The 55782-nt window shown below is 71.7% G+C and carries 52 protein-coding genes (2 of these 52 running past the window's edge); 18 read left to right on the top strand and 34 right to left on the bottom strand.

The window, feature by feature from the left end; all coding sequences use genetic code 11:
- The 13 genes from ACFXAE_RS11770 to ACFXAE_RS11710 all read right to left on the bottom strand — a co-directional run.
- Positions 1-195: the 5' portion of a hypothetical protein gene (locus ACFXAE_RS11770; protein ID WP_384711771.1), read on the bottom strand. The gene continues 384 nt to the left of window position 1, outside the view; 195 of the gene's 579 nt are visible here — the first part of the coding sequence; it begins with the start codon at positions 193-195; the stop codon falls past the left edge of the window.
- A gap of 34 nt (positions 196-229) precedes the next feature.
- On the bottom strand, positions 230-832 hold the full coding sequence (locus ACFXAE_RS11765) for a pilus assembly protein TadG-related protein (protein WP_384711768.1): 603 nt from the start codon (positions 830-832) through the stop codon (positions 230-232).
- Positions 829-1062 carry a hypothetical protein gene (locus ACFXAE_RS11760; protein ID WP_384711765.1) on the bottom strand — a complete coding sequence of 78 codons (234 nt, stop codon included), beginning with the start codon at positions 1060-1062 and terminating at the stop codon, positions 829-831. The genes ACFXAE_RS11765 and ACFXAE_RS11760 overlap by 4 nt, the downstream gene beginning before the upstream one ends.
- Positions 1063-1222: 160 nt before the next feature.
- A complete protein-coding gene (locus ACFXAE_RS11755) occupies positions 1223-2086 on the bottom strand; it encodes a response regulator (RefSeq protein WP_384711762.1) in 864 nt (287 codons plus the stop codon).
- The gene (locus ACFXAE_RS11750) at positions 2083-3540 is read right to left on the bottom strand and encodes a sensor histidine kinase (RefSeq protein ID WP_384711759.1); all 1458 of its coding nucleotides are present in this window, start codon (positions 3538-3540) and stop codon (positions 2083-2085) included. Before ACFXAE_RS11750 ends, ACFXAE_RS11755 begins: the two co-directional genes overlap by 4 nt.
- Positions 3541-3551: 11 nt before the next feature.
- Positions 3552-4439, bottom strand: a complete 888-nt coding sequence (locus ACFXAE_RS11745; RefSeq protein ID WP_384711756.1) for a DUF5936 domain-containing protein — start codon at positions 4437-4439, stop codon at positions 3552-3554.
- A 22-nt stretch (positions 4440-4461) separates the two neighbouring features.
- Complete coding sequence (locus tag ACFXAE_RS11740; protein ID WP_384711753.1) at positions 4462-5406, bottom strand: type II secretion system F family protein; 945 nt, start codon at positions 5404-5406, stop codon at positions 4462-4464.
- A gap of 11 nt (positions 5407-5417) precedes the next feature.
- Entirely contained in the window at positions 5418-6755 is a 1338-nt protein-coding gene (locus tag ACFXAE_RS11735) for a CpaF family protein (RefSeq protein ID WP_384711750.1), read from the bottom strand.
- Positions 6756-6769: 14 nt separating this feature from the next.
- Complete coding sequence (locus ACFXAE_RS11730; RefSeq protein ID WP_384711747.1) at positions 6770-7165, bottom strand: TadE/TadG family type IV pilus assembly protein; 396 nt, start codon at positions 7163-7165, stop codon at positions 6770-6772.
- 1 nt (position 7166) lies between these two features.
- Positions 7167-7559: a pilus assembly protein gene (locus tag ACFXAE_RS11725; RefSeq protein WP_384711744.1), complete on the bottom strand. Its 393-nt coding sequence runs from the start codon at positions 7557-7559 to the stop codon at positions 7167-7169.
- 4 nt (positions 7560-7563) lie between these two features.
- A complete protein-coding gene (locus ACFXAE_RS11720; RefSeq protein WP_384711741.1) occupies positions 7564-8817 on the bottom strand; it encodes a CpaE family protein in 1254 nt (417 codons plus the stop codon).
- Positions 8818-8826: 9 nt separating this feature from the next.
- On the bottom strand, positions 8827-9534 hold the full coding sequence (cpaB, locus tag ACFXAE_RS11715) for a Flp pilus assembly protein CpaB (RefSeq protein WP_384711738.1): 708 nt from the start codon (positions 9532-9534) through the stop codon (positions 8827-8829).
- A gap of 91 nt (positions 9535-9625) precedes the next feature.
- Entirely contained in the window at positions 9626-10459 is an 834-nt protein-coding gene (locus tag ACFXAE_RS11710) for a hypothetical protein (RefSeq protein ID WP_384711917.1), read from the bottom strand.
- A gap of 401 nt (positions 10460-10860) precedes the next feature.
- Here ACFXAE_RS11710 and ACFXAE_RS11705 point away from each other — a divergent pair, with 401 nt between their 5' ends.
- Entirely contained in the window at positions 10861-12570 is a 1710-nt protein-coding gene (locus ACFXAE_RS11705) for a chitinase (RefSeq protein ID WP_384711735.1), read from the top strand.
- 82 nt (positions 12571-12652) lie between these two features.
- Here ACFXAE_RS11705 and ACFXAE_RS11700 read toward each other — a convergent pair whose 3' ends face one another.
- The 3 genes from ACFXAE_RS11700 to ACFXAE_RS11690 all read right to left on the bottom strand — a co-directional run bounded on the left by ACFXAE_RS11700 (position 12653) and on the right by ACFXAE_RS11690 (position 14802).
- Entirely contained in the window at positions 12653-13063 is a 411-nt protein-coding gene (locus tag ACFXAE_RS11700) for a PIN domain nuclease (protein WP_384711732.1), read from the bottom strand.
- A complete protein-coding gene (locus tag ACFXAE_RS11695) occupies positions 13060-13287 on the bottom strand; it encodes a type II toxin-antitoxin system VapB family antitoxin (protein WP_384711729.1) in 228 nt (75 codons plus the stop codon). The genes ACFXAE_RS11700 and ACFXAE_RS11695 overlap by 4 nt, the downstream gene beginning before the upstream one ends.
- A gap of 186 nt (positions 13288-13473) precedes the next feature.
- Positions 13474-14802, bottom strand: coding sequence for an Nramp family divalent metal transporter (locus tag ACFXAE_RS11690; protein ID WP_384711726.1), 1329 nt, complete (start codon positions 14800-14802; stop codon positions 13474-13476).
- 185 nt (positions 14803-14987) lie between these two features.
- Here ACFXAE_RS11690 and ACFXAE_RS11685 point away from each other — a divergent pair, with 185 nt between their 5' ends.
- Positions 14988-16328, top strand: coding sequence for a M14 family metallopeptidase (locus tag ACFXAE_RS11685; RefSeq protein WP_384711723.1), 1341 nt, complete (start codon positions 14988-14990; stop codon positions 16326-16328).
- 9 nt (positions 16329-16337) lie between these two features.
- Here ACFXAE_RS11685 and ACFXAE_RS11680 read toward each other — a convergent pair whose 3' ends face one another.
- From ACFXAE_RS11680 to ACFXAE_RS11660, 5 genes are all read right to left on the bottom strand, one after another.
- The gene (locus ACFXAE_RS11680; protein WP_384711720.1) at positions 16338-16919 is read right to left on the bottom strand and encodes a hypothetical protein; all 582 of its coding nucleotides are present in this window, start codon (positions 16917-16919) and stop codon (positions 16338-16340) included.
- A gap of 83 nt (positions 16920-17002) precedes the next feature.
- Positions 17003-18490 (bottom strand): GntP family permease, encoded by a 1488-nt coding sequence (locus tag ACFXAE_RS11675; RefSeq protein WP_384711717.1) that lies wholly within the window; start codon positions 18488-18490, stop codon positions 17003-17005.
- 119 nt (positions 18491-18609) lie between these two features.
- Complete coding sequence (locus ACFXAE_RS11670) at positions 18610-19020, bottom strand: RidA family protein (RefSeq protein ID WP_384711714.1); 411 nt, start codon at positions 19018-19020, stop codon at positions 18610-18612.
- A gap of 13 nt (positions 19021-19033) precedes the next feature.
- Entirely contained in the window at positions 19034-19792 is a 759-nt protein-coding gene (locus ACFXAE_RS11665) for an IclR family transcriptional regulator (RefSeq protein WP_384711711.1), read from the bottom strand.
- Positions 19789-20877, bottom strand: a complete 1089-nt coding sequence (locus ACFXAE_RS11660) for a sugar kinase (RefSeq protein WP_384711915.1) — start codon at positions 20875-20877, stop codon at positions 19789-19791. Before ACFXAE_RS11660 ends, ACFXAE_RS11665 begins: the two co-directional genes overlap by 4 nt.
- Before the next feature lie 176 nt (positions 20878-21053).
- Here ACFXAE_RS11660 and ACFXAE_RS11655 point away from each other — a divergent pair, with 176 nt between their 5' ends.
- Positions 21054-22319, top strand: coding sequence for an amino acid deaminase (locus ACFXAE_RS11655; protein ID WP_384711708.1), 1266 nt, complete (start codon positions 21054-21056; stop codon positions 22317-22319).
- Between the two features lie 11 nt (positions 22320-22330).
- Positions 22331-23941 carry an amidohydrolase family protein gene (locus ACFXAE_RS11650; RefSeq protein WP_384711705.1) on the top strand — a complete coding sequence of 537 codons (1611 nt, stop codon included), beginning with the start codon at positions 22331-22333 and terminating at the stop codon, positions 23939-23941.
- Positions 23942-23961: 20 nt separating this feature from the next.
- Here the strand turns inward: ACFXAE_RS11650 and ACFXAE_RS11645 are convergent, their stop codons facing one another.
- Together ACFXAE_RS11645 and ACFXAE_RS11640 are read right to left on the bottom strand one after the other, a co-directional pair.
- Positions 23962-24894 carry a trypsin-like serine peptidase gene (locus ACFXAE_RS11645; protein ID WP_384711702.1) on the bottom strand — a complete coding sequence of 311 codons (933 nt, stop codon included), beginning with the start codon at positions 24892-24894 and terminating at the stop codon, positions 23962-23964.
- A gap of 259 nt (positions 24895-25153) precedes the next feature.
- On the bottom strand, positions 25154-25963 hold the full coding sequence (locus ACFXAE_RS11640; protein ID WP_384711699.1) for a hypothetical protein: 810 nt from the start codon (positions 25961-25963) through the stop codon (positions 25154-25156).
- 124 nt (positions 25964-26087) lie between these two features.
- Between ACFXAE_RS11640 and ACFXAE_RS11635 the strand changes: the two genes are divergently transcribed.
- The gene (locus ACFXAE_RS11635) at positions 26088-27299 is read left to right on the top strand and encodes a pyridoxal phosphate-dependent aminotransferase (protein WP_384711697.1); all 1212 of its coding nucleotides are present in this window, start codon (positions 26088-26090) and stop codon (positions 27297-27299) included.
- Between the two features lie 122 nt (positions 27300-27421).
- A complete protein-coding gene (locus ACFXAE_RS11630; RefSeq protein ID WP_384711694.1) occupies positions 27422-27847 on the top strand; it encodes a hypothetical protein in 426 nt (141 codons plus the stop codon).
- Between the two features lie 387 nt (positions 27848-28234).
- Here ACFXAE_RS11630 and ACFXAE_RS11625 read toward each other — a convergent pair whose 3' ends face one another.
- From ACFXAE_RS11625 to ACFXAE_RS11615, 3 genes are all read right to left on the bottom strand, one after another.
- Positions 28235-30337 carry an NACHT domain-containing protein gene (locus tag ACFXAE_RS11625; protein ID WP_384711691.1) on the bottom strand — a complete coding sequence of 701 codons (2103 nt, stop codon included), beginning with the start codon at positions 30335-30337 and terminating at the stop codon, positions 28235-28237.
- Positions 30338-30959: 622 nt separating this feature from the next.
- A complete protein-coding gene (locus tag ACFXAE_RS11620; RefSeq protein ID WP_384711688.1) occupies positions 30960-31361 on the bottom strand; it encodes a VOC family protein in 402 nt (133 codons plus the stop codon).
- Complete coding sequence (locus ACFXAE_RS11615) at positions 31358-31879, bottom strand: cupin domain-containing protein (RefSeq protein WP_384711685.1); 522 nt, start codon at positions 31877-31879, stop codon at positions 31358-31360. The genes ACFXAE_RS11620 and ACFXAE_RS11615 overlap by 4 nt, the downstream gene beginning before the upstream one ends.
- Before the next feature lie 248 nt (positions 31880-32127).
- Between ACFXAE_RS11615 and ACFXAE_RS11610 the strand changes: the two genes are divergently transcribed.
- A complete protein-coding gene (locus tag ACFXAE_RS11610) occupies positions 32128-32634 on the top strand; it encodes a MarR family winged helix-turn-helix transcriptional regulator (RefSeq protein ID WP_384711683.1) in 507 nt (168 codons plus the stop codon).
- 208 nt (positions 32635-32842) lie between these two features.
- Here ACFXAE_RS11610 and ACFXAE_RS11605 read toward each other — a convergent pair whose 3' ends face one another.
- The 3 genes from ACFXAE_RS11605 to ACFXAE_RS11595 all read right to left on the bottom strand — a co-directional run bounded on the left by ACFXAE_RS11605 (position 32843) and on the right by ACFXAE_RS11595 (position 35838).
- Positions 32843-34324, bottom strand: coding sequence for a VCBS repeat-containing protein (locus ACFXAE_RS11605; RefSeq protein ID WP_384711680.1), 1482 nt, complete (start codon positions 34322-34324; stop codon positions 32843-32845).
- A gap of 137 nt (positions 34325-34461) precedes the next feature.
- Positions 34462-35073 carry an SMI1/KNR4 family protein gene (locus ACFXAE_RS11600; RefSeq protein WP_384711677.1) on the bottom strand — a complete coding sequence of 204 codons (612 nt, stop codon included), beginning with the start codon at positions 35071-35073 and terminating at the stop codon, positions 34462-34464.
- A gap of 165 nt (positions 35074-35238) precedes the next feature.
- Complete coding sequence (locus ACFXAE_RS11595) at positions 35239-35838, bottom strand: hypothetical protein (protein WP_384711674.1); 600 nt, start codon at positions 35836-35838, stop codon at positions 35239-35241.
- 240 nt (positions 35839-36078) lie between these two features.
- Between ACFXAE_RS11595 and ACFXAE_RS11590 the strand changes: the two genes are divergently transcribed.
- Genes ACFXAE_RS11590 through ACFXAE_RS11575 form a run of 4 tightly spaced genes read left to right on the top strand, consistent with a single transcriptional unit; the run spans position 36079 to position 40479 of the window.
- Positions 36079-37155 (top strand): substrate-binding domain-containing protein, encoded by a 1077-nt coding sequence (locus tag ACFXAE_RS11590; protein WP_384711671.1) that lies wholly within the window; start codon positions 36079-36081, stop codon positions 37153-37155.
- A gap of 18 nt (positions 37156-37173) precedes the next feature.
- Complete coding sequence (locus tag ACFXAE_RS11585) at positions 37174-38346, top strand: toxic anion resistance protein (RefSeq protein WP_384711668.1); 1173 nt, start codon at positions 37174-37176, stop codon at positions 38344-38346.
- Positions 38343-39890 carry a substrate-binding domain-containing protein gene (locus ACFXAE_RS11580; protein ID WP_384711665.1) on the top strand — a complete coding sequence of 516 codons (1548 nt, stop codon included), beginning with the start codon at positions 38343-38345 and terminating at the stop codon, positions 39888-39890. The genes ACFXAE_RS11585 and ACFXAE_RS11580 overlap by 4 nt, the downstream gene beginning before the upstream one ends.
- A gap of 4 nt (positions 39891-39894) precedes the next feature.
- The gene (locus ACFXAE_RS11575) at positions 39895-40479 is read left to right on the top strand and encodes a hypothetical protein (protein ID WP_384711913.1); all 585 of its coding nucleotides are present in this window, start codon (positions 39895-39897) and stop codon (positions 40477-40479) included.
- A 189-nt stretch (positions 40480-40668) separates the two neighbouring features.
- On the opposite strand, the gene ACFXAE_RS11570 is transcribed toward ACFXAE_RS11575, so the two are convergent.
- A complete protein-coding gene (locus tag ACFXAE_RS11570; protein ID WP_384711662.1) occupies positions 40669-42489 on the bottom strand; it encodes a phosphoenolpyruvate carboxykinase (GTP) in 1821 nt (606 codons plus the stop codon).
- A gap of 327 nt (positions 42490-42816) precedes the next feature.
- On the opposite strand from ACFXAE_RS11570, the gene ACFXAE_RS11565 reads away from it, so the two are divergent.
- From ACFXAE_RS11565 to ACFXAE_RS11550, 4 genes are all read left to right on the top strand, one after another.
- Positions 42817-43521: a hemolysin III family protein gene (locus tag ACFXAE_RS11565; protein WP_384711659.1), complete on the top strand. Its 705-nt coding sequence runs from the start codon at positions 42817-42819 to the stop codon at positions 43519-43521.
- A 134-nt stretch (positions 43522-43655) separates the two neighbouring features.
- Positions 43656-45221: a DHA2 family efflux MFS transporter permease subunit gene (locus tag ACFXAE_RS11560; RefSeq protein ID WP_384711656.1), complete on the top strand. Its 1566-nt coding sequence runs from the start codon at positions 43656-43658 to the stop codon at positions 45219-45221.
- 5 nt (positions 45222-45226) lie between these two features.
- On the top strand, positions 45227-45880 hold the full coding sequence (locus tag ACFXAE_RS11555) for a TetR/AcrR family transcriptional regulator (protein ID WP_384711653.1): 654 nt from the start codon (positions 45227-45229) through the stop codon (positions 45878-45880).
- A gap of 13 nt (positions 45881-45893) precedes the next feature.
- A complete protein-coding gene (locus ACFXAE_RS11550) occupies positions 45894-46625 on the top strand; it encodes a Mut7-C RNAse domain-containing protein (protein WP_384711650.1) in 732 nt (243 codons plus the stop codon).
- 250 nt (positions 46626-46875) lie between these two features.
- On the opposite strand, the gene ACFXAE_RS11545 is transcribed toward ACFXAE_RS11550, so the two are convergent.
- On the bottom strand, positions 46876-48909 hold the full coding sequence (locus ACFXAE_RS11545) for a thioredoxin domain-containing protein (RefSeq protein WP_384711647.1): 2034 nt from the start codon (positions 48907-48909) through the stop codon (positions 46876-46878).
- A 267-nt stretch (positions 48910-49176) separates the two neighbouring features.
- Here ACFXAE_RS11545 and ACFXAE_RS11540 point away from each other — a divergent pair, with 267 nt between their 5' ends.
- The gene (locus tag ACFXAE_RS11540) at positions 49177-52377 is read left to right on the top strand and encodes a tetratricopeptide repeat protein (RefSeq protein WP_384711644.1); all 3201 of its coding nucleotides are present in this window, start codon (positions 49177-49179) and stop codon (positions 52375-52377) included.
- 222 nt (positions 52378-52599) lie between these two features.
- On the opposite strand, the gene ACFXAE_RS11535 is transcribed toward ACFXAE_RS11540, so the two are convergent.
- On the bottom strand, positions 52600-52845 hold the full coding sequence (locus ACFXAE_RS11535; protein ID WP_384711641.1) for a hypothetical protein: 246 nt from the start codon (positions 52843-52845) through the stop codon (positions 52600-52602).
- Positions 52838-53719: a mycothiol conjugate amidase Mca gene (gene mca / locus ACFXAE_RS11530; protein WP_384711638.1), complete on the bottom strand. Its 882-nt coding sequence runs from the start codon at positions 53717-53719 to the stop codon at positions 52838-52840. The genes ACFXAE_RS11535 and mca overlap by 8 nt, the downstream gene beginning before the upstream one ends.
- Positions 53720-53868: 149 nt before the next feature.
- On the opposite strand from mca, the gene ACFXAE_RS11525 reads away from it, so the two are divergent.
- Entirely contained in the window at positions 53869-54267 is a 399-nt protein-coding gene (locus ACFXAE_RS11525; RefSeq protein WP_384711635.1) for a DUF4307 domain-containing protein, read from the top strand.
- A gap of 168 nt (positions 54268-54435) precedes the next feature.
- The gene (gene greA / locus ACFXAE_RS11520) at positions 54436-54933 is read left to right on the top strand and encodes a transcription elongation factor GreA (protein ID WP_384711632.1); all 498 of its coding nucleotides are present in this window, start codon (positions 54436-54438) and stop codon (positions 54931-54933) included.
- Between the two features lie 57 nt (positions 54934-54990).
- Here the strand turns inward: greA and ACFXAE_RS11515 are convergent, their stop codons facing one another.
- Positions 54991-55782, bottom strand: the 3' portion of a protein-coding gene (locus ACFXAE_RS11515) for an ABC transporter permease (RefSeq protein ID WP_384711629.1). The gene runs 54 nt beyond the window's last position; 792 of the gene's 846 nt are visible here — the last part of the coding sequence; the start codon falls outside the window, past its right edge — the gene reads right to left on this strand; its stop codon occupies positions 54991-54993.

Here is a 55782-nt window from a genome sequence, read left to right as displayed (position 1 = left end):
CTCGGCCAGAGGCGCCTCCGCCTGCCCCTCCTGGGCACTCGGGTCGGAACCACTGTCCTTGGAGGCCGACGCCGAAGGACTCGGCTTGTCGTCGTCGCCTCCACCGCCACAGCCCACGGCGCCCATGGCCAGCCCGGCCGCAATGGTCAACGCGACCACCCCCCTGCGGGCCTGCGCGGTGATCCGAATGCTCATCTCTCTGCTTCCTTCATCACTCGTCGTTCGCTTGTCAGTCGGCCAGGTGGACGTCGAACAGGTCCTCGGGCTCGGGAAGGAGTTCGACGGGCCCCTTCGGGTCCAGCTCCCATTCCTCGCCCTCGCAGGTGAGCAGCGGCAGCACATCCTCTCCAGCGTCCTCGGACGGGAGCGGGAAAGTGCAGCGGGGTTCGATCACAGCGATGGCGGTCGCGTTGGAGCGACGATTCTCCGTGCCGGGGACGATGGAGTCTCCAACGGTCCTGTTGGTCTCGACCTCGACCTTGTAGCCGAGGAGGCCCTCCGGATCGCATCCGACCACGTCGGCGTCGTTCAGCGCGGCAAGCTCGTGCGCGCGCCCGCAGGTGAGACCAATGCCGTCGACATCGCCGTCGAAGATGGCCTGCCACTTTGCCGGGTCGAGCAAGTCCTGAACCCACCGGTCCGCGAGTGCGTCCCGAGTTTCCTGTGCCGCCGCGAGTGCCGCCGCATCGGCAGCGGTCTGCGCGCCGTTCCGATTCGCCGCGGCCTGGCCGACCGCGAAGTACGCGAACGCGAGAAAGAGCAGGCCCCCCACCACCGTGATGTAGATGGGGAAGGCCTGCCCTGCGTCGCCGTAGCGGTGGAACCGCGTCAAGGAGCCACCTTGGCGATCTGCGCGTTGATCTTGCCGAGAATGGTCTGGCCGATGCTGGTGCCGGTGATCGCCAGCACGATCAGCACCACCACCGCGATGATGCCCAGGTACTCGACCGCGGTCTGGCCCTTGTCGGCGTTGCGGCGCCGCAGGGCCTCGACCGTCGTGTTCTTCCAGCCGTTGACGCGGACCTTGGTCGCGACGGCGGTCTTCATCATCAGGTCGCTCATGGGGTTCCCCTCCGGCTGACGCGGTAGCGGCCCGCTTCGCGGGGCCGCTTTCGGCATCCGCACCGTACGGTCGGGCACCCCTTCCGTCAGAGGGTCCCAGGGCCCAATCCCGGGCCCAGGCGCGGGCCCAGTTCCTCGCTCCCCTTGCCGTCACCGGAGGTCACCCCACCCCTCGGCCCGGACCCGGTGCCGTGCCGAGCCACTTCGCCGTGGCCTCGGAACGGTTCGTGCTGTGGAGCTTCGCGAAGATGCGGTTGATGTGGTTCTTGACCGTCTTCTCGCTGATGAAGCACGTGGCGGCGATCTGCTGGTTGGTCATGCCGGATGCGATGAGTTCCATGATCTCCGCCTCCCTCGTGCTGAGTCGGTACCTCGACCTGTCGGGAGCGGCCGGACGGCCGCCTGTCCACCCAGACGACGATCGTGCCATATCTGGTTGCAGTTGCGAAAGGTTTTCCGCAGAAGTAGACGCGGGCGTGATGTGGGGCAGGCCGAGTCCGTTTGCGGCGGGGCGAGTTGTGGGTGTAGTCCCCAGCCCTTCCGGTAGCGCCCTGGGTGGTCGCGGGTCCTGGCGGAGTTGCGAGAGCAACGCTCCGGCCGCTGTGGGGGTGAAGTGCGGCCTGCCCTCCCTGACGTCGCGGATCGCCGCCACCAACTGGTCCGCCGTGAACTCGCCGTGGACCAGGTAGCCGCCCGCTCCCCTGCGCAGGGCCTCCTGGACGATCTCCGCCTCCCTGCTGTACGTCAGCATCACCACAGGAGCGATCCGCACCAGGTACGGGAGCGCCGAGATGCCGTCCACGCCGGGCATGCGGACGTCCAGGAGGACCACGTCGGGGCGGTGCGTGCGGGCCACCTCGCAGGCCGCCCGGCCGTCGGCCGCCTCCGCCACCACCGTGATGTCCTCGCGACCGGTGAGGAGGGCGGTCAGGCCGGCGCGGACCACCGGGTTGTCGTCGGCCACGACCACCCGGAGGGGGGCCGGGGGCGGGACGTTCGCAAAGGGGTTCGGTGGTGTCGTCATGGGGTGGCCTCCGTGGGAGTCGTCACGGCCGCCAGCGGGAGTTCCAGGCGGACTTCGGTGCCTTGTGGGTGTGCGCCCCGGCCCATACGGATGCGGGCGCCGACCGAGGCCGCCCGCTCGACCATGCCGACGAGGCCGAAGTGGCCGGCGCGGCGCAGTTGTTCGAGGTCGGTGCCGGGCGGGAGGCCGGTGCCGTCGTCGTACACGCTGATGTGGAGGAGGTCGCCGTGGACGCCGGCGCGGACGTCGACCCTGGTCGGCTTCGCGTGGCGGTGGGCGTTCTCCATGGCCTCCGAGGCGATGGTGAGGAGTTGGCGGGCCACGGCGGGCGGGACGGGCGGGACCGCGTGCTCGCCGGTGGGGTGGTAGGTCGCGGGGACGCCGGTGCGGGCGGAGAAGTCGCGGGTGCGGGCGGCCAGTTCCACCAGGACGTCCGTGCCCTGGCCGGGGTCTGCCTCCCTGCGCAGGTCGGCCAGGAGTTCGCGGGATTCGGCGGCGGCTCTGCGGGCCGAGCGGGCCACCAGTTCCGCCTGTCGTTTCACCAGGGCGGGGTCCAGGTGCGGGGCGCCCGCCGTGCCGGCCAGGCCGTCTGCCGCCAGGGCCACTCCGTGGAGGGTCTTGGCCACCGAGTCGTGCATGTCGCGGGCGAGGCGGGCGCGTTCGGCGCTGACCGCTTCCGTGACGGCCAGGCGGGCCTGGACCGTGGTCAGGGCCTGGGTTGCCGTGCCCAGGCGGAGCATGAGGTTGCGGAGGCTGGAGCCGACCGCACCCGCGATCACGCAGAATCCGGGGAGGAGGAGTGTCTCCGCCGGGTCCGTCCGGGGGTTGTCCAGGGCCGCGTGGACGAGGAGGAGGATCAGGCCCTGGAGGGAGGCGAAGACCGCCGCGCCGCGCCAGCCGTAGATCAGGCCCGCCAGGAGGGGGGTGCAGACGCTGACGTAGGCGAGGGTGGTGTCGGGGCCCGCCGAGATGAGGAGCAGGGCTCCGAAGAGGGTGTCCGCCGCGAGGAGGGTGGGGTGGCGGAGGAGGAGGGGGCCGAAGCGTTCCCAGTCCCTGAAGAGGACGTAGGAGGCCATGAAGGTGGCTACTACCGCTATGCCGACCAGGCGGGTGCTCCAGCCCGGGGCCGCGTTGAGGAGGGCGGAGGGGGCCGCCAGCGCGATCATCGCGAGGCGGAAGCCGAATGCCTGCCGGCAGAGAGCCTGGAGGGCGTTGACCTGGATTTGGACGTCCGGTGCCGGTGCGGGTTGTGAGGGGTGCGTCCGGCCTTCGGCCGGATCCGGGTTCCCACCCGTGCGGGTCTCGTCGTCGGGTGCGGGTGGCCCCTGTGGGAGCTGAGCGCCGTCGGCGGCTGCCGCTCCGTGCGTCTGCGCCTGTCCTGCCGGTGGGGTGGTGATGCCCGACGGTCCGGCCGCGCGGCGGAACAGCCTCGTGCGTTCCCTGGTCGTCGTCATCGCCCCCTGCCCTACTCGCCCGTGACCGTGCCGAAGTCGATGCCGGAGCCGAGGATCAGGCCGGCGCCGAGGAGGATCATCGTGGCCGGGACCATGAACGTGGTGATCATCATGGTGGCCTTCGGGACCGCGCGGGCCGCCTTGCGGCGGGCGTTCTGCGCGTCCGTGCGGCGCATGTCCTTGGCCAGGGACACCAGCGTGTCGACGATCGGCGCGCCCAGCTCCTCGCCCTGCTGCAACGCCGTGACGAACATCGCGACCTGTTCGGAGTCGTTGCGGCGGCGCAGTTCCGCGAAGGCCTGGCGGCGGCTCATGCCCAGGTCCATCTGGCGGAGCGTGATGCGCAGCTCGTCCGCCCACGGGCCCTCGTACTTCGACGACACCCGGTCCAGGGCCTGCCGGAAGCCCAGGCCCGCGCTCACCACCACCGCCAGCACGTCCAGGAAGTCCGGCAGCGTCCGCTCGATGACGTCCTTGCGGATGCGGATCGCCGACCAGATGCCGACCTCCGTCCAGAACGCCCCGAAGGCCAGGAGCAGCAGGGCCATGAAGAGCTGGCCGCGCAGGAGGAAGACCAGGAAGCCCACCCCGCCGAGCGCCCCGTACACCGCGCGGCGGGCGGCGTAGCGGTCGATGGTGAGGCCGCCGGGATTGCCCGCCAGGTCGATCTTGTGGCGGTACCTGGCGACCTGCTTGGGGCCCATGACGCGCAGCACGGCGGGGGCGTAGCGCATGCCCAGGCGGTCGACGAGGGAGTCGACCGCACCCGTGCGGGTGGCGCCGACCTCCAGGGCGAGGGCCAGGTCGCTGGGGAGTTTCACCTCCGCCCGGTACATGCGGAGGCCGGCGAAGACGCCGTAGACGGCGAGGCCCATCAGGAGGGCCAGGAGAAGTGCCATGTCGGTCGGTCCTCCTCGCCGTTCAGACGTCGATGCGGGACAGGCGGCGGATGAGGACGAAGCCGACGGCGTACAGGCCGAACGCGATGATCACCGCGAGCTGGCCGGCCGGGGAGCCGGTCATGCGCTCCAGGGCGCCGTCCTTCACGCCGTTCATCAGGAACAGCGAGCCGACGCCGAGCACGGGCACGGCGTACGACGTCATGCTGACCTGGGAGAGCTGGGTGCGGACCTCTCGCCGGGTCTCCTTTCTCTCCTCCAGCGTCTCCGTCAGGTTCCGCAGGGCGCTCACCACCTGGCCGCCCGCCCGGTTGGACAGCACAAGGGTGGTGACCAGGACGACCAGTTCGCGGGACGGGAGGCGGTCGGCGAGTTCGCCGAGGGCGTCGTCCATCGACGCGCCCACCGCCAACTGGTTGGCCACCTTGGCCAGTTCCTCGCCCGCCGGGGCCTCCAGCTCCTCCGCCGCCATGCCGACGGCCGTACGGAGGGCCAGGCCGGCCTGGGTGGCGTTGGCGAGGATGCGGGCCAGTTCCGGGAGCTGGTTGATGAACTTCTCGATGCGTTTCTGCCGCTGCCAGTTGAGGAACTGCAGCGCCACCCCGATGCCGAGCAGGCCGGCGATCGGGCCGAAGAAGGGGGCGAGGGTCGCCTGGCCGACGAGCCACAGGCCGGCGACCGTGGCGAGCATGTAGACGAAGAACTCGCCGGGGGTGACGTCCAGGCCGGTGGCCGCCAGGCGCAGTTCGAGCTTCTTGCCGAGCCCGGTGCGGCGCAGGCGGCGGTCCAGGGTCGGGAAGTGGCGCCGGCGGCCGGTGAGGGGGATCTGGCCGGTGGCCGACAGCCGGTCCACCAGTGCCTGCCGCTGTGCCCTGCCGGTGGCGTACGCGTGCACGCCGACGACCGCGAGGACGCAGGTCAGCAGCGCGATGCCGGTGGTCAGCGTGATCAGGTTCTGCAGATCCATGGGGACGGTTCCTACCTGGCTTCTCGGGTGGCGAGCTGGTCGTAGGACTGGGCGATGCCGAACGCCTGGGGGACGGGCTGGCTCGCCATGTAGAGGCGGTCGGCGGTGCGGCGCGGGAGGGGGTGGTGCTCGTAGGCGCCGTGGACGCGGCCGTCGGCGGTCATGGGCCGCGCCTGGAAGCGGGCGACCGTGGTCAGCCGGTACGGCTCCGAGGCGTGGCTCTCCAGCAGGGCGACCTCGGTGATGCGGCGGGCGCCGTCGGCGAAGCGGGTGAGCTGGACGATGACGTCGACGGCGCTGTTGATCTGGTCGTGGAGCGCCACGAAGGGGATCTCGACGTCGGACATGGAGGCGAGGGTCTGGAGGCGCATCAGGGCGTCCTCGGCGCTGTTGGCGTGGACCGTCGCGAGGGAGCCGTCGTGGCCCGTGGACATGGCCTGGAGCATGTCCAGGGACTCGCCGCCGCGGACCTCACCGACGACGATGCGGTCGGGGCGCATGCGCAGGGAGTTGCGGACGAGGTCGCGGATGGTGACCTGTCCCTTGCCCTCGACGTTCGGCGGGCGGGACTCCAGGCGGATGACGTGCGGCTGCTGGAGCTGGAGTTCGGCGGAGTCCTCGATGGTGATGATGCGTTCGCGCTCGGGGATCAGGCCGGAGAGGGCGTTCAGGAGGGTCGTCTTACCGGTGCCCGTGGCGCCGGACACGATGACGTTGAAGCGGGCCTGCACCAGGCCGGCCAGCAGGTACAGCATGTGGTCGTCCAGCGAACCGAGGCCGATCAGCTCCTGGAGGGTGAAGGAGCGGGGGAAGCGGCGGATGGTGAGGGTGGCGCCGGTCAGGGAGAGCGGCGGGATGATGACGTTGACGCGCTCGCCGGAGGGGAGGCGGGCGTCGACCATGGGGTTCGACTCGTCGACGCGGCGGTTGACGGTGGAGACGATGCGTTCGATCGTCTGCATCAGCTGGTCGTTGGAGGCGAAGCGGAGCGGGAGCTGTTCGACGCGGCCGCCGCGCTCGACGAAGATCGCGTCGGGGCCGTTCACCATGATCTCGGTGATGGACGCGTCCTCCAGGAGGGGTTCCAGGATGCCGAGGCCCAGTGCCTCGTCGACGACCCGGCGGATCAGCTGGGAGCGCTCGACGGTCGACAGGACCGGGCCCTCGCGGCTGATGATGTGACCGAGGACGCGTTCCAGCCGGGCCCGGCGCTCGGCCGCCGCCAGCGAACTCATCTCCGCGAGGTCGATCTCCTCAAGGAGCTTGGCGCGGTAGGAGGCGACCAGGTGGCCGTCCTCGCCCCGTCCGGCCGTCTCCTCGGGGGAGTTGATGCGTGCCCGCAGGCTCATGGGTCGCTCGCTCCTCAGTGGTCTCGCGGCATCGTGGCGGACTTGCGGGCGGGGCCGAAGTCCCAGCCCGGCACGATCGACGGGATGTCGACCGTGGCGGTGACGGTGATCTCGTCGCCGCCGGAAGAGCCCTCGCAGGAGGTGCCGTCGGCGAGCCAGTCGCTGACGGCGGCGGTGCAGGCGTAGCCGTACGCCTGGTCCAGCGAGGCGCTGCGGGCCCCCGCGCGGGCCGCCGTGCCGGCCTGCTGGGCGGTGTAGGCGACCAGGCCGAGCTGTACGGCGGCCATGGCGACGACGAGCAGGATCGGGAGGAAGCCGAGGTATTCGATGGCGACCTGGCCGCGGTCGCGGGGCCGGAGCCGGGGTCGGAGTCGAGGCCGGGGTCGGGGTGCGTACGGCGTGTACGGCATGTCAGTCCGTCTCCTCCTCGACCGCGCCCGCGTGTCCCTCCACGTCGAGGGGCAGGGAGATGACGCCGGGGAAGAGGAGGGGGACGCTCAGCTTCACGTCGGCGGTGACGAAGCCGCCCGCGGTCGTGCAGTTCACGGTCGCTCCCTCCGCCCACGCTCCCGACAGCTTGTCCAGTCCGGCCTGTCGGCAGGCGCCCTGGCGTGCGCCGGGTGCCGCCGCCGTGCCCGCCCGTACGGCCTCGTCCGCAGCATTCCCCGCGAGCGTGAACGCGTACCCCACCAGGACGAGCTGCCACAGCACCACCAGTGTCACGAGGATCGTGGGGGTCATGCCGAGGAACTCGATGGTCACCTGGCCCCGGTCGTCCGGTCGCCGTGACGCCGTCCTCCTCATCGCCTCATCCCCCCGAGTCCCTGCGCCGCCGGAAGCTCACCGATCCCCGGTCGCCGCGCGGCCGGCCCGTGCGCCGGTCGCCCTCGGCGGCCTTGACCAGGCCGAGTTCGCCGGCCAGGCCCCACAGGGCCTGCTTCACGGCGCTCTTGTTCTCCAGTTCGTGGACGCGGCCGGCGTCCACGACGGCCTGGAGTTCCTTGAAGTGGGCGGGGATCGCGGTGGCCGCGACGGCGGTGCCGGTGATCTTCCGGATGAGCGGGGGCTGGATCTCCGTGGACCGGGTGTGGCGGTTGACGACCACGGTGGTCTCCTCGGCCTTGCGGATCTGCAGCCGGTCCCACATCCGCACCGCCCGCTTGGCGCCCCGTACGGCGATCACGTCGGGGGTGGTGACCAGCAGGGCGGTGTCGGCCATCTCCACGGCCGCCGCGCCGGCGCCGCCGAGCTGGGCGCCGCAGTCGATGACGACGACCTCGTAGCGGGAGCGCAGCGCGCTGACGATCTGGCGGGCGGCGCGGTCGGTGACGTCCTCGCCGCGTTCGCCCTCGCCGGGGGCGAGGAGCAGGGCGAGGCCGGTGTCGTGGCGGAAGACGGCGTCGGCGAGGACGCGCGGGGAGATGTCGTTGATGGCGGCGAGGTCGACGACGGAACGGCGGAACTGGACGTCCAGGTAGGCGGCGACGTCGCCGGTCTGGAGGTCCATGTCGACGAGGGCGGTGGTGCGGCCGGAGGCCTGGGCGGCGAGGGCGAGCTGGACGGCGGTCAGGGTCGCGCCGACGCCGCCCTTCGCCCCGCTGACGGTGACGACGGTGCCGCCGACGCCGGTGAACACGTCGCCGCCGGAGCCGAGATGGCGTCGTACTCCGGCTGACCACTGGGCGACGGCCTGGACGCGGCTGGCGAGTTCCTCGTAGCTGAGCGGGAGGGCGGCCAGGCCGCGGGCGCCGTAGTCCATGGCGGCCTGGAAGAGGCCGGGGCTCGCGTCGGAGGTGACGAGGATGACGCCGACGGCGGGGAAGCGCAGGGCGACTTCGCGGATCAGCTCCAGGGCGGGGACGGGGCCGATCCGCTCGTGCACGACCACGACCTCGGGCAGCTCGTCGACGGACTCGGCGGCCAGGCGGGCGAGGGTGTCGACGAGCTGGGTGGAGTCGGCCACCGGGGCGACCGGTTCGGCGTCCGGGAGCTGGCTGAGCAGTGTGGTGAGGGACCGGACCGCGTCCGCGTCGCCGACTGCCGGGAGGATCCTCGTGGGCATGCGGGCCTCTCACTTGTCCTTCGCGAGTTCGTACGTCCGGTCCTGCTCCGGGACGGTGCTGTCGGTTCCGGGTGCGACCAGCGCGAGGCGGACCCGCTGGGCGAACGACTCGGCGTAGGTGATGCGCTGGGCGTCGATGGCGGACAGCGCGAAGGTGATCGGGACGGCGTCGGTGGGCTCCCGGCCGCGGTCGTTCTCGTCGGGCTGGAGGGCGGTGAGCTTGCCGACGTCGAGGACCTTGGCGTTGGTCACGATGACCCTGGACTGGTCGGGGTCGCCCTCGCGCTCGCCCTCGAAGGTGGCGTAGACGTTGACCGAGGAGCCCGGTGTGATCTTGCCGGCGACGCCGGTCGCCGCGTCGATCATGATGGCGACCTCCTGCTGTCCCGGCTGCAGGGCGGGCTGGTCCACGATCATGTCGCTCTGCAGCAGGGAGCCCTCCTGCAGGTCGGTCACGGCGATCTTGCCCCGGATCTCGTCCAGGTCGGTGACGGCGTTCTTCGACAGCCAGCGCTCGGGCATCTCGATCTTCTCGAACTGGCCCGTGCCGAGGGGGGTGTAGGGCGCCACGTTCGTCTTCAGCCGGTACGCGGTGACCTCGGGGCCGACCTTGGACTCCACGTCGCTGATGACGGAGAGCACGCCGGCGAACGCGCCGAGGGCGCACAGGACCGACAGAAGGAGGAGTATCACGCCGCGGCGCTGACGGGAGTTCATGAACCGTGCAACCTCATCGGAGATATCGGTCGAGCGGAATCGGGCGGGGTCGTGCGGTGGGTGAACGGGGTCGTGCGGTGGCCGGACGGGGTCAGGTGCCCCGGGTGAGGGCCGGCGTGCCCTCGGGGGCTGGCGGTACTGCGGAACAGAACACGCACCGGTCGCCGATGACGTCGATGCCGCACCAGTGGCAGCTGCCGCGTCGTACGGAGGTGACCAGCTGGTACAGGACGGACAGGTCGGGCAGGTAGGTGCAGAACTCGACGATCCTGCCGGTCCCCCACCAGCCGGGGGACTCGGCGGGCAGTGGTGTCTCGCGCAGTCCCTGGACCTTCCAGGACGGGGCCAGGGTGGTGGTGACCCAGTCGGACTGGAGCTGGCCCTTGGCGACGAGCATCCAGGTACCGAACTCGGGGCCGTCGAGCGAGGTCTCGGGGCCGAGGCGGACGAGTTGCGGCTGCGGGTGGGCAAGTACGGCGAACTGGCTGCCGGGCATCCAGGACTTGGCGTGCTGCTTCAGGTCGACGGGGACGCGGTCGAGGCGGGCGACGGAGCCGAGCAGGGCCCCGGAGTGGATGTAGTGGATCAGCAGCCGGCCGGCGGAGGCGAGGACGCCGGGGCTGAGGTCGCAGGAGGCGAGCTGCCGTAACTGGCGGGCCAGGACGGCCAGTCCGAGCGGTGGCAGATCGGGGTGGAAGAGGGCTATCCGGTCGCTCTCCAGCAGGGAGCGCAGGGTGTGCAGGCGTCGCCGGACGGCGACGGGGACGGCCTGGGAGCAGACCACGATGACGTGCCCGTGGTGCTCGATGAGCAGTTGCAGCTCGGACAGGACCTGTTCGAGCGGGCGGGTGTCGATGTCCCGCAGCACGACGGCGGGCAGGGTTCGTTCGTCCTGGGCCGGCAGCGCCATGTCGGCGCCGGTCACGGCGATGGCAGTTGGCACGCGCGGCTCCCCGTTCTCCCCAGGCCCCTCGGCCCACCGGGCGTTACTCCGATGCACCCTGGCGACTTCACTGCGTGACTACGCCAGCACTGTATCCGCGGGCCTGTGACCGGAGAACAGCGTTTGAGTAGCCGAACAGCAACTGCCGATGCACAAGGTGCTTCAAAACGGGACAGGTTGAGCATCTCGCCGGTCTCGACCGGGCCCCGTAGGTGTGGATCCTGCGCACCGCCTTGACGCCGGGCGATGACCCGGGGGTGGCTCACTGGTCGATTTTGGTCTGGACCTATTGACAACGGGATTGGTCTGGACCACCTTGTGCTGCACGCGATGGCCACCGTCGTTCCCTCCTCCCCCACCCTTCTCCCCCACCGGAGGCCCCCATGAACCGCGCACCAGGAACGCCCGTTCGCCGCAGACGTCTCTGGGCCGGAGCCTTCGTCTCCGCCCTCGCCCTCGCCCTTCCCCTCGCCGGCGCGGGCCAGGCCTCCGCGGCGGACGTCAACAACGCCAAGAACGCCGGCTTCGAGGCGGGTCTGAGCAACTGGACCTGCTCGGCGAACAGCGGCGCGACCGTCTCCTCCCCGGTGCACGGCGGTACGGCCGCGCTCAAGGCCACGCCCGCCGGGCAGGACAACGCCCGCTGCACCCAGACGGTCGCGGTGAAGCCCGCTTCCACGTACAGGCTGAGCGGCTGGGTGCGGGGCGGGTACGCCTACCTGGGCGTGACCGGCACCGGTACGACGGACGTGTCCACCTGGACCCCGGACTCCGGCAGCTGGAAGCAGCTGTCGACGAGCTTCACCACCGGTTCCTCCACCACGTCGGTGACGGTCTACACCCACGGCTGGTACGGCCAGGCCGCCTACCACGTGGACGACCTGTCGGTGTTCGGTCCCGACGGGGGCGGCGGCGGTGACCCGGAGCCGACGGTCCCGGGCACACCGGGCGGCCTCAGCGTCTCCGGTACGACGTCCTCGTCGGTGACCCTGGCCTGGAACGCGGTGTCGGGGGCGACCGGGTACACCCTCTACCGCGACGGCACGAAGGTGACGGCGGTGTCGGGCACGTCGGCGACGGTGACCGGGCTCGCGGCCTCGACGTCGTACTCCTTCCAGGTCGCCGCGACCAACGCGGCGGGCGAGTCGCCGAAGTCGGCGGCGGTGTCCGCGCGGACCGCGGAGAGCGGCGGGGGCGGGGGCGGTGACCTGCCCGGGCACGCGGTGACCGGGTACTGGCAGAACTTCGACAACGGCGCGGCGGTGCAGCGCATCTCGGACGTCCAGTCCCACTACGACATCATCGCGGTCGCCTTCGCCGACGCCACCGGCACTCCGGGCGCCGTCACCTTCAACCTCGACTCGGCGGGCCTGAACGGCTACACCGTCGACCAGTTCAAGGCGGATGTCCGGGCCAAGCAGGCGGCCGGGAAGAAGGTCATCATCTCGGTCGGCGGCGAGAAGGGCACCGTCTCGGTGAACGACTCCGCCTCCGCGGCGAACTTCGCGAACTCGGTGTACGCCCTGATGCGGGAGTACGGCTTCGACGGCGTCGACATCGACCTGGAGAACGGCCTCGACGCGACCTACATGACGCAGGCGCTGCGCTCGCTGTCGGCGAAGGCGGGCCCGTCGATGATCCTGACGATGGCGCCGCAGACCATCGACATGCAGTCGACGTCCGGCTCGTACTTCCGTACCGCGCTGAACGTGAAGGACATCCTCACGGTCGTCAACATGCAGTACTACAACAGCGGTTCCATGCTGGGCTGCGACGGCAAGGTCTACAGCCAGGGCTCGGTGGACTTCCTCACCGCGCTCGCCTGCATCCAGCTGGAGGGCGGTCTCGACCCGTCCCAGGTGGGCCTGGGCCTGCCGGCCTCGACGCGGGGCGCGGGCAGCGGCTACGTCTCCCCGTCGGTCGTGAACAACGCCCTGGACTGCCTCACCAAGGGCACCGGCTGCGGTTCGTTCAAGCCGTCGAAGACCTACCCGGGCCTGCGGGGCGCGATGACCTGGTCCACCAACTGGGACGCCACGGCCGGCAACGCCTGGTCCGACGCGGTGGGCCCGCACGTCCACGCGCTGCCGTAACCACCGGCCCGCACGCACTCCGGCCTCGCCCCCGCCCACGCACCGTGGGCGGGGGCGAGGCCGTGAACCACTCCGTCCGGTCTCACGACCGGAGGTCGATCATCCTGACCGGCTGCCCCGTCGTCCGGGCGACGGTCTCGAAGTCCCGGTCGCAGTGCAGAAGCGTCAGCCCGGCCTCCTCCGCCGCGGCGGCGACCAGGAGATCCACAGGGCCCGCGCCGCGGTGCTCGCCCTTCGCGGTCAGCTCGCGCTGGACGACCCGCGCCCGGCGGAAGATCCCCTCCGGCATGGGACACCGGCTGAACTGGCGCAGTATGCCTTCGACGATCTCGCGGTCCGCCACGGAGCGGGCCGAGTACAGCACCTCCAGTTCGGTCACGTCGCACAGCGCGACGATCCCTGCGGCGATGCGCCGGTCCCACTCCTCCGTTGCCCGGTCCTGCAGAACTCGGGCGAGGGCCGAGGTGTCGATGAGGTAGTCGGCGACCGTCACCGGGGTGCGCCGCCCCGGTAGTTGCGCTTGTCCAGCAGAAGATCGACGTCGAGCGCGCCCTCTGCCGCGAGATCCTTGAGTTCCCGAAGAGCTCGCAGGCGACGGTTGCGAGCGACGATCTCACGCAGGGCCGTATTGACGGTGTCGCGCTTGGTGGAAGTCCCGAGCTCCTTGGCAGCCGCTTCCAGCGCCTCGTCGTCGAGATCGATGACTGTGCGACTCACAGAACCCTCCCGGATATATACACTGAGCAAGCGCAGTATACATTCCTGACCGCATCAAGCCCGTGACCTGCGGATATCGCGTTGCCGTCGGATCAGTGCGGGGACCGAGTGCCCGGCGGTCCCTTCACGGCACCCGGTCCACGGAGGTCACGCTCCGCTCGGTGCCGAACCGGAACGCCCGGGTCGTCAGAAGAACTCCGACCACGGCTGGTCCCAGACCTGCTTGGCGCACAGCACCAGGAACAGCAGGCCGGCGACGGCGAGCATGGTGTTGCTGAGAGGGCCGTTGCGCCATTCGCGCGGTGTGCGGGAGGAGTTGAGGAGCCAGAGCAGGGTGAGGGCGAGGAAGGGCATGAAGGCGGCGCCCAGGACGCCGTAGATGATGATCAGGCGGAAGGGCTCGTCCTGGAAGAGCAGGACGATGGGCGGGAAGGTGAGCCAGAGCAGGTAGGCGCGGAAGGCCCAGGAGCGTTCGCGGCGGCCGGAGGCCAGCTCGGCGCCGCGCGCCTCCCGCTCACCGCGCAATCGGGCCAGGAAGTCGGCGAACATCAGGCTGACGCCGTGCCAGACGCCGATCAGGGAGGTGAAGGAGGTGGCGAAGAAGCCGATCAGGAAGAGCTTGCCGGTGGCCGTGCCGTACTCCTGCTCCAGGATGTCGCCGAGCTGCATCAGACCCTTGTCGCCGCTCGCGATCGCGATGTTCGCCGAGTGCAGCAGTTCGGCGCCGACGAAGAGCATCGCGATGACGAAGAGGCCGGTGGTGGCGTAGGCGACCCGGTTGTCCAGGCGCATGACCTTCATCCAGCCGGTGTTCGTCCAGCCCTTGGCGTTGACCCAGTAGCCGTACGCGGCCAGCGTGATGGTGCCGCCGACGCCGCCGATCAGGCCGAGGGTGTTGAGGACCGAGTCCTTCTCGTCCGGGAGGACCGGGAGGAGGCCGGCGAAGGCGTCGCCGAGGTTCGGGGTGACGCGGATCGCCAGGTAGACGGTCACGACGAACATGACGCCCACCAGGACCGTCATGACCTTCTCGAAGACGCTGTACTTGTTGAACCAGACGAAGACCAGGCCCACCAGGCCGCAGGCGATGCCCCACCATTCGAGGTCCATCACGTCCGGGAAGAGCGCCTGGAGCGGCAGGGCGCTCGACGACATCGCCGCCGCGCCGTAGACGAAGCCCCAGATCACGGCGTAGACCGCGAAGAACCAGGTCGTCCAGGGGCCGAGACTCGCCCAGCCGTCGAAGAGGGTGCGCCCGGTGGACAGGTGCCAGCGTCCGCACGCCTCCGCGAGGGAGATCTTCACCAGACAGCCGACGACCGCGGCCCACAGCAGGGTGTAGCCGAAGTTGCTGCCCGCGATGAGGGTGGCGACGAGGTCGCCGGCGCCGACACCGGTCGCGGCGACGACGATGCCGGGGCCGATGTGGCGCCAACTGGACTTGCGGGGAGCCGGGTCGGCCCCGGACCCGAGTGGTGCGCCGACGTCTCTGGTGTTGCCCGTGGTGTCCGCCATGGGGGCCAAGAAAGCCCATGGCCGCCGGTCGGACAAGAGGGCGTGCGGGGATCTTCACGGGATGCACCTGGTCGAGTGACCGACCGAAACCCTCATCTTGACCGGACCATGTCACTCCGTGACGATGTCGGCACCGCACCACGCACGTCGCCATGAACCACCCCCACCTCCCACAAGGAGACTTCATGCGACTCCGCATCCGTGGCAGACGGCGCTCCGCCGCGCTCGCCACCCTCCTCGCCCTCGCCCTCGCGGCGCCGCTGTCGCTGACGGCGTCCCAGGCCGGCGCGGCCGGCGCCGACCGCGCCGCGCCCTCGGCCGAGGACATCCGCCAGTACGAGATCCACCAGCACACGACTCCCGTGACCCGTACGGCGATCCAGCGCTCCGGGGTCACCGTGGACGAGGCCGACGAGGAGACCGTGGTGGTCTCCGGGCGCGCGGACCAGATCCGGGCGCTGCGGCAACAGGGATACGAGGTCACGCCCCTGGGTGCCGCTCCGGACCGCTCCTCCGCCGCCGACGGGCCCCGGCTGTTCGACTTCCCGTCGGCCGACTCCCGCTACCACAACTACGCCGAGATGAACGCGGAGATCGACCAGCGGCTGTCGGCGTATCCGAGCATCATGAGCAAGCGGGTGATCGGCAAGTCCTACCAGGGCCGCGACATCGTCGCCATCAAGATCAGCGACAACGTGGCGAGCGACGAGAGCGAGCCCGAGGTCCTGTTCACCCACCACCAGCACGCCCGCGAGCACCTGACCGTGGAGATGGCCCTGTACCTGCTGCGCGAGCTCGGCGCGGGGTACGGCAGCGACTCCCGGATCACCAACATGGTCAACGGCCGGGAGATCTGGATCGTCCCCGACCTCAATCCGGACGGCGGCGAGTACGACATCGCCTCCGGCTCCTACCGCTCCTGGCGCAAGAACCGCCAGCCCAACTCCGGTTCGTCGTACGTCGGCACCGACCTGAACCGCAACTGGGACTACCGCTGGGGCTGCTGCGGCGGCTCCTCGGGCTCCACGTCCTCCGAGACGTACCGCGGTTCCGGCCCCGAGTCGGCCACCGAGGTGAAGGTCGTGGCGAACTTCGTGCGCAGCCGGGTCGTCGGCGGGGTGCAGCAGATCAAGGCCGGCGTCGACTTCCACACCTACAGCGAGCTGGTGCTGTGGCCGTTCGGCTACACCTACTCCGACACCACGACCGGCATGACGGCCGACGACCACGCCGCCTTCAGGACCGTCGGCCAGAAGATGGCGGCCAGCAACGGCTACACGCCCCAGCAGTCCAGCGACCTGTACATCACGGACGGGTCGATCGACGACTACCTGTGGGGCACGCACAAGATCTTCGGCTACACCTTCGAGATGTACCCGGGTTCCAGCTCCGGAGGCGGGTTCTACCCGCCCGACGAGGTCATCGAGCGGGAGACGTCCCGTAACCGGGACGCCGTCCTGCAACTCCTGGAGAACGCGGACTGCATGTACCGCTCCATCGGCAAGGAGGCTCAGTACTGCCGATAGGCGCGGCCGCTACTTCTCGGTGTCGTCCTCGGTGGACTCCGTGGCCCCGGTGGACTCCGTGGCCTCGGTGGACTCCGTGGCCTTGTCCGCGTCGTCCTCGAAGTACTCGTCCAGGACCGCGTCCAGTGCGGTGTCCCATTCGGCGAAGCGGCTCCTGGACGGGGCCTCGACCTCCAGCGGGTACCAACGGCGGTCGGGGGTGTGGACGGTGACCGTCCAGCGCTTGCCGAAGCGGGCGGTCTCCGTCTCCACCGCGCCGATCTCGTCCCAGCGGAACTCGCACTCCTGGTCGTCCAGACGCAGGCGTACGCCGCTGTGGTCGGCGACGACCCGGGCACGGCGGTCGGAGGCCTCGAAGACGGGGCCGTCGGGGGCCGCCTCCTCCTCGGGGGCGGCCTCCTCCTCCGGCTCCGCCCCCGGTTCCGATTCCGGCTCCGTCTCGGGCTCCGGGGCCGTGTCCTCCGGTTCCCCCGGCTTCGCCTTCGCGTCCTCCTCCCGGCCGGACGCGGGCGAGGTGAGCCCGGGGATGAATGCCGGGTCGAATCCGGCGCCTTCCAGGGGCTGGCTGCTCGAACCTATGCGCTGCTCCACACCGCAGGAGTATGGTCGATAAACCTGTGCCGGGCACAGCCAGCCCCAACTTCGTTATCGGACGCCTACACAGGCATCACGGCTCACACGACGAGACTGAGCGCGGCGGCGACCACGAAACCGGCCACGGACAGCACGCTCTCCAGCACCGTCCACGTCTTGAGCGTGTCCCGCTCGCTGATGCCGAAGTACTTGGCGACCATCCAGAAACCGCCGTCGTTGACGTGCGAGGCGAAGATCGAGCCCGCCGAGATGGCCATGATGACCAGCGCGACGAACGCCTGCGAGTGGTCCCCCTCGGCCAGCAGCGGGGCCACGATGCCCGCCGTCGTCACGATCGCCACCGTCGCCGAGCCCTGCGCGACCCGCAGCACCACGGAGATCAGGTAGGACAGGACGATCACCGGCAGGCCGACGTCGTTGAAGGTGTCCGAGAGCGCCTGCGCGACCCCGCTGGCCTTGAGGACGGCGCCGAAGACGCCGCCCGCGCCGACCACCAGCAGGATGTTGCCGACCGGCTTGAGGGAGGACGTGGAGACGGTCTCCAGGGACCTGCGGGACCAGCCGCGCCGGATGCCCAGCAGGTAGTACGCGAGGAACAGGGCGAGGGTGAGGGCCACGAAGGGGTGGCCGAAGAACTCGATGACCGAGCGGAGGGTGGAGGGGTCCAGCGCGATCGAGGAGAAGGTGGCCGCGAGGATCAGGACGAGCGGCGTACCGATGATGCCGAGGACCGTGCCGAGCGGCACCGGCGCCTCGCGCGGCTCGGCCCCGGACGCCCGCTGCTCGGCGACGACGGCCTGCTTGGCCTCCTCGGCGGCCTCGACCATGTCCTGCGGTACGGCGACGAAGATGCGCTTGCCGATCCAGGCGGAGTAGACCCAGGCGGCGACGACGGCCGGCAGACCGCAGACGACGCCCATGAGGATGACCCAGCCCAGGTCGACGTGGAGCAGTCCGGCGGCGGCCACCGGGCCCGGGTGCGGGGGCAGGAACGCGTGGGTGACGGACAGGCCGGCGAGGAGGGGGAGGCAGTAGAGCAGGATCGACTTGCCGGAGCGCTTGGCGGCGGCGTAGACGATCGGCGCGAGGACGAAGATGCCGACGTCGAAGAAGACCGGGACACCGAAGATCAGACCGGTGAGACCCATGGCGAGCGGGGCGCGCTTCTCGCCGAACAGGCCGAGCAGCCGGCCCGCCAGGACCTCCGCGCCGCCGCTGACCTCGAGGATCGCGCCGAGCATCGTGCCCAGGCCGATGATGATCGCGACATGGCCGAGGATGCCGCCCATCCCGGACTCGATGGTGGACACCGCGTCCGAGCGCTGGACCGTGCCGAAGAGTTCGGTGACCGACAGGCCCGCCATCAGGCCGACGGCTATGGAGACGCCGAGCAGGGCGACGAAGGGCTGGAGCCGGACCTTGATGATCAGGTAGAGGAGGAGCGCGATGCCGAGGGCTGCGACGGTCAGCAGGCCCGCCGTGCCGTCGACGAGGAGGAGCAGTCCTCCGGTGTGCGGTGGTGTCTGAACCGGTGCGGAGGCGGCGAGCGGGAGGAGCGGATGGGACATTCGGGGGTCCTCTGGGTAAGGGCATGGGGCTTTCGGGCAGGGGGGATCGCGGCGCGGCGTCCCAGGAGTGCGGGCCGCCGTGCCGTGACGACGTGCGGTGGTGGGGAAGAGGGCGCGGGTCAGCCGAGGACGGCGAGCGCGTCGATCTCGATGAGGAGGCCGGCGGGGAGACCGACGTAGACGGTCGTGCGGGCGGCGGGCGGCTGGGTGAGGCCCTGCTCCTCGAAGTAGGTGTTGTAGATCCCGTTCATCTCCGCGAAGTGGTCCACGTCGGTGAGGTAGACGCGGATCATCATCACGTCGTCCCAGCTCGCGCCGCCCTCCTCGAGGATCGCCTTGACGTTGGCGAGGGTCTGGAGGGTCTGCTCGCGCAGGGTCGGCCCGGCGGGGGTGGGGGCCTTGCCCTCCTCGGCGGGCAGGAACCCGACCTGGCCGGCGACCTGGAGGATGTTGCCCTTGCGGACGCCGTGGGAGAACTTCGCGGGCGGGGTGGTGTGGGTGGTGGGGGTCAGCGCGACTTTCTCGGTCATGCGGGTCTTTCCTTCACTGGAGTTCTGCCGGGGTCCTGCCGGAGTACTCGCCGCTGATCGCATCCGCCGTACGGCGCACCAGTGGGAGCAGGGTGAGGAGTTCGTCGGCGGTGACGACGACGTTCGGCGCGGAGACCGACATCGCGGCGACCACCCGGCCGTCGGCGCCGCGGATCGGCGCGGCGACGCAGTTGATGGACTCCTCGTGGCCGCCGAGGTCGGTGGCCCAGCCCTGTTCGCGCACCTTGGCCAGTTCCTGGAGGAACGCGGTGGCGTGAGGTGTCGAACGGGACGTGTACATGGGGTAGTCGAGCTTCTCCGCGAGGGCGCGGCGCTCGTGTTCGGGCAGGTCGGCGAGGAGGAGCTTGGCGACGGCCGCGACGGTGATGGCGACCGGTTTGCCGATCCGTGAGTACATACGCACCGGGTAGCGGCTCTCCACCTTGTCGATGTAGAGGACCTCGTTCTCCTCGTACACGGCGAGGTGGACGGTGTGTCCGCACTTCTCGTTGAGGCGTACGAGGTGGGCGTGGGCGATCTCGCGGACGTCGAGGTTCTCCATCGCCTCCTGGGCGAGGGCGAAGAGGCGGGCGCCGAGGCGGTAGCGCTGGTCGGACTGGCGGTAGACCAGGCCGTGCTCGTGGAGGGTGCGCAGGAGGCGGAGGGCCGTGGACTTGTGCACGTCCAGGCGGTCGGCGACCTGGCCGAGGTCGGCGGGGCCCTCCGCGAGCAGCGGGAGGATGCTCAGGGCGCGGTCTACGGTCTGGCTCATGGGGTGGGTGCCTCCTCTTCGTCCCGGTCCATGGTGTCGGTCCAGCCGGGGCCGAGTCGCAGTTTCCCCCACGCGGTGTCGTCCAGGGCGACCAGGCGGTCGGCGAGGGTGCGGGGCGGGGGTGTGGCGAGGTCGCCGGGGGTGGTGAGGGTGGCTGCGGCCATGAGGTGGCCGTGGCGCAGGCGGTCGCGTAGCGGGAGGTCCCGGAGGGTCGCGGAGAGGAAGCCTGCGGCGAAGGCGTCGCCGGCGCCGGTGGTTGCGACTACGTCGACTTTCAGGGCGGGGGCGGTTGTGGCTGGGCGGGGACGGGTCGCGCGGCCCGGCGCTTGCGGGGTGCCGTCCGCGCCCACCCGTGCCGCCCCGGCGGCACGACTGCCCGCGGGGAGGCGGGTACGACTGCCCGCGGTTCGGCCAAAGGCCACGGCCCCGCGTGCCCCCTGCTTCACCACCAGGATCTCCGGTTCGGGCAGGACCTGTCGGATCGACGTCGGGCCGCCTGTGATGCCCCAGGCCTCCTCTGCCTCGTCCTCTCCCACGAAGACGATGTCGGCCCTGCGGGCCAGTTCCAGCAGGATCTCCGGGCCGTGGGCGTCGCGCCACAGGGCCGGGCGGTGGTTGACGTCGAAGGAGATCAGGGGACGGGCGGGGTGGGGGGCGGTCAGTTCCCGCATCAGGGACAGGCAGCCCTCGGAGAGTGCAGGCGTGATGCCGGACAGGTGCAGGACGCGTCCCGCGCGTACCGCCTCCAGGTCGAGGTCCGCGGCCGTCATCGCGGAGGCCGCCGAGCCCGCCCGGTAGTACGCGACCTCGTGGGCGTCCGTCGCGCGGTCGCCGGCCGTGCGGAAGTAGATGCCGGTCGGGCGGGTCGGGTCGCGGCGGACGTGCGACACGTCGACGCCGTACCCGCCGATCGCCTCGACGAGGTGGTCGCCGAAGCCGTCGGCGCCCACCCGGCTGATCCACCGGGTGGTGTGGCCCGCCGCCGCGAGCACGCACGCCACGTTGGACTCCGCGCCGCCGATGCCCCGGTCGAAGGAGGGGACGTCGGCGAGGCGGCCCGGCCGGGTGGGCAGGAACGTCACCATGGACTCGCCGAGCGCGACAACGTCCACGGCGTGGCTCCTTCTCTTCTGCGGGTGAGGCGGTTCCGCGGGTGAGGCGGTGTCCGTTGACCCCGCGTGGCCGAGATGTTAGACAGCGGTAAGCGATATACGCAACGAGTGTTGCAAGTAGTGCAACACTGCTGAACAGGGAGGCTCTGATGGTCCTCGACGCTCTCGTCCGCCTCACCGAGGAACGGGTCGATCACCGCTTCAAGGGCCTTCCGCCGGACGCCGAGGGGCTGACCGTCGGCGAGCTGGCCGCGCAGCGCCGCAACCTCTTCACCGACGGCTTCACCACCCCCGTGCTCGCGCTCTCCGCGGAGCGCCTGGAGCACAACCTGAAGCTGATGGAGGCGTACGCGGCCCGGCACGGGCTCGCCTTCGCCCCGCACGGCAAGACCTCCATGGCCCCGCAGCTCTTCCACCGCCAGATCGGGCACGGGGCCTGGGGCATCACGCTCGCCGTTCCGCACCAGGTGCGGGTGGCGCGGGCGTACGGGATCGAGCGGGTCTTCCTCGCCAACGAGCTGGTGGACGCGGCGGCCCTGCGGTGGATCGCCGCCGAGCTGGACGCCGACCCCGGCTTCCGCTTCGTCTGTTACGTCGACTCCGTGCGCGGGGTCGAGCTGATGGACGCCGCCCTCGCCGGGGCTTCCCGCCCGGTGGACGTGGTCGTCGAGCTCGCCGCCGGGGAGGGTGCCCGCACCGGTGTGCGGACGGAGGCCGAGTGCGCCGCCGTCGCCGATGCCGTGGCCGGCGCGCGGGGGCTGCGGCTGGTCGGGGTCGCCGGGTACGAGGGCGAGGTGCCGCGGGCGGATCCGGAACGGGTGCACGCCTGGCTGCGGCGGCTGGTGTCCCTCGCCGTGGACTTCGACGAGGCCGGACGGTTCGCGGGGCTGGACGAGATCGTGGTGAGCGCGGGCGGCAGCGCCTGGTTCGACGCGGTGGCGGACGTGTTCGCCGAGGTCCCGGAACTCTCCGCTCCCGTGCTGAAACTGCTGCGCTCGGGCGCGTACGTCTCGCACGACGACGGCCACTACCGCAAGCTGACCCCCTTCAACCGGGTCCCGCAGGAGGGCGCGCTGGAACCGGCGTTCCGGCTGTGGACGCAGGTGGTGTCCCGGCCGTCCGCCGAGCAGGCGTTCGCCAACGCGGGCAAGCGGGACGCGGCCTACGACCTCGACCTGCCGTTCGCCCAGGTGGTCCGCCGGGACGGCGTCGAGCGCCCGGCCACCGGGATCTCGGTGACCGGGCTGTCCGACCAGCACGCCTGGCTGCGTACCACCGGGGAGGCCGATCTGGAGGTGGGAGACTGGGTGGGGCTCGGACTGTCCCACCCGTGCACGTCGTTCGACAAGTGGGTGCTCATCCCCGTGGCGGAGGCCGACGGCACGGTGGTCGACTACGTCCGTACGTTCTTCTAGGAGGCCGGCACATGGAAGAGCTCGTCATCCGGGACGCGGACGTCGTCGACGGCTCCGGCGACCACGCGTACCGCGCGGACGTGGTCGTGGACGGCGGCCGCATCGTCTCCATCGTGAAGGAGGCGGCGAACGCGGGCTGTCAGCGCCCGAAGGCCCGCCGCGAACTGGACGCCGAGGGCCTGGTGCTGGCCCCCGGCTTCATCGACATGCACGCCCACAGCGATCTGGCGCTGCTGCGCGACCCCGACCACAGCGCCAAGGCCGCGCAGGGCGTCACCCTCGAAGTCCTCGGCCAGGACGGGCTGTCGTACGCCCCGGTCGACGACCGGACGCTGGGCGAGGTACGCCGGGCGATCGCCGGGTGGAACGGCTCCGGCGACGACATCGACTTCGACTGGCGGTCGGTGGGCGAGTACCTGGACCGGCTCGACCGCGGCATCGCGGTCAACGCCGCGTACCTGATCCCGCAGGGCACGGTCCGCGCGCTCGCCGTCGGCTGGGAGGACCGGGAGGCGACGCCCGAAGAGCTGGACCGGATGCGGCGGTTGGTCGCGGAGGGCATGGAGCAGGGCGCGGTCGGCATGTCGTCGGGGCTGACGTACACGCCCGGCATGTACGCCGAGGACGCCGAACTCACCGAGCTGTGCCGGGTGGTGGCGTCGTACGGCGGCTACTACTGCCCGCACCACCGCTCGTACGGCGCCGGGGCGCTGGAGGCGTACGAGGAGATGGTGGCGCTGACGAGGGAGGCGGACTGCCCGCTGCACCTCGCGCACGCCACGATGAACTTCGGCGTGAACAAGGGCCGGGCGCCCGAACTGCTGGCCCTGCTGGACGACGCGCTGGACGCCGGGGCCGACATCACGCTCGACACCTACCCCTACACGCCCGGCTGCACCACCCTCGTGGCGCTGCTGCCGAGTTGGGCGAACGAGGGCGGTCCGGAGGAGGTCCTGCGGCGGCTCGCCGACGAGGAGACGGCCGAGCGGATCCGGCACCATCTGGAGGTCACCGGCTCGGACGGCTGCCACGGCGTGCCCGTGGAGTGGGAGACCATCGAGATCTCGGGGGTGGGCGACCCGGCGCTGGGCGAGTACGTCGGCCGTACGGTCCTGGAGTCGGCGCGGGCGCGCGGCGAGAGCCCCTGGGCGGTCGCGCGGGAGCTGCTGCTGAAGGACCGGCTCGCCCCGACGATCCTCCAGCACGTCGGCCACGAGGAGAACGTACGGGCGATCATGCGGCACCGGGTGCACACCGGTGGCTCGGACGGCATCCTCCAGGGTGCCAAGCCGCACCCGCGCGCGTACGGGACGTTCCCGCACTACCTCGGGCACTACGTAAGGGAGTTGGGGGTGCTGTCGTTGGAGGAGTGCGTGGCGCACCTGACCTCGCGTCCGGCCGCCCGGCTGCGGCTGCCGGACCGGGGGCTGGTCCGCGAGGGGTACAGGGCGGACCTGGTGCTGTTCGACCCGGCGACGGTGGCCGCGGGGTCGACCTTCGCCGAGCCCCGGACGCTTCCGACGGGCATCCCGTACGTGCTGGTCGACGGGCGTTTCGTGATCGAGGACGGGCGGCGCACGGATGTGCTGGCGGGGCGGGCGGTCCGCAGGACTCCCCGCTGACCGCCCGCCCCTCGGACCCCTTACGGCTTGGGCAGGACGCAGCCGCTCGCGCTCAGGTCGAGCTTGTTGTCCACGCCGAAGCAGGCGGGGAACAGGTAGGTCTGCTGGGCGTAGTTGATGCCCTGGCGGACCGTGACCTCGCCGTTCTCGTCGACCTCGCACGGGTTGTCGACCGTGCAGCGCTCGCCGTCCGTGTTGCCGGTGTTGTTGACGGCGACCACCTGGCCGGTGGCGTCGTCGACGACCGGTGAGCCGGAGGTGCCGCCGATGGTGTCGCAGGCGGAGGTGTAACGGACCGAGTCCTTCCAGGTCCAGTTCCCCTCCTTCATGCGGTACGCGAACCCGTCGATGGAGCAGTTGTAGATCCGCTTCCAGTACCCGGAGACCACGCTGATGGACGTACCGGCCGCCGGGCGGGTGTCGCTCAGGGGCAGTGCGTCGATGCCGTACGCGCTCTTGATCTGTGCGTACGTCGTGCCCAGCCGGTAGATCGCCGCGTCCGTGTCGGTCATGGTCGCGTAGACGAGCCGGTCGGCGCGCAGGGTGGCGACCCTGGAGCCGGCGGAGTTCAGCAGCCCGAAGCTGCGGCCGGACGCCCGGTCGACGAGGACCTGACCGGGCGCGGGGAATCCGCTCTCCAGGCAGTGGCCGTTGGTGAGCACGAGCGCCGGGTCGTCGGCGGCCGAGTCGGGCATGCGGACGACGGAGCCGGAGCAGTTGCTGAGCGACACCGTGCCCGCGAAGTTCACCGCGCCGGCCTTCGGCGCGGTGAGTCCGGACAGGGTGTCCGTCGCGGTCCCGACCACGCCGTTGACGACATCCGTCAGCGTGGTCGGGGCCGTGTCCGTGGTCGTGTCCGCGCCCGTGGGGGAAGGCGCGGCGGCGACCGCGGGAGTCGCGCCCGCCCCGGCGAAGGCCAGGGCGCAGAGCGCGACGACGAGAGGTTTTCTCATGGGGGTCCCCTCTTGCGGCGTCGGGCGACCGGAAGACCTTCCGGCCGCCCACGAAATTGTCATGCGCATTGTCAGCACGTGGACGACGAGGGGGCAAGGACTTGTTTCCGGCCGGTAACTTCGTCGCGCGATCAGGGTCTCCCGAGGCGGCCGGAGCGGGGGCGGCGGGAGCGGGGAGAGTCCGTGTGGAGGCGATGGAGGGGGTGGAGAGGGGTGGAGGGCGGTGCAGGGGGGTGGAGGGAATGGAGAGGGCGGGCCGCTACTTGGGCCGCTTCGGACCCTGCCCCCTTCCCGGCCGGTCGTCGGAGCCGCCCGGGCCGGGGTCGCCCGGCCCCGTGGTGGTGGAGGGGGCCACCGCCGGATCGCCCGGTGCGGAGGTGACCCCGGCCGACGGTTCGGCCGACGCCCCGCCGGACGGGTTCTCCCCGTCCTTCCGGTCCTCGCCCTCGGCGCTCGCGCCGGGAGTGCCCGGAGTACCCGGAGTACCCGGAGTGCCCGGAGTACCCGGAGTGCCCGGGCCGGCCGAAGGACCGCCGCCGGCGGCGGCCGGCTCCCCGGCGGAGGAGGACGCGTCCGGCCCCGCGGACGACGCCCCGGACTCCCCGGCCACCGGTCCGGTACGGCCGTCCTTGCCGTCGGGCGCACCGGACGGCGAGCCCGAGAAGGCGAACCCCGCGATCAGCGCCGCCACCGACATCGCGCCCACCGCTCCGGCGGCCACCACCGCACGACGCGAACGCCGGGCGCCGGCCCTGCGCCGGCCCGAACCATGGCGCGGGCGGCCCGCACCGGACCGGCCGCCCGCACCGCCCGCCACCGCGTCCCCCTCCCCGGGACGGGGCACACCGCGCGGCCCGCCGCCCGCCCGCGCGAAGGACGCGTCCCGCTCCCCCACCGGCGGCAGTTCGCGCGTCTCGTCGTACGCGTCCTGCCAGCCGTGAGCGCTCGCCGGGTCGACGTACTCGTCGTATTCCGGGGGCGGAGTGGTCTGCGGGAGATACACGTTCGGTGGACCCTGGGGCTCCGGCGTACCGTTCCCCCCATCGGCGTACCGAGAAGGCCTGGACATGGCGGCGCATTGTAGGGAAACGAGGCACTCCAGGGACAGCGAGCGGACAAACCGCCCGAACCGGAGCGTCTCACGTGGCGGAGAACACGGCCCGAAGGGCCATACCGGGCCGTAAGCTCCCAGCATGCAGGTGATCCAGTCGACCAAGCTCGCCAACGTCTGTTACGAGATCCGGGGCCCGGTGCTCGAGGAGGCGATGCGGCTGGAAGCGGCCGGTCACCGCATCCTCAAGCTGAACACCGGCAATCCGGCGGCGTTCGGCTTCGAGTGCCCGCCCGAGATCCTGGAGGACATCCTCCGCAACGTGTCGACGGCGCACGGCTACGGCGACGCGAAGGGCCTGCTGGCCGCGCGCCGGGCGGTGGTCATGCACAACCAGACCCTCGGCATCGAGACCGACGTCGAGCACGTCTTCATCGGCAACGGCGTGTCCGAGCTGATCGTGATGGCGATGCAGGGACTGCTGGACGACGGCGACGAGGTGCTCGTCCCCGCGCCCGACTATCCGCTGTGGACGGCGGCCGTCTCGCTCTCCGGCGGTACGGCGGTGCACTACCGCTGCGACGAGCAGTCGGACTGGATGCCGGACCTCGCCGACGTCGAGCGCAAGGTCACCGACCGCACCAAGGCGATCGTGATCATCAACCCGAACAACCCGACCGGCGCGGTCTACGACGAGGAGGTCCTCAAGGGCCTCACCGACATCGCCCGCCGCCACAACCTGCTGGTCTGCTCCGACGAGATCTACGACAAGATCCTCTACGACGACGCGCGGCACATCCCGACCGCGTCCGTCGCCCCCGATCTGCTCACCCTCACCTTCAACGGCATGTCGAAGGCGTACCGGGTGGCCGGCTACCGGGTGGGCTGGATGTCGATCTCGGGCCCGCGCGCCCATGCCGACTCCTACATCGAGGGCCTGACGATCCTGGCGAACATGCGCCTGTGCGCGAACATGCCGGGCCAGCACGGGGTGGTCGCGGCGCTCAGCGGACGCCAGACGATCAACGAGCTCGTCCTGCCCGGCGGGCGGCTGCGCGAGCAGCGGGACACGGCGTACGAGCTGCTGACCCAGATCCCCGGCGTGAGCTGCGTGAAGCCGAAGGGGGCGCTGTACCTCTTCCCGCGACTCGACCCCGACGTCTTCAAGATCAAGGACGACCGGCGGATGGTCCTGGACCTGCTGCGCCGCGAGAAGATCATGGTCGTCCAGGGCACCGGCTTCAACTGGCCGGAGCCGGACCACTTCCGGGTGGTGACCCTGCCGTCGGTCACCGACCTGCGGGACGCGGTCGGGCGGATCGCCCGCTTCCTGGACGGCTACGGCCAGCCCTGACGACTCTTCGCGCACACCCTTTTCGCGAATGCCCCTTTTGCGAACATCCTTTTCACGAACGACTCAACTTTAGACTGAATCCAAGCTAGGATGGTTTCCTGTTACGCCACAGGAGGCCATCCATGTACGAACCGATCCGCGCCAAGTCGGTCCACAGCACGATGGCCGGCACTCCCCGCGACTTCCCCCACCGGTCCCGCGAGGAAGAGCTGGACATCCAGCTCGCGGGGCATCTCGCCGCACTGCTCGCCGTCACCGACGGGCTGCGCGTGGCGGCGCCCTCGGCCGATCTGGACACCGCGGCCGAGCGGCTCGCCGGGGAGATCGCCCGCCTGCGGGGAGGACGTACGCCGGCCCGCGCCTCGGCGACCACGAGGGACCGCGAGCCGAACGCGGCGGCCCTGCACCGACGGGCGCACGCGCTCGCCGGCCGCGCCCTGGTCGTCGCCGCCTCCCGCGCCGACACGGCGGTGGCGATCCTCGCCGCCGAGCGGATGGACGCGCACACCGCGGCCCTGGAGCCGCGCGCCCTCGCACCCTCCCACTGAGCCCCCGCGGGGGCTCCCCTCGACGGCCCCGGTCCGCGTGCACCCGCAGCGACGCGCGGACCGGGCGCCACACACACCACCGCCGGCGGGGCACCCCGGGCAGCCCGCCCGGGGTGCCCCGTCGGCGTTTCGCACGCGGTCGGCGGGTGACGTCGACCGACGCCGTGGACGCCTCGTGCAGGTCGTCCCCGGGCCGGCTGACCGTGCGGGTCGTGTCCCGCCGGGTACGCGGGATGCCGTCGACGGTGAAGGTGCCGTCCGCGGTGACCGCCGCCGCCGGGGTGCCGGTGGTACACCGACACGTCCGGATGTCCTCGGAGTGCACGCCCCCGGGCGAGTCCCGCGCGTGCGGGTCGGCCGTCGTGGCCGGTCGGCCGAAGAGCGGTCTCAAGACCGCCGCCGGTGTCCCTGTGACGAGGGAGGGCGCCCCGGGGCACCCCCCGCGCCCGGCCGGGCCGCCAGCCACTCCTGCAGTTCGCGGTGGCGGAACTGGTAGGCGAAGCCCTCGACGCGCATGATGCCCGCTTCGACGCACCACTCGAGGAAGCCGCCGAGTGCCGCGGGGAGTCGGTGGCTCGCGACGAACTTGAAGAGGACGTAGCGGCGCCAGGCCCTCGCCGCGAGGGTGAAGGCGGGGAGGACGGCGAGGATCGCACCGTAGGCGAAGCCGAGGACGCTCTCCGTCCACTGGGCGATCAGCGAGCCGACCCACAGGGAAGTGACGGCCGCCCAGAAGAGCGCGTAGCGCAGTTCCGCACGCAGCGGGTCGCGTGGATCGGTCAGGGTGGCCTGCGGGTGGTCGCCGGTACTCCAGACGGCCTGTGAGGTCACGAACGACAGGACGTTCGCGACCAGGACCAACGCGAACAGCGACGGGCCGAGGCCCCGGTCCACCAGGAACAACACCCAACCGATGGCGTACATCACGTTCAGGCCGATCATCTTCGGCTCTCCCAGCAGCCGCCAGTCGAGGTGACGTGGAACAGGCTGCCGCCGGGTGTTCTCCAGCGCCACGGGCAGCACCGTCTGCATCAGGAACAGCAGGCCGAAGGCGGCGAAAAGGGGCGGGTACGGGAGGCTCTCCCAAGGCGTGAGGCCGAGCCGCTCGGCCAGGTTGATCGAGACGACGAACGGCAAGGTCAGCAGCGCGAGCTCGGCATAGTGCATCCCGGAGTCGCGCTCCATCCGCCACAGCCGGTGCAGCACCAGATCCGTGTCGGAGACCACCTCGTCACGGGGGCGCGGGGCGTCGTCCGACTCGTCCGGCCGATGGTCCTCCCGCAGGTGCCCGGCCAGGGTGGTCAGCCACTCCTCGACCTTCGCGGGGTCCCGTCGACGGCCGGCGTCCGGCCGCTGGTTGTGCGTCGACGCGGCGGCGCGGACGTACAGGCCGAGCAGGTGGGCCGGTACGGCGTCCAACGGCATCGCCAGGAGCGCGTCGGGGCTGCGCAGCGGGCGGTAGTCGTGTTCGTCGCGCTCGGTGTACGCCGTGGTCAGCAGGGCCATCCGCCATGGGGTGTCGAGGACCCGGGCCAGCCCGCGCGGGGTGCCGGTCCAGGTGAGGGCCTCGGCGAGCCGTCGCCATTCGGGCAGCCACTCCCCCGTCTCGTCCTGGCCGCTCCTGCCCAGGAACGCGAGCTGCTGGTCACTGGAGAGCGGCTGGAGGGTGACGACGGTGGCGTGTTCGAGCCTCTCCTTCGACTTCAGGGCGTTGTAGCGGTCGGCTCGGCAGACCACCACGAGCGGCGCCCGGCCCGTCCGGCCGTCGTACTCGCGGTTGAGCCGTCGCAGGGCCCTCAGCGCACGGGTCTTCGCGGGCGGCACGCCGGGCGGGTCCATCTCGTCGAGTCCGTCGAGGATGGGCAGGACGAGACGGTCGTCGAGGAGTTGGCGTGCCACGGCCTTGGAGCGGACCAGGCCTCTCTCCTTCAGGTAGCCGGACAGCCACTCGACCAGCTTGAGTTCGGTGTTCCAGGTGGACAGCGGGATGCGTACGGGCACCGGATCGCCGTCCTGCCAGCCGTCCATCAGGTGGGCCATCAGCTGAGTCGCGGCGACCGTCTTTCCGGAGCCCGGGCCGCCGAGGACGACCAGGCGGTCCTTGCACCGTGACGAGGTGAAGTAGTCGCCCAGCGGATCCGACACCGTGATCCCGGGATCGGCGGAGTCCTTGAAGCCGACGGGGATCACATTGTCGGAGCCCGGGAAGTAGCCGCGTGGAGCGGCCATGAGACGCCGGTCCACCTGGTTCTTGAAATCGGCCAGTTGGCGTGCGCGGTCCGACCGCTCGGCCCTGACCGTGAGACCCAGCCCGTACAGGGCGAGACCGACGGCCGCCGCGCCGAACGCGGTCGCGAGGATGTCGGCCAGTGGGCTGTCGCGCAGCGGCGCGGTGTCCCGGAAGACGAAGAGTCCGGCCGCACCCACCAGGAAGACGACGGCCAGGCCGCCCCACATGAAACCGCGATACGCCCCCCGTGTCGCCCTCATGATTCATGAAGTCTGCTGATTCATCGGGGACTTGGCAATGCGGGAGTTGCGTGGAGCGCCGCGGTCCCGCTGCGGGCCGGCGGCCGTCCGGCCGGTGCACCGGCACCGGCGCCGGCTTCCCGGGCCGAAGCCCGCGCCGCCACCCTCCGCAAGGGGGCGGCGTGATGCGACCGGCCGCGACGCTGGAACTGCTCGCGACACCGGCCGGGGTGTCCGGCATATCCCGGGCAGGCGCTCGCGCCGGCGCGGTGCCGGGCGTACGGTCCCGGACGCGCGCGGCGACCGGGTCGTCGCCGAGGATCTCCGCGCCGGCGGCGAAGTCCGCGACCGCCTCGCGGTCGCTCCGGTCGGGCTCTCGGCAGTTGGACCCTGCCCGCGCCGCAGCCGCGCCCGGTGCCGGGGCGAGCCCTGCGGGTGGCGGACACGCAGGACCGGTTCACCGCCGGGGAACGGGTCCAGGACGCCCTCGGGGCCGACGGCGTGAGCGGCGTGTCGTACATGGTCGAGACCGGTACGCGCCGCGAGAGCCGACCGCCTCCTCCGAGCGGATCGTCGATCATGGCGGGCCGCGTGCCGGGCCACGGCCCCTTGCGGCCCGACCCTGCGTGGGCGGGCCCCGGGTTCAGGCGGTCCAGTCGCGTGAGCACAGGACGAGGAGGTACCCGTCGGGATCGGCGACGGTCACGCCGTACTCGTCCCAGTAGGGGTTGTGCGCGGGAGTCCTGGTGCCCCCGTGTGCCTCCAGGCGTTCGACCAGCGATGCGGCGACCGGGGCGCCGAGGTAGACCACGAACAGGTCGTCCACCGTCAAAGTGGGCTCGATCGGCCGTTCGGGGTCACGGGTGAGTTCGAAGTGCCAGGTGGCACCCGGCGGCCCGACCATGAGCAAGTCGTGCTCGCCGGGGACCCGTTCAGTGGTCCGCCGGAGCACTTCGAGTCCGAGGCCCTCCACGTAGAAGCGTTCCGCGGCGGCCAGGTCCCTCGACGGCCGGGCCACCCGGATCCGGGTCGTGGAGCCGATCATGCGGAACCCTCCAGGGCGGCACGCCATGCGGGGCTGTCGACGTAGTGGTTGTCGAAGCGCTCCGACGACTCGGCGATCTCCTTCGGGTCGGCCTCGCCACGCATCACCCGGCCGAGCAGGCGCAGGTAGTCGAACCTGCCCATGCCGGGGGTGAAGACGAACAGGACGTCCGCTTCACGGTCCGGGGCGGCCGCGAAGGCGTGCGGGGTGCGGGGCGGGACCGCGAGGAAGTCGCCTTCCTCCAGGACGGTGACTTCCTCACCCACCAGCACCCGCAGAGATCCGCTGATCACGAAGAACAGTTCCGACGCCCGGGTGTGGAAGTGGGCCGGCGCTCCTGCCGCGCCCTTCGCGAAGGTGGACCGGTAGCTCGTGAACCCGCCTGCGCCACCGTCCGAATCGGCCAGAAGGGTCATCACGCTGCTCGGGTCGGAACAGGTCTCGGCGTCCGCACGCCGGGTCAGCACCGCCGCGGGCGGAATGCTGGTCGCGGACATGGTGGGTGTCTTCTCGTTCATGATCATCTCCTGGGGTCTTGGGGGGCGTTCCCGTCCGAGGACGTGGACGTACACACGCGAGGCCGGGTCGGGTGCCTCAGCCGTCCGGCGCGATCGGGGCCGCGCTCGGACGAAGAGTGAGTTCCGGCACCGAGGGCACCCCCGTCGTTCAGCCTTGATAATCTCAACGTTGAGATAAAAACAGCACGAACGTCTCAACGTCAAGTCTCTTAACGTTGAGAAGATGTTGACGGAGAGGAGCGGTGGAGATGAGCGATGTCGTGGACGCGATCATCGACCAGTGGGCGAAGGAGCGCCCCGATGTGGTGGAGGACCTCTGGCCGGTGGAACTCTTCGCACGGATCCAGCGGCTGGCCCGGGTGATCGACAAGTCCGCCAGGGCCACGGCCGCCGCGCACGGAGTGGAACACGGCGAGTTCGACGTGCTCACCACACTGCAGCGCTCCGGGCCCCCCTATGCGCTCACCGCGGGGGCCTTCCTCAAAGCGTCCATGGTGACCTCCGGAGCGATCACCAACCGCATCGACAGGATGGAGGCCAAGGGCCTCGTCGAGCGGGTGCGCGAAGGCGGCGACCGGCGCACCGTCAAGATCCGCCTCACCGAGCACGGACACGAGGTCACCCGGGCCGCCTTCGCCGACCATCTGGCGAACTACGCGCAACTGCTCGTCGGCGTGGACCGCGACCTGGTCGGGAGGACCGCCGGGGGTCTCCGGCAGATGCTGGAGAACCTCGGCGACACGCCCGTCACGTGACGGGTCGGGGCGGGGGCTCGCGCTGCTGGAGGCGCCGGCGGTGAGGTGGGGCGTGGCGCACGGGCCCGGCGGCAAGACCGTGTGGTGCGAGCTGGGGGCGGGGCCGGGCGGTGGTGCGGTGCCCCTGGTGTCCTCCGGAGGGTTCGGCCGTACGGCTGCCGCGGGCCGCGACCCGCGGCAGCCGTTCCTCACGCCGCGTCGCCGGGGATCAGCCGCCCAGGACCGAGCCGAACTCGGCGTCCGGGTGGGTGAGGCCGAAGTCCCGCGCGCCGAACGAGGTCGCGCCGATCGTCGTCGGTCCGGCCGCCGAGCCGCGCAGCACCCAGTCGGCGCCGTCGCGCACCGACCCGGCGAGGACGTCCTCGCCCTTCGCCGCGACCGTGAGGTCCGCCGTGCCGTCACCGTCGAGGTCGGCGATGTCCACGGCGGAGCCGAACCAGTCGTCCGCCTCCGCGGTGCCGGGCACGCCGTCGGCGGCCTGGTGGAACACCTGGGCGCCGGTCTCGGTCGGACCGGTGGCCGAGCCGTGGAGCAGGACCGTCGCGCCGGTCCCCGACACGCCTCGGACCGTCGCGCCCGGCGCCCCGGCCGCCACGTCGTCGTAGCCGTCGCCCGTGACGTCGCCGACCGCGACGGACGCGCCGAAGTTGTCACCGGCCCGGCCGCCGCCCGGGGCGTCGAGCGTGGTGGTGCGGTGGGCGCCGAGGCCGTCCGCGCTGCCGTGGCGGACGTGGACGAAGCCCGCCGCGTCCGGGTACTCGCCCGTGGTGGTCGCCGACGCGGGAACGTGGCCGGTGACGAGGTCGGCGTAGCCGTCGCCGTCGACGTCCCCGGCGGCGGTCGCGACGGTGGGTGCCTCGTTCGCACCGGAGGCGTCGGCGCCCGGGTCCGGCAGCCAGGCCTCCTGCAGCCCGCTGTCGCTCCACGTGAAGACGGCGGTGTACTGGCAGCCGCCCGTCGTCCCGCCGCAGTTCTCCAGCCCGGTGACGACGAGCTGGGCGCGTCCGGCGCCGGTGAAGTCGCCGACGGTGAGGGTGCGCGGCTGTATGTAGGAGTTGTAGTTGTGGAAGCGCGCCGCGTCGGTGGGCGCCGTACGGCCCGCCAGGTCGTCGTACACCCACAGGTTGGTGCGGCTGAGCGCGGCGAGCTGCGGCGTGCCGTCGCCGTCGAGGTCGGCGACGACGACCTTCTTGCCGTACTCCTTCTCGGCGTCCCACTGGCTGGAGGCGAGCGGGCTGGCGATCGAGATGCCGTCGCCGGTCAGGCCGGTCGCGCCGCCCCACAGGACGGTGAGCGTGCCGAAGGACTGGCTGTAGGGGACCGCGTCGCCCGGCGCGCCGACGACGAGGTCCGTGTAGCCGTCGGCGTCGAGGTCGCCGGCGGCGTGGCTGGTGCCGAACAGGTCGTGCGACCCGGCGTCGCCGGGGACGCCCGGGGAGTTCTGGGTGAGGGTCGTCGAACGGGCGGGCGAGACGCCGTCGGCGGACCCGTACAGGACGGTGACCGAGCCGGCGTCGGCGTGACCGTCGACGGGAGCGTTGGGGGTGGCCACGACGAGGTCGGCGACGCCGTCGCCGTTGAAGTCGTCGGCCGTGGAGGTGGCCGCGCTCGCTGTGGGGGCGAGGGCCAGGGACAGGCCCGCGGCTGCCGTGGCGACCGCCAGGGCGACGGCCAGGGTGCGTGTGCGCAAGATTGCTCCAGTGTCGGAGAACAGCGGTGAGGCGTGGGGGGCCATACGCACGACGGTCCTGGTGGGGCGGGGGTTGTACGCGAGCGGACGGAAACCGGGATCCGTGGGCGAACAACTCCGAGTCCTTCACCCGGGGTTCACATCCGAGGGCCGCTGCTCCTGGCCGACGTCGTTCGGAAGACGGTGACTTCGGTGCCGACCGGGGGCAACGCCCACGGTTCCAGCGTCCCGTCGCAGTACTCGGCGAGGAACTGCACCGCACCGCCCTCGTAGTGCCACCAGCCGCCGTTGCGGGACGCGACGGTGACGGGCCACTGCTGCGGGCCGGCACCGACGGTGGTCCAGAGGAACTTGTCGCCCTCGTTGGACTCCGCCCACGGCAGGAGACCGCCCGGTGCGGGGTGCGGACGCAGACCGATGGACATGTCGGCCTCCCACCACGCCCGAACGACCCCGTCGAGGTCCTCGCGGACACCTTGGAGCCAGTGGTGCTCCTCGCCCGGTTCGGGAAGACCGACGAGGAGGAAGTCGTCGAGGGCGAACGTCGGGTACCACTCCGCGAGCTGCCGGTAATCGGCGGGCAGCGCGGTGCCCAGGCCGTCTTCGAGCAGGGTCCAGTCGAGGAGGGCGGGAGCCGGCCGGCGGTGCCCGGCCAGTCCCGGAACGGCCCGCTCCAGTGCCCCGACGGCCTCCGCCGGCTCGGTGACGCGCCGCGCCGGGGTCTGGGTGCCGATCAGATCGTCAGTCATGGCAGGCAGCGTGCCAGACCGGTCCGACACCGGCGTGTGGCGGGCTCACGAGCCGGTGCGGAGCCGTCGCGGGACGCCGAGGACGACCTGTCCCCGGTCTCCGAAACTCCGGTCTCCGGTCTCCGGAGATCCGTTCTCCGGTCTCCGGTCTCCGAAGGTGCGCGCTCAATCGCCGCCGTCACCGGCGTCCGGGAGGTCCACGCCGTCGTGGTCGGCCCGGTCGGCGCCGTCCGGTGGCGCCTCTCCGTCGCCGCTCCGCCGCGTCCGGAGGGCCTCCCGCCTCCTCTCCTCCGCCCACGAGGAGAGGAAGACCGCACCGCACAGCCCCGCCACGCCCGCCAGCATGAGAGCGGTTCCGGCGTAGAACACGGCCGCGGCCTGATGACTGTCCGGACCACTCGTGGAGAGCAGGACCGCCCCGCCCGGCAGCACCCCGAAGATCCACGTGCCGCACACCAGTGACAGGGTGATGCTCTCGTAGACCCCGGCGTTCTCTTTCGCCGTCACCGCCCGACCCGGCGACACCACCGGGAACAGGGCCACGACCTGGCAGAGCAGACAGGCCGCCTGCAGCACGGCGTAGTCCGCGAGCGTCACCTCCCGCGACCAGTGGCGCACGAGCCCGGCCACGGCACAGACCAGCAGAGCCGCGCCGCCCACGAACATCCACGTCTGGCGCAGCCACGGGGCGTCGGCCAGGTCGTCCCACCACCACCGCAAGGCGTCCGCGCGCCGTCGGAGGTGTCTTCCGGAGTCCTCGCTCATGCCTGCCCCCCGTTGCCGGTCGAACCGCGTGGAGGGATCCTGCCCGCTTCGGGTCGGGCGTCAACTCCGGTTCCCCCGTTCTCGTACGCGCGGTCCGCCGCTTCGGCGTCCCCTGGTTCCGGAGCGGCACGGACCCGCCGGCCGGAGTGGCCGGTTCCCGTTGCGTACCGGTATCACCCGGACACCGGCCGTTCACCGGAGCCGCCGGGGAACGTTGGATTCCGCAGGGATGCTCCGGACGTGAGACGGATTATGGGAATCGTCCTCGCGGTACTGCTGACGGCCGGCGTGGCGGCCGCCGTCGTCGCGGGCCGGGACAGCGAGGAGACGGGCACGGCAACGAAGACCGTGCGCATGGTGATCGGATCGGAGAAGGCGGAGTTCTTCGCCGATCCGGACGTGGTGGATGCCCTCGCCGCCAAGGGCTACACCGTCGAGGCCGAGACCTCCGGGTCCTGGGCCATGGAAGGACTGGACCTCGAGGGGTACGACCTGGCGTTCCCGTCCAGCCGGGCGCCCGCCGCCGAACTGGCCGAGAAGTACAAGGTGCGGGGAATGCTGCCGCGCCCGTTCTACTCGCCCCTCGTCGTCGTGTCCCGTCGCGGTGCCGCCGAGGTGCTCGCCGGGAACGGGCTGGCCGTGCTCGACGGGAAGAACCCGGGCACGCTGAAGATGGACGCCTACCTCGACGCGGCCGGGCGCGACCGCACCTGGCAGCAGCTCAAGGGGGCCGAGGAGCACGGAGAGCTGACCGGCACCCTCTACATCTCCAGCACCGACCCGGAGACCTCCAACTCCGGCGCGCTGTACCTGGCCGCCGCCTCCTACGTCGCCAACGGCGGCAAGGTGGTCGCGAGCGACGCCGAGATCGGGCGCACGGCTCCCCTGCTGCGCAAGCTGGTCGGCGTGCAGGGCGCCCAGCAGTCCAGTACGGACGCGGCGTTCCGGGACTTCGTCAGCGGGGCCGGCAACCCGCTCGTCCTCGTCTACGAGTCCCAGGTGGCCGCGCTCCTCGACGAGCAGCAGAACGCGGACGACCTCGTCGTCCTCTACCCGGACACCACGGTCAACAGCGACCACACCGTCGTGCCGCTCACCGAGGACGGCCGAAAGGTGGCCGAATTCCTCGGCAGCGACCCGGCGTTGCGCAAGCTCGCCGTCCGGCACGGCTTCCGCCCGCAGGGCGACGTCGCCGAGTTCGCGGCGTCCACCGTGGGCCGCACCGCCTATCTCAAGCAGCGACTGACCGGCGTCCGCCAGGCGCCCGTGCCCACCTCCGCGGTGCTGCACGAGCTGGCGCGACGGGCGCGCGGATAAGGGGGACAGCACCAAGTGATGAACACCGAGGGCGACTTCATACTCTCTCCGCCCGATCCCGTCGCTCCCGTGCCGCGGGAGAAGGCCGGCGGGCTCGTGCCCGTCACCGAGGACGTCCGGGCCGAGATGGCCGCCAAGGCCGCCGCGTACGTGGAAGGGCTGACGGCACTGGACGCCCGCTCGCCCGAGTTCGCGGGCAAGGTCGGGGAGATCACCGCGCTGGGCGCCGGCGAGATGCGCACCGCGACCGCGCAGTCCAACCGCATGCTGGAGCGCACGGTCCGCAGCCTGCCCGACAAGGGTGGGGACGCCCAGTCCAAGGTCGCGGGCTCGCTCGTCGAACTGCGGCGCGTGGTCGAGGACCTGGACCCGCGGGACCTGCCCGGGAAGAAGGGCCGCACGTTCCTCTCCCGGCTGCCCGGCGGCAACAAGCTGCGCGACCACGTCGCCAAGTACGCCTCCGCGCAGGGCACCCTGAACGGCATCGTGGGCGCGCTGCGCGGCGGACAGGACGAACTGCGCCGCGACAACGCCGCGTTGCAGACGGAGCGGGTCCGCCTGTGGGAGACCATGGGAAAGCTCCAGGAGTACGTCGTCCTGACGGAGGCCCTGGACACGGCCGTGGAGCGGCACATCACGGGCGTGGCGGCGACCGACCCCGCGCAGGCCGACTCGCTCCGTGCCGACGTCCTCTTCCCCGTCCGGCAGAAGCACCAGGACCTGCTCACCCAGCTCGCCGTGTGCGCACAGGGCTACCTCGCCATGGACGTCGTACGGCGCAACAACGACGAGCTGATCAAGGGCGTGGACCGGGCGGCCACGACGACCGTGTCGGCGCTGCGGATCTCCGTGATGCTGGCGTCCGCGCTCGACCACCAGAAGAAGGTCGTCGAGCAGGTCGACGCGCTGCGCGGGACCACCGAGGAGCTGATCCGGGGCAACGCGGAGATGCTGGCGACGCAGAGCGGGGAGATCCAGCGCATCGCCGCCGACCCGGCGGTCGGGGCCGAGACCCTGCGCACCGCCTTCCAGCAGATCTACCGCACCCTCGACGCCATCGACACCTACAAGGTGCGGGCGACCGAGGCGATGGCCGCGACGGTGGAGAACCTGACCTCCGAACTCCAGCACGCCAGTACCTACTTGGAGCGCAGCCGGTCGCAGGGCGCGCTGGAAGGGGGGCTCGGATGAGACGACGACGGTCCCTGGCCGCGCTGCTCGCCGCCGGCGCGGCCCTGCTGAGCGCGTGCACCACCGCGCCGGAGAAGGAGAAGGAGGCGGATCCGTACGCCGCCGCTCCGGGCACGCTCCGGGTGCTGGCCTCCAGCGAGCTCAGCGACATGACACCGGTCCTGGAGCGGGTCGAGAAGGACACCGGGGTCACGATCCGGCCGACCTGGATCGGCACGCTCGACGCCGTGGACATGCTGGCCACGGGGAAGACGGACGGCCGGTACGACGCCGTGTGGCTGTCCTCCAACGACTACCTGCGGCTGCGCCCGGAGGCGGCGCGGAAGGTCGTCTCGGAGACGCCCGTGATGTCCAGCCCGGTCGCCCTCGGCGTGCGGTCCGCCGTCGTCGAGGAGCTGGGCTGGAACCCCGGGGACGTCACCTGGTCCGCGATCGAGCGGGCCGTCCGGGACGGGAAGCTCACCTACGGCATGACCGACCCGACCCGCTCCAACTCCGGTTTCTCCACGCTGGTCTCCGTCGCCTCGGCGCTCTCCGGAGCGCAGTCCGCGCTCACCGACGCCGACGTGGCGAAGGCGACGCCGCGGCTGAAGGGGTTCTTCGAGGGGCAGAAGCTCACCTCGGGTTCGTCGGGCTGGCTGGCGGGCGCGTACAACCGCCGCGGTGACGTCGACGCGCTCCTCAACTACGAGTCCGTCCTCAAGGGCTTCAAGGGCCTGACGGTGATCCGCCCGAAGGACGGGGTGGTCACCGCCGACTATCCGCTGTCCTCCCTCGCCGCCACCGGCACGGCCACCCGCGACGACGTGCGCCGGGTGACCGAGGCGCTGCGCTCGGACGCCGTCCAGCGGCTGATCACCGAGTACACGCACCGCCGCCCGGTCGTCGCCTCGGTGGATCCCGCGGCCGGACTGGACACCGGACGCAGGCGCGAACTGCCCTTCCCCGGCAGCCGTTCCGTCGCCGACGGGCTGCTCGACGCGTACGAGAACCAGCTGCGCCGTCCCTCCCGGACGGTGTACGTCCTCGACACCTCCGGCTCGATGGAGGGCGGGCGGATCGACCGGCTGAAGCAGGCCCTCACCGACCTCACCGACGACTTCCGCGACCGGGAGGAGGTCACCCTGATGCCGTTCGGATCGGCGGTGAAGAGCGTGCGCACCCATGTCGTCGGCCCCGAGGATCCCGAGCGGGGGATCGCCGCGATCCGGCGCGACACCGGGAAGCTGCGGGCCGAGGGCGAGACCGCGATCTACACGTCCCTGCGGAAGGCGTACGACCACCTGGGCGGCGGCGAGGACACGTTCACGTCGATCGTGCTGATGACGGACGGCGAGAACACGGCGGGCGACAAGGCCGGCGACTTCGACGACTTCTACGAGGGGCTGTCCCGCGAGCGGCAGGACATCCCCGTCTTCCCCATCCTGTTCGGCGACTCCGACCGGGCCGAACTGGAGCACATCGCCGAGCTGACCGGCGGCCGGCTGTTCGACGGGCAGGGCTCGCTGGACGGGGCGTTCGAGGAGATCCGTGGCTACCAGTAGGGCGATGGCGTACCTGGAGTCCCGCAAGAACCTCGCCGGGAGCGCGGGCGGGCTGGCGGGGCTGGTGCTGACGTTCACGGACGTGGCGGGCCCGTACTGGCCGGTCGTGGTGGCCGGGCTGTACGGGGCGGGCGCGCTGGTCGCCCCGCCCGAGCGGCCCGCGCCGCCCGCCTTTCCGGATCCGTCCGCGCAGCTCGACGAGGTGCGGGCGGACTTCGAGCGGCTGCGGGACTATCTCGCGGACGTCGATCTGCCGCCCACCGCGCGGGGCCGGCTCACCGAACTGACGGAACTGCTGGCCGCGCTGCTGGATCCCGGGTGGGTGGCCGAGATCCTCGCCCAGGACCCGGACGCCGTGCACACCCTGTCCCGGGCCGTGCGGCAGGACGTGCCGGAAGCCGTCGACGCCTATGTGCGGACCCGCTGGTGGACGCGGCTGACACCCGGGCAGCTGCCCCCGGAGCAGCATCTGGCGCGTCAGCTGGAGCTGCTGCACGCGGAGGCGGAGCGGCTGGCGCAGGGTCTGCGGGAGACGGAGGCGCGGCGGCAGGAGTCGCACACGCGGTACCTGGAGGACCGGTCCCCGTGAGCCCGGCATGGGCGAGGGCCCGTCGTCCTCCTCACGCCGGGGCGGGCGGGAAGGGGTCGACGGGCCCCAGGGCCCGCACGCCGTTGTGCGGGCCTCGCCGGTGTGTTCCGCGGCCGGTCGTGGCGTGACGATCGCTGGTCAGGGCATCCTCAAACCGAGTACCGACCGGCCGCGGGGTCTGTGCGGGCGTCAGCCCAGGCGCTTCACCAGCGCGTGGTACTGGTCCCACAGTTCCTTGGGTGTGTGGTCGCCGAAGGTGTTGAGGTGCTCGGGGACCAGGGCGGCCTCCTCGCGCCACACGTCCTTGTCGACGGTGAGCAGGAAGTCCAGGTCGGCGTCGGAGAGGTCCAGCCCTTCGGTGTCCAGCGCGGCCTTGGCCGGGAGCACGCCGATCGGGGTCTCGACGCCCTCCGCGCGGCCCTCCAGGCGCTCCACGATCCACTTCAGGACGCGGGAGTTCTCGCCGAAGCCGGGCCAGACGAACTTGCCGTCGTCGTTCTTGCGGAACCAGTTGACGTAGTAGATCTTCGGCAGCTCGGACTGGTCCTTGTCCTTGGCCACGTCGATCCAGTGCGCCATGTAGTCGCCCATGTTGTAGCCGCAGAACGGCAGCATGGCGAACGGGTCGCGGCGCAGCTCGCCGACCCTGCCCTCGGCGGCGGCGGTCTTCTCGGAGGCCACGTTGGCGCCGAGGAAGACGCCGTGGTTCCAGTCGAAGGACTCCGTCACCAGCGGTACGGCGCTGGCGCGGCGCCCGCCGAAGAGGATCGCGGAGATCGGCACGCCCCCCGGGTCCTCCCACTCGGGCGCGATGATCGGGCACTGCGCGGCGGGGGTGGTGAAGCGGGCGTTGGGGTGGGCGGCGGGCGTACCGGACTCGGGGGTCCAGTCGTTGCCCTTCCAGTCCGTGAGGTGGGCCGGGGTCTCCTCGGTCATGCCCTCCCACCACACGTCGTTGTCGTCGGTGAGGGCGACGTTGGTGAAGACGGAGTTGCCCCAGAGGGTCTTCATGGCGTTGGCGTTGGTGTGCTCGCCGGTGCCGGGGGCGACGCCGAAGAAGCCGGCCTCGGGGTTGATTGCGTACAGGCGGCCGTCCTCGCCGAAGCGCATCCAGGCGATGTCGTCGCCGATCGTCTCGACCGTCCAGCCGGAAATCGTGGGCTCCAGCATGGCGAGGTTGGTCTTGCCGCAGGCGGACGGGAAGGCGGCGGCGACGTACTTCGACTCACCCTGCGGCGGGGTGAGCTTGAGGATGAGCATGTGCTCGGCGAGCCAGCCCTCGTCGCGGGCCATGACGGAGGCGATGCGCAGCGCGTAGCACTTCTTGCCGAGCAGGGCGTTGCCGCCGTAGCCGGAGCCGTAGGACCAGATCTCGCGGTCCTCGGGGAAGTGGGAGATGTACTTGGTGCCGTTGCAGGGCCAGGGGACGTCCTCCTGGCCGGGCTCCAGCGGGGCGCCGACCGAGTGCACGGCCTTGACGAAGAAGCCGTCGGAGCCGAGCTCGTCCAGGACTGGCCGGCCCATCCGGGTCATGGTGCGCATGGAGACGGCGACGTACGCGGAGTCGGTGATCTCGACGCCGATGGCGGACAGCGGCGAGCCGAGCGGGCCCATGCAGAAGGGCACGACGTACATGGTGCGGCCCTTCATCGAGCCGCGGAAGACGCCCTTGTCGCCCCGGAAGATCTCCCGCATCTCGGCGGGGGCCTTCCAGTGGTTGGTCGGGCCGGCGTCCTCCTCCTTCTCGGAGCAGATGAAGGTCCGGTCCTCGACGCGGGCGACGTCGGTGGGGTCGGAGGCCGCGTAGTAGGAGTTGGGGCGCTTGATCGGGTCGAGTTTGCGGAAGGTGCCCTGCGCGACGAGCTCGTCGCACAGGCGTTCGTACTCAGCCTCCGAGCCGTCGCACCAGACCACCCGGTCCGGCTGCGTCAGGTCTGCGATCTCGTTGACCCAGGAAATCAGCCCCTGGTGGGTGGTGGGGATGCTGGGAGCCGCGATGTCGCGCGCCACGTCTGCTCCTAAATGAGGGTTTTTGTTTGGGAGGCCCCGTGGGGGCTGCGACCCGGATGCTGCACGGTGGTGCGCTGCGCGCTCATCCGGTGTCGACCGCACTCATTTGATCATCCGACGAGAGCGCCCATCTGTCCAGAGGGCCGCACAGGTGAGCAACGTGACGCTGACCACGGTTTTTCCCGGGGCTTTACGCGCACGTTGGGCAGACCTGACGATTTCTTTGCGTGACACACCGACGGCACGGCGTGAGACGATGACCACTCGACGTGGGCCGATCCGGCACCCGGACGCATAACTTACGGTTCCGTAGGTACGATGCTGTACATGACTGCGCTCGCCCCCGACGCGCCCGAGAACCCGGCGGCCGACGGCCGGGGTCCGGTCGCGACCTCCCTGCCGCACCCCGTCAAGCCCAAGCTCCGCGGCTGGCTGCACCTCGGCATGTTCCCCGCCGCCCTGGTCGCCGGACTGGTGCTGACCGCCTTCGCCGACTCGACCCGGGGACGTCTCGCCTGCGGGGTCTTCGCCCTGACGGCCTGCCTGCTGTTCGGCGTGAGCGCGCTCTACCACCGGGGCGACTGGAGTCCCCGCATGGACGGGGTGCTGCGCCGCCTCGACCACGCCAACATCTTCCTGATCATCGCGGGCACCTACACCCCCCTGACGATCCTGCTGCTGCCGGAGTCGAAGGGGCGGTGGCTGCTGTGGGGCATCTGGGGAGCGGCGGTGGCCGGGATCGTCTTCCGGGTCTTCTGGGTCGGCGCGCCGCGCTGGCTCTACACGCCCTGCTACATCGCGATGGGCTGGGCGGCCGTCTTCTTCCTGCCGGACTTCATGCGCACCGGCGGCATCGCCGTACTCGTCCTGGTCGTCGTGGGCGGTCTGCTCTACAGCGCGGGCGGGGTGATCTACGGCCTCAAGAAGCCCAACCCGTCACCGCGCTGGTTCGGCTTCCACGAGGTATTCCACTCCCTCACCCTGGCCGCCTTCACCGCCCACTACATCGGCATCTCCCTGGTGGCCTACTAGGACGCGCAGGAGTCGCACACCTGGCACCCGGAGGCCGGCCACCCCACGACCGGGCCGCGGCATCGACGCCGCGGCCCTTTTCCATGCCCGCGCCGTATTGACAGCCCATTGCTTTTGATAGTTACTCTCATTTAATGGCCACTGTCACTAAGCGTGGCGCCGTGCACGCCGACCCCCGCCGCTGGTGGGCCCTGGGCGCCCTGGTCGCGAGCATGCTCACCCTCGGCTTCGACCTGACGATCCTCAACGTGGCGTTGCCGACCATGGCCGCGCGGCTGGAGGCGAGCACCGGCGAACTCCAATGGATCGTGGACTCGTACGTCGTGGTCTTCGCGGCGCTGATGCTGCCCGCCGGCCTGCTCGGCGACCGGTTCGGGCGGCGCCGCATGCTGGTGGTGGGACTCTGTGTGTTCCTCGTCGGGTCCCTGGCCGGCGCGCTGACCGACGCGCCGGAACTCGTCGTCGCGGCCCGCTCCGTGATGGGCCTCGGGGCCGCGCTGGTCATTCCGCTGGGCCTGTCCGTACTGCCGTCGATGTTCGGCGAGGAGGAACGCGGCAAGGCGGTCGCCGCCGTCACCGCCTCCATGGCCGCCGGGATGCCGCTCGGCCCGCTCGTCGGCGGGCTGCTGCTCGACCACTACTGGTGGGGCTCGATCTTCCTGATCAACATCCCGATGGCCGCCGTCGGCATCGCCGCCTGTCTGATCCTGCTGCCCGAATCGCGCGACCCCTCCTCCCCCAGGGTCGACGCGCTGTCCACGGTGCTCAGCGCGTCCGGGCTCGGCGCGCTGGTCTTCGGCATCATCGAAGGACCCGTGCGCGGCTGGAGCAGTGGCTGGGTGCTCGGCTCGTTCGCGCTGTCCGTGCTGCTGCTGGCCGGGCTCGTGGTGCGCGAGCGGCGTGCGGCGCGGCCCATGCTCGATCTCGCGCTGCTCGGGCGGCGCGTCTTCCTGTTCAACGTCCTGTCCGCGACGCTCGGCACCTTCGTCTTCGCCGGGCTGCTGTTCCTGCTGCCGACGTATCTGCAGGAGATCGGCGGCAGCGACGCGTTCGGCACCGGGCTGCGGCTGATGCCCATGATGGGCGGCCTGATGGTCTCCGCGCGGGTGAGCACGTCCCTGGTGCGGCGGTTCGGGCCGCGGCCGGTGGTCGCCGCGGGGCTGGTGGTGCTGTGCTTCGCCGCGCTCCTCGGCTCCCGGACCGAGCCGGGCAGCGGCTACGGATTCACCGCCACCTGGCTGACGATCGCGGGCCTGGGCTTCGGCCTGGCGATGGTGCCCGCGATGGACGCGGCGCTCGGCGGCATCCCCGCCGACGCGGCGGGCAGTGGCTCCGCGCTGCTGATGACGCTGCGCCAGGTGGGCGGCGCGGTCGGCATCGCCCTGCTCGGCAGCCTCGTCGCCGACGCCTACGCCGGCCGGCTCGGCACCACCGGGCTGCCCGCCCCCGCCGCCGAGGCCGCCCGGGAGTCGCTGAGCGGGGCCCACGCCGTCGCCGAACGGCTCGGTCTGCCGGCCCTCGCCCGCTCCGCCGACGCGGCGTACGTGGACGGGATGTCGCTGGTGCTCGTGGTCTGCGGGATCGCGGCGCTGGTCACCGCACTGCTGGTGGCGGCGTTCCTGCCGAACGCCCGGGCGGCCGCCGTCCGGGGGACCGTGGCCGGCGGCATGGCCGCCGCGGAGGCCGATGGCCGAGAATGACCCTCATGAAGGCCGCACGTTCCTCCCTCACCCCCGCCGACCCGTCCCGCCCGGGGCTCCGTGAGCGGAAGAAGATCAAGACCCGCGAGGCGATCCGGGGCGCGACCTACGGACTGATCCGGGAACAGGGCTACGAGGCCACGACGGTCGAGCAGATCGCCGAGCGCGCCGAGGTGTCGCCGTCGACCGTCTTCCGGTATTTCCCCACCAAGGAGGACATCGTCCTCACGGACGAGTACGACGAGCCGCTGCTCGCGGAACTCACCGCGCGGCCCGTCGACGAACCCTGGCTGGACTCGGTCCGGTATGTGATGCGCAGGGCCATCGGTCTGGCGGTGACCGAGCAGCCGGACGTGACCCTGCTGCGGGCGCGGCTGATGGCCGAGGTGCCCGCGGTGCGCTCCCGGATGACGGAGAGCCTGTCGGCCACCGGCCGCCTGCTCGCCCGGGCCATCGCCGCACGCACCGGGCTCGACCCGGACGGCCTGGAGGTGCGGGTCTGCACGATGGCCCTGGTCAGCGGCCTGCTGGAGGCCTCGCACTACTGGGCCGAGCACGGCCACACCGACGACCTCACCGACCTCTTCGACCGGGCCCTCGATGTGGTCGAGCACGGCCTGCCCACCGCGAAATCCCGGGGCGGCGGGCCCCGGACATGACATCCTTGACCGGGTGAACGGTCCCGAGATCCACGTCGCGTTCGACCCCGGGCTGCTGCTCTTCGTCCCCCGGGCACGGCCCACCGGCGCCACCAAGGCCGCCACCGACGGTGTCTCCAGCCTCGGCCACGTCGTCGAGTCCCTCGGAGTCCCGCTGACCGAGGTCGGCGCGTTGCTCGTGGACGGCCGCGAGGTGCCGGCCGGCCACGTGCCGGCCGCGGGCGAGTCGGTGACGGTGCGTGCCGTCGAACACCCCCAGCGGGTCCCGGGCGCCCCCCTGCGCTTCCTGCTCGACGTGCACCTGGGCACGCTGGCGCGCCGGCTGCGGCTGCTGGGCGTGGACACGGCGTACGAGTCGACGGACATCGGCGATCCGGCGCTGGCCGCGCGGTCGGCGGCGGAGCAGCGGGTCATGCTCAGCCGGGACCGGGGGCTGCTGCGGCGGCGGGAGCTGTGGGCGGGAGCGTTCGTGTACAGCACCCGGCCCGAGGAGCAGCTCACGTACGTACTCGACCGGTTCCGGCCCGAACTGCGGCCGTGGAGCCGGTGCACCGCCTGCAACGGGCTGCTGCGACAGGTCACCAAGGACGAGATCGCCGACCAGTTGAGGGGCGGGACGCACCGCACGTACGACGTGTTCGCGCAGTGTGCGGAGTGCGGCCGCGCGTACTGGAAGGGTGCGCATCACGAGCAGCTGGTCGCGATCGTGGAGCGGGCGGTCGCGTCGCGGTCGGAGCGGGGGTGACGCGGGTCGGCGCGGAGTCGGCGCCGGGTCGGCGCGGGGTTGACGCCGGGTCGGCGCCGGGTCGGCGCGGTAGTGCCGTGGGGAACCGCGGGGCCGTTGCGGCCGGTCGGGCCCGCGCGGCGGAGCCGCGCGTCGATACGGCTCCGCGCTCCTGCGAGGGCGCTCGGCGCACCGTCGGGTCGTTCCTGCCGCGGGCTGTGCCGTCGCGGTTCCCGTCCGGGCGCGGCGGGCGGCCGGTACGGCCGCCGGTTCAGCCGCCCAGCGCCACCCGCAACCGGTCGGAATCGGTCGTCGGCGCGTCGCAGGTGAAGTTGCGGCAGACGTAGGCGGCCGGTTCGCCCTGGACCAGCGGACGGTCGGCGAGCAGTGGGAACTCGTCACTCTCCGGCGTCCCGACGGCGACCACCGCGCCGGGAGCGGAACCCAGAAGTGCCGTGCGGTGCAGGGCGGCCGTGGCCGGGTCGTCGAGCGCCGGACCGACCACCGCGACCTCCTTCGGCCCGTCCAGTACGGCCTCGGCGACCGCGAGTCCCCACCCGATGAACCGCGGGACCCGCGGACCGAGCGCCTTCACCACGCCCAGCGCCCGCTCGGCGGCCGTGCGGTGCGGCTCGGAACCGGTGTGCGCGGCATAGCCCAGCAGGGCGCCCGCGGCGGCGGTCCAGCCGGACGGGGCGGCGTTGTCGGTCGGGTCCTGCGGACGCCGGATGAGGCGCTCCGCGTCGGACGCCGTGTCGTACAGGGCACCCGACTCCGGGTCGGCGAAGCGGACGAGCACATGGTCGAGCAGCAGGCCGGCGAACTCCAGCCACACGCCCTCCCCCGTCACCGAGGCGAGCGCCAGGAAGCCCTCGGCGACATCGGCGTAGTCCTCCAGCACCCCCGCGTTGGCCCCGACCCGGCCGTCCCTGCTGGTGCGGGCGATCCGGGCCTGGTCGTCCAGGTGCAGCCGGACCAGCAGGTCACCGGCGGCGACGGCGGCCTCGGTGAGGTCCGGCCGGTCGAAGTAGGCGCCGGTCTCGGCGAGCGCGGCGATCGCCAGCCCGTTCCAGGCGGCGACCACCTTGTCGTCCCGGCCGGGCGCGGGCCGGGCAGAACGCGCCGCGAGCAGCCGCTCCCTGATGCCGTCGATCCGCCCGGCGTCGAACACCTCGTCCCGCTGCGGCAGTTGCAGCACCGAGGCGCCCTCCTCGAAGGTGCCCTCCACGGTCACCCCGAAGTACCGCGCGGCGAGGTCGGCGTCCTCCTCCCCGAGCACCTCCCGCAGTTGCGCGGGCGTCCACACGTAGTACGCGCCCTCGACGTGCCGGCCCGTGCCGTCGTCGCTGTCGGCGTCCAGCGCGGACGCGAAACCGCCCTCGGTGGTGCGCAGTTCGCGGACCATGAAGTCGGCGGTCTCCAGCGCCACCCGGCGCGCGAGCTCCGACCCGGTGGCCCGCCACAGGTGGGCGTAGACCCGGCACAGCAGGGCGTTGTCGTAGAGCATCTTCTCGAAGTGCGGCACCACCCAGTCCCGGTCGACGGAGTACCGGGCGAAGCCGCCGCCGAGCTGGTCGTAGATCCCGCCGCGCGCCATGCGCTCACAGGTGTCCGCCGCCATCTGCAGCGCGCCCTCGGCGCCGGTGCGGGCGTGGTGGCGCAGCAGGAACTCGAGCACCATGGACGGCGGGAACTTCGGCGCCCCGCCGAACCCGCCGCGCTGCGGGTCGTACTCCCTGGTCAGCCCGAGCAGCGCCTGGGCGAGCTCCTGCTCGCCGGGCAGCCGGTCGTCGCCGTAGGACAGCTCCCGGCCGGCCAGGTCCCGGGTGATCTTCCCCGCCACCTCGTCGACCTCACCGCGCCGCTCGTCCCACGCCTGGTGGACGCCCCGGAGCACCTGCCGGAACGACGGCATGCCGTGCCGGGGGGCGGGCGGGAAGTACGTACCGAAGTAGAACGGCTCGGCGTCCGGCGTGAGGAACACGGTCATGGGCCAGCCGCCCTGCCCGGTCGCCGCCTGCACCGCCTCCATGTAGACGGCGTCGACGTCCGGGCGCTCCTCGCGGTCCACCTTGATGCTGACGAAGTGCGCGTTCATGTCGTCGGCGGTGGCCCGGTCCTCGAAGGACTCGTGCGCCATGACATGGCACCAGTGGCAGCTCGAGTAGCCGACGCTCAGCAGCACCGGCACATCGCGCCGCCGCGCCTCGGCGAAGGCCTCCTCGGACCAGGACCACCAGTCGACGGGGTTGTCGGCGTGCTGGAGGAGGTAGGGGGACGTGGCCTGCGCAAGTCGGTTCGCCATACGTCCATCCTCGCGCACCCGGCCGCGCCCCGCGGAACCGGCGACACGGCGGCGCCCCGCGTGTCCTGCGGCCCGCCCCGCCGCCACCGGCGGATATCCCGCCCGCGGCCGCCGTCCGCCGCCGCATGACGGACGTGGAGCCGCCGGCCGCCCCTGGCCGTTCCCGCGTCACCGGCCCGCAACCGTTGATCGTCGCCCCCCTCGCGCTGACGGCCCGTAAGAAGGACACTCGTGGGCGAAGGAGTTGCCGCCGGAGGGGGACATGCCATGCGGGACAGTCAACGGGCGGACGCCGAGCGGCTGTTGGCGCGGGCCGTGGAGGAGGAGGTGCGCCGGTCGGGTGGGCGCACCGACGGCAAGGTGCTGCTCGCGCGGGCGCGCGGGGCACTGGACACGATGGCGCAGGCGGCGGCCGAGGAGTACGAGGCGTACACACGGGCCCTGGAGGAGGCGGAGGCCGGGCAGCTCACCTTCCGGCAGCGTTACGCCCGCGAGGGCGCCGGGACTCCGCTGCTGGTGGCCGGGGTGGCGGGGGTCGCGGCCGTGGTCGCCGACATGGCGCTCGGGACGGGCACCGGGACGGCGCTGGGCGCGGGCGTGACCGTCGGGGTCGTCGGCGCGGCGGCGACGGTGGTGAAGGTGGCGGGCGCACACGTGCCCGCCGCGCACCACCGGGCCGGTGCGGTGAGCCAGCCGGGCGGGCCGCAGCAGCTGCGGCTGCAGTGGCTGACGGCGCTGGAGGTGCGGGGGATCCGGCCGTTCCTGGACCAGCAGCGGGTGCTGGCCGCGTCCACCGGGCCGAAGCAGGCGGGGCCCCGGTTGCGCGGCACGGACAAGAGCGCGGCGGCCCGCGGGCGAAGCGTGCTGGAGCAGTCGTTCGGGCAACTGCCGGAGCCGCTGGGGTTGTTCGCGGGACGGCGGCAGGAGATGGCGCGAATCCGGCAGTGGGTGCAGGCGGCCCGCGCGACCACGCAGACCCAGCCGACGGTGGTCGTGCTGCACGGGGCGCCCGGCAGCGGCCGTACGACGCTCGCGGTGCGTGCCGCACACGACCTGAAGGACCACTTCCGCGGGGCCTGTGTCGTCGACCTGCGCGGCGACGACCCGGGCGAGCCCCCGCTGTCCACCCGGGACGCGCTGCTGCATCTGCTGAACCGGCTCGGGGCACCCCGCGAGCAGCTGCTGTTCCGTGAGCGGTCCTCCCCCGACCAGCAGGTCAAGCGGCTGAGCGAGCTGTACCACCAGCATCTGACCGGGATGCCGGTCACGGTGGTGCTGGACGACGCCTCCGATCCGCAGCAGGTCCGCACGCTGATCCCGGAACGGTCCGACAGCCTCGTCCTGGTCACCTCCCGCGCGCCGCTCGGGCTGCCGGACGATCTGCCGGCCCGGGTGTACCAGCTGCCGGTGGAGCCGCTGGACCCGGCGGGCGCGGAGGAACTGCTGGCGGCTGCCGCGCAGGACTCCTCGGGACCCTACGACGCCGAGTCCAGCGAGCGGGTGCGGGAGCTGTGCGGGGGCCTGCCGCTGGCGCTGCGGGCCGCCGGTGCGGCCCTGGGCCCGCGCTCACCGCTCGCGCTCGCCACCGACCTGAACGCGTACGGGCCCGTCGAGCCGGTCGAGCGGGCGCTGTGGCTGCGCTACACCGACCAGCCGGAGACCCTGCGGCGGCTGCTGCGGCGGCTGGCGCTGGCCGGCCGGGCCTCGCTGGGCGCCGCCGCGGCCGCGGCCCTCCTCGCCACCGACGAGGCCGAGGCGACCCGGCATCTGGCCGCCCTGAACCGCGCCGGGCTGATCGACCGCGTACGGCACAGCCGCTACCGGCTGCACGACCTCGTCCGCGCCTTCGCCCTCGCCCGCCTCCTCGACGAGGAGGACCCCGCCGAGCGCACGGCGGCGCAGGAACGGCTGGTCGTGAACTACGCCGAGCTGGCCGACTCGGTGCTGCGGCTGGTCGACGGCAACATGTCGACCCGCTCGGACCGCTTCGGCCCGTACGGCTTCACCTCGCTGGACGAGGCGCTGCGCTGGCTGGACGACGAGTCGAGCTTCATCACGGCGGCGCTGCGGCACGCGGAGGGCGTCGACCGGCGGGCGGTGCTGAATCTGCTCGGCGCGCTGTGCGACTACTGCCTGCTGCGCGGCGACCTGTACCGCCTCGGTGAGATCAACGAGCTGGCGCAGACCGTGGACGAGGGGCTGCTGGTGCGCTCGGTGCAGTGGCGCACGGGTATCGCGGCACGGCAGCTGGGCGAGCTGGACACGGCGCGGACCACCCTGACGTCGGTGGTGGACCTCTACCGGGAGGCGCAGCACAACGCGGGCGCGGCGCGGGCGCTGACCTCGCTCGGCATCACGCTGCACCACCAGGGCAACCTGACGGAGGCGTCGGCGAAGCTGCGGGAGGCGCTGGACCTGCAGGCCGCGCCGGAGCTGGCCACGGACCGCGCCTGGACGATGCACGCGCTGGCGGCGGTCGAGCGGGACCGGGCCAGGCTGTCCGAGGCGCTGGACCTGCTGACCGGGTCGCTGGTGCTGCACCGCGCGGGCGAGTCCGTGCACGGGCAGGCCTGGGCGCACTTCCAGCTGGGCCAGCTGGACCTGCGCAGAGGCGACGTCCCGCGCGCCGAAACCGCACTGCGCACCGCCCTGGAACTGTACGGCCGTACCCGCGACGCCCGCGGTGAGGCGTGGGCGCTGACCGAGCTGGCGCGGGCCCGGCTGGTCGACGGGGACGCCCCGCCCGCGGTGGAGGACCTGCGCCGGGCCGCCGCCCGGCACCGGGACAACGAGGACGTGCGGGGCGAGGCGTGGACGCTGTACTACCTGGGCCAGGCGCTGGAGGAGACCGGGGACCTGGACCGGGCGGTGCGGGAGCTGGAGCGCGCCCGCACGATGTTCTCCCGGATGCGGGACGTGTACGGCCTGGCCTGCGCCCGGCACCACTCGGCGCGGGTGACCCGCGACCAGCGGGCCGCCCGGACGGGGTCGCTGCGGAACTCCGGTTTCGCCCGGCAGCTCCTCGTGGACGCGCGCGCCGACTTCCAGCGCATCGGGGTGGCGCACGGCGAGGCGTGGACATGCCTGGAGCTGGCGGTCGTCGACGCGGGCAACGCGCGCACACAGCAGGCGCTGGCGCTGTGCGACGAGGCGGTGTCCCTGTTCGTGTCGTACGGCGACCGGCGCGGCGAGGACTGGGCGCGCTTCCTGCGCTGCACACTGCTGCCGTACGCGGCGCCGGGCGGTACGGAGGTCGGTACGGCGGTGGCGCAGGAGGAGCTGTCCCGGCTGGGCCGGGCCGGCCACGACTCCCGTGACGGGAAACTGGCCGACTGCGTGGAGGCGTACCAGCTCCTCCTGGAGCGGGGCGTCAGCCTGGAGGCCGGCTGGCAGGCCTGGCACCTGGGCATGGTCCCGGGCCGCCACGCCCGGGAGGTGATGGGGGTGCCGGTGGGCGAGAAGGCGTAGGGCACGCCGGCCATCGGCCGGTGGTCGTGGGCGAGAAGGCGTAGGCCGCACTGGCCACCGGCCGGTGGTCGTGGGCGAGAAGACGTAGGGCACGCAGGCCACCGGCCGGTGGTTGTGGGCAGTCGTTCCGCAGGGCGGAACGGGTGGGCACAACCACCCACAGCCGGCACCCGGCGTCGCTGCGGACCGGGACGTCTGCGCGGCCCGGCGTCGGCGGAGCCTTCAGCCCCGCTTCTCAGCGGCCGTCGCCCCCGCCTTCTCGGCCCCGGGCTCCTCGGACTCCTCCGGGAAGTCCACACGGCCCATGTGGCGGTTCATGGACTTCATCAGGGCCCACACCGCCAGAGCCATCACCGCGAAGACGATGAAACCGAGAACACCGGGGGTGACCTTGTCCTCGTCGAGTTCCTTGGCGAGGGGGACCAGGTGGGTCATTGCCAGGCTTGCGCTTGCGCTCATGTCAGGCATTGTCCCGGATGCCCGCGAAGAGGTCGTCCTCGGGGAGGGACGTATCGACGAGGGACTTCGCGAGCTCGTACTCCTCCGTCGGCCAGACCTCCCGCTGGAGGTCCATCGGCACCCGGAACCAGCCCCCGTCGGGGTCGATCTGCGTCGCGTGCGCGATCAGCGCCTTGTCACGGATCTCGAAGAAGTCGGCGCACGGCACGTGCGTGGTGAGCGTGCGCTCCTTGCGCTCGAACTCGCTCCAGCGCTTCAGCCAGTCCCCGTACGGCGACTCCAGGCCGCGGTCCAGCATCGCCTGGTGCAGCGCCTCGGTGCGGGGACGGTTGAACCCCTGGTTGTAGTACACCTTCAGCGGCTGGTACGCCGGGCCGTACTCGCCCTCCGGGTACTTCTCGGTGTCCACCGCGCCCTCGAACGCCACCATCGTGATCTTGTGGGTCATGATGTGGTCGGGGTGCGGATAGCCGCCGTTCTCGTCGTACGTGGTGATCACCTGGGGGCGGAACGCGCGGATCTTGCGGACCAGCTCACCGGCCGCCTTGTCGACGTCCTCCAGGGCGAAGCAACCCTCCGGCAGTGGCGGCAGCGGGTCGCCCTCGGGCAGCCCGGAGTCGACGAACCCGAGCCATTCCTGCTTCACCCCCAGGATCTCCCGGGCCTCGTCCATCTCCTTCTTGCGTACCTCGTGGATGTGCTCCTCGATGTAGGCGTCACCCTGCAGTTTCGGGTTGAGGATGGAGCCGCGCTCCCCGCCCGTGCAGGTCACCACCAGCACGTCCACCCCCTCGGACACGTACTTCGCCATGGTGGCCGCGCCCTTGCTCGACTCGTCGTCGGGGTGGGCGTGCACGGCCATCAGTCGCAGCTGGTCAGTCAAGACTCAATCCTCAAGTCGTCAGCCGCCCTGTGTGCGGCGGCGCAGTCGCAGGCTTCTATAGTGACCGAATCGGGGGACGAATAATTCCGGGGTTTTCCACTCCGGGGCCTGCCAGGGGACGCCGGTCCCCTCCTGCCGAGGAGACGATCATGAGTACGTCGAGCACGCGGCTGCCCGAGGGCCGTTACGGCCGCTCCTCGGACCAGCGTGCCGACCGCACCCTCAAGGTCGTCGGCGCCGTGCTGTCGGTGCTGATGCTCGGGCTGATCGGCTGGTTCGGCTACCACTACGTCGCCCAGAACGAGATCAGCGCCGAGGTGATCGGTTTCGACACCGCCGAGGACTCCGTGAAGGTGCACCTGGAGGTGCACAAGGACGCGGGGGTCGCCGGCTACTGCACGATCCGCTCCCAGTCCGAGGACGGCGCCGAGGTGGGCCGCGCCGACTTCCGCTTCGCCGAGGACGCCACGCGCGTCGACGAGGTCGTCACGCTCCGCACCACCTCCCGGGGCACCTCGGCCGAGCTCGTCGGCTGTCACACGGACTGACACCACAGGAAATACCTGGCCACTGACCTGCGCTGACATGAGTCTGGTGGCTTATGTCCTCCCCTTACGGGCACTCAATTGTTAGGCTCGTGGTTTCGCCCATCCCTGGGGGAACATCCTTCTGGGGAGGGCGATGCTTTGTATTCCCAGTACCTACGAGGAGCACCTGTGACCCAGACCAGCGAGAACGTCACCTGGCTGACCCAGGAGGCGTACAACAAGCTCAAGGACGAGCTTGAGTACCTTACTGGTCCCGCGCGCACGGAGATCGCCGCGAAGATCGCCGCCGCACGCGAGGAGGGCGACCTGCGGGAGAACGGCGGGTACCACGCGGCCAAGGAGGAGCAGGGCAAGCAGGAGCTCCGTGTGCGCCAGCTCACCCAGCTCCTCGAGAACGCCAAGGTCGGCGAGGCCCCGGCCGCCGACGGTGTCGTGGCGCCCGGCATGGTCGTGACGATCGCCTTCGACGGTGACGAGGACGACACGCTGTCCTTCCTGCTCGCCTCCCGCGAGTACGCGAGCGCCGACATCGAGACCTACTCGCCGCAGTCCCCGCTGGGCTCGGGCGTCATGGGCCACAAGGTCGGCGAGGACGCGGAGTACGAGCTGCCGAACGGCAAGAAGGCCTCGGTGAAGATCCTGGAGGCGAAGCCGTACACCGGCTGATCCGCCCCGCGAGTCCCCGACGGGCCCCCGGCACCCTGTGCGGTGCCGGGGGCTTCGTCATGCCGCCGCCGAGCGGTACTTGCGCACGGCGAGCGTCCGGAAGAACGCGATGATCAGAATCGAGTAGATCAGCGACGCCCACACCGGGTGCTGCATGGGCCAGGCGTCCGAGGTGGAGACCCCGGGGTTGCCGAAGAGCTCGCGGCAGGCCTGCACGGTGGCGCTGAACGGGTTCCAGTCGGCGATGTGGCGCAGCCAGGGCGTCATGTTGCTGGAGTCCACGAACGCGTTCGACACGAAGGTGACCGGGAAGAGCCAGACCAGTCCGCCGGAGGTGGCCGCCTCCGGGGTGCGGACGGACAGGCCGATGAGCGCGCCGATCCAGGTGAACGCGTACCCGGCCAGGAGGAGCAGGGCGAACGCGCCGAGCACCTCGCCGATGCTGGTGTGGGTGCGCCAGCCGACCAGGAGGGCGACGACGGCGAGCACGAGCAGGGTGAGCGCCGTCTGCACCAGGTCGGCGAGGGTGCGGCCGGTGAGTACCGCGCCGCGCGCCATGGGCAGGGAGCGGAAGCGGTCGATGAGCCCCTTGTGCATGTCCTCGGCGATGCCCGCCCCGGCACCGGCGGTGGCGAAGGTGACGGTCTGCGCGAAGATGCCGGCCATCAGGAACTCGCGGTACACCTGCGGACTCGTACTGCCGCCGATGTCCATGGACCCGCCGAACACGTACGAGAACAGCACCACGAACATGATGGGCTGGATGAGCCCGAAAATGACCACTTCCGGAATCCGGGCCATGCGGATCAGATTCCTGCGGGCGACGACCAGGGAGTCCCGGATCGACTG

The organism is Streptomyces sp. NPDC059454, from assembly GCF_042749965.1.
Classification (GTDB): domain Bacteria; phylum Actinomycetota; class Actinomycetes; order Streptomycetales; family Streptomycetaceae; genus Streptomyces.
The sequence above is the reverse complement of the archived record's forward strand: the minus strand, read 5'-3'. Positions and strand labels throughout refer to the sequence as shown.

Coding starts and splice junctions, on each gene's coding strand:
- ACFXAE_RS11755 (WP_384711762.1), bottom strand. CDS start 2,086: ATGACGACACCACCGAACCCCTTTGCGAACGTCCCGCCCCCGGCCCCC.
- ACFXAE_RS11705 (WP_384711735.1), top strand. CDS start 10,861: ATGAACCGCGCACCAGGAACGCCCGTTCGCCGCAGACGTCTCTGGGCC.
- ACFXAE_RS11745 (WP_384711756.1), bottom strand. CDS start 4,439: ATGGCACTTCTCCTGGCCCTCCTGATGGGCCTCGCCGTCTACGGCGTC.
- ACFXAE_RS11660 (WP_384711915.1), bottom strand. CDS start 20,877: ATGGTGACGTTCCTGCCCACCCGGCCGGGCCGCCTCGCCGACGTCCCC.
- ACFXAE_RS11615 (WP_384711685.1), bottom strand. CDS start 31,879: ATGAACGAGAAGACACCCACCATGTCCGCGACCAGCATTCCGCCCGCG.
- ACFXAE_RS11650 (WP_384711705.1), top strand. CDS start 22,331: ATGGAAGAGCTCGTCATCCGGGACGCGGACGTCGTCGACGGCTCCGGC.
- ACFXAE_RS11580 (WP_384711665.1), top strand. CDS start 38,343: ATGAGACGACGACGGTCCCTGGCCGCGCTGCTCGCCGCCGGCGCGGCC.
- ACFXAE_RS11665 (WP_384711711.1), bottom strand. CDS start 19,792: ATGAGCCAGACCGTAGACCGCGCCCTGAGCATCCTCCCGCTGCTCGCG.
- ACFXAE_RS11685 (WP_384711723.1), top strand. CDS start 14,988: ATGCGACTCCGCATCCGTGGCAGACGGCGCTCCGCCGCGCTCGCCACC.
- ACFXAE_RS11565 (WP_384711659.1), top strand. CDS start 42,817: ATGACTGCGCTCGCCCCCGACGCGCCCGAGAACCCGGCGGCCGACGGC.
- ACFXAE_RS11600 (WP_384711677.1), bottom strand. CDS start 35,073: ATGACTGACGATCTGATCGGCACCCAGACCCCGGCGCGGCGCGTCACC.
- ACFXAE_RS11675 (WP_384711717.1), bottom strand. CDS start 18,490: ATGTCCCATCCGCTCCTCCCGCTCGCCGCCTCCGCACCGGTTCAGACA.
- ACFXAE_RS11545 (WP_384711647.1), bottom strand. CDS start 48,909: ATGGCGAACCGACTTGCGCAGGCCACGTCCCCCTACCTCCTCCAGCAC.
- ACFXAE_RS11575 (WP_384711913.1), top strand. CDS start 39,895: ATGGCGTACCTGGAGTCCCGCAAGAACCTCGCCGGGAGCGCGGGCGGG.
- ACFXAE_RS11735 (WP_384711750.1), bottom strand. CDS start 6,755: ATGAGCCTGCGGGCACGCATCAACTCCCCCGAGGAGACGGCCGGACGG.
- ACFXAE_RS11555 (WP_384711653.1), top strand. CDS start 45,227: ATGAAGGCCGCACGTTCCTCCCTCACCCCCGCCGACCCGTCCCGCCCG.
- ACFXAE_RS11610 (WP_384711683.1), top strand. CDS start 32,128: ATGAGCGATGTCGTGGACGCGATCATCGACCAGTGGGCGAAGGAGCGC.
- ACFXAE_RS11620 (WP_384711688.1), bottom strand. CDS start 31,361: ATGATCGGCTCCACGACCCGGATCCGGGTGGCCCGGCCGTCGAGGGAC.
- ACFXAE_RS11690 (WP_384711726.1), bottom strand. CDS start 14,802: ATGGCGGACACCACGGGCAACACCAGAGACGTCGGCGCACCACTCGGG.
- ACFXAE_RS11750 (WP_384711759.1), bottom strand. CDS start 3,540: ATGACGACGACCAGGGAACGCACGAGGCTGTTCCGCCGCGCGGCCGGA.
- ACFXAE_RS11645 (WP_384711702.1), bottom strand. CDS start 24,894: ATGAGAAAACCTCTCGTCGTCGCGCTCTGCGCCCTGGCCTTCGCCGGG.
- cpaB (WP_384711738.1), bottom strand. CDS start 9,534: ATGAACTCCCGTCAGCGCCGCGGCGTGATACTCCTCCTTCTGTCGGTC.
- ACFXAE_RS11540 (WP_384711644.1), top strand. CDS start 49,177: ATGCGGGACAGTCAACGGGCGGACGCCGAGCGGCTGTTGGCGCGGGCC.
- ACFXAE_RS11655 (WP_384711708.1), top strand. CDS start 21,054: ATGGTCCTCGACGCTCTCGTCCGCCTCACCGAGGAACGGGTCGATCAC.
- ACFXAE_RS11670 (WP_384711714.1), bottom strand. CDS start 19,020: ATGACCGAGAAAGTCGCGCTGACCCCCACCACCCACACCACCCCGCCC.
- ACFXAE_RS11720 (WP_384711741.1), bottom strand. CDS start 8,817: ATGCCCACGAGGATCCTCCCGGCAGTCGGCGACGCGGACGCGGTCCGG.
- ACFXAE_RS11525 (WP_384711635.1), top strand. CDS start 53,869: ATGAGTACGTCGAGCACGCGGCTGCCCGAGGGCCGTTACGGCCGCTCC.
- ACFXAE_RS11560 (WP_384711656.1), top strand. CDS start 43,656: ATGGCCACTGTCACTAAGCGTGGCGCCGTGCACGCCGACCCCCGCCGC.
- ACFXAE_RS11535 (WP_384711641.1), bottom strand. CDS start 52,845: ATGCCTGACATGAGCGCAAGCGCAAGCCTGGCAATGACCCACCTGGTC.
- ACFXAE_RS11630 (WP_384711694.1), top strand. CDS start 27,422: ATGTACGAACCGATCCGCGCCAAGTCGGTCCACAGCACGATGGCCGGC.
- ACFXAE_RS11635 (WP_384711697.1), top strand. CDS start 26,088: ATGCAGGTGATCCAGTCGACCAAGCTCGCCAACGTCTGTTACGAGATC.
- ACFXAE_RS11625 (WP_384711691.1), bottom strand. CDS start 30,337: ATGAGGGCGACACGGGGGGCGTATCGCGGTTTCATGTGGGGCGGCCTG.
- ACFXAE_RS11725 (WP_384711744.1), bottom strand. CDS start 7,559: ATGAGGAGGACGGCGTCACGGCGACCGGACGACCGGGGCCAGGTGACC.
- ACFXAE_RS11760 (WP_384711765.1), bottom strand. CDS start 1,062: ATGAGCGACCTGATGATGAAGACCGCCGTCGCGACCAAGGTCCGCGTC.
- ACFXAE_RS11585 (WP_384711668.1), top strand. CDS start 37,174: ATGAACACCGAGGGCGACTTCATACTCTCTCCGCCCGATCCCGTCGCT.
- ACFXAE_RS11640 (WP_384711699.1), bottom strand. CDS start 25,963: ATGTCCAGGCCTTCTCGGTACGCCGATGGGGGGAACGGTACGCCGGAG.
- ACFXAE_RS11740 (WP_384711753.1), bottom strand. CDS start 5,406: ATGGATCTGCAGAACCTGATCACGCTGACCACCGGCATCGCGCTGCTG.
- ACFXAE_RS11595 (WP_384711674.1), bottom strand. CDS start 35,838: ATGAGCGAGGACTCCGGAAGACACCTCCGACGGCGCGCGGACGCCTTG.
- ACFXAE_RS11730 (WP_384711747.1), bottom strand. CDS start 7,165: ATGCCGTACACGCCGTACGCACCCCGACCCCGGCCTCGACTCCGACCC.